This window comes from uncultured Bacteroides sp., assembly GCF_910578895.1.
Taxonomy (GTDB): Bacteria; Bacteroidota; Bacteroidia; order Bacteroidales; family Bacteroidaceae; genus Bacteroides.
The window spans coordinates 1-47,041 of sequence record NZ_CAJTSC010000013.1 but is presented as its reverse complement, the minus strand read 5'-3'; the positions used below and the strand labels follow the sequence as shown (position 1 = coordinate 47,041).

At 48.9% G+C, this 47,041-nt stretch carries 54 protein-coding genes and 1 tRNA gene; 52 read left to right on the top strand and 3 right to left on the bottom strand.

Going from position 1 to position 47,041, the window contains the following annotated elements:
• Nucleotides 1-10 precede the first annotated feature (10 nt).
• Nucleotides 11-340, bottom strand: coding sequence for a helix-turn-helix transcriptional regulator (locus QZ327_RS05150; RefSeq protein WP_294617700.1), 330 nt, complete (start codon nt 338-340; stop codon nt 11-13).
• A gap of 142 nt (nt 341-482) precedes the next feature.
• Here QZ327_RS05150 and QZ327_RS05145 point away from each other — a divergent pair, with 142 nt between their 5' ends.
• From QZ327_RS05145 to QZ327_RS04890, 52 genes are all read left to right on the top strand, one after another.
• The gene (locus QZ327_RS05145; protein WP_294617698.1) at nt 483-737 is read left to right on the top strand and encodes a hypothetical protein; all 255 of its coding nucleotides are present in this window, start codon (nt 483-485) and stop codon (nt 735-737) included.
• Nucleotides 738-815: 78 nt separating this feature from the next.
• Nucleotides 816-1,412: a response regulator transcription factor gene (locus QZ327_RS05140; RefSeq protein ID WP_294617696.1), complete on the top strand. Its 597-nt coding sequence runs from the start codon at nt 816-818 to the stop codon at nt 1,410-1,412.
• Between the two features lie 77 nt (nt 1,413-1,489).
• On the top strand, nt 1,490-1,804 hold the full coding sequence (locus tag QZ327_RS05135; protein ID WP_294617694.1) for a hypothetical protein: 315 nt from the start codon (nt 1,490-1,492) through the stop codon (nt 1,802-1,804).
• Between the two features lie 12 nt (nt 1,805-1,816).
• Nucleotides 1,817-2,158 (top strand): hypothetical protein, encoded by a 342-nt coding sequence (locus QZ327_RS05130; protein ID WP_294617692.1) that lies wholly within the window; start codon nt 1,817-1,819, stop codon nt 2,156-2,158.
• A gap of 2 nt (nt 2,159-2,160) precedes the next feature.
• Nucleotides 2,161-2,514, top strand: coding sequence for a hypothetical protein (locus QZ327_RS05125; protein WP_294617691.1), 354 nt, complete (start codon nt 2,161-2,163; stop codon nt 2,512-2,514).
• Between the two features lie 11 nt (nt 2,515-2,525).
• Nucleotides 2,526-2,783, top strand: coding sequence for a hypothetical protein (locus tag QZ327_RS05120; RefSeq protein WP_294617689.1), 258 nt, complete (start codon nt 2,526-2,528; stop codon nt 2,781-2,783).
• Nucleotides 2,784-2,786: 3 nt separating this feature from the next.
• Complete coding sequence (locus QZ327_RS05115) at nt 2,787-3,146, top strand: hypothetical protein (protein ID WP_294617687.1); 360 nt, start codon at nt 2,787-2,789, stop codon at nt 3,144-3,146.
• Nucleotides 3,147-3,548: 402 nt separating this feature from the next.
• On the top strand, nt 3,549-3,818 hold the full coding sequence (locus QZ327_RS05110) for a hypothetical protein (RefSeq protein WP_294617686.1): 270 nt from the start codon (nt 3,549-3,551) through the stop codon (nt 3,816-3,818).
• A gap of 105 nt (nt 3,819-3,923) precedes the next feature.
• Nucleotides 3,924-4,241: a hypothetical protein gene (locus QZ327_RS05105; RefSeq protein WP_294617684.1), complete on the top strand. Its 318-nt coding sequence runs from the start codon at nt 3,924-3,926 to the stop codon at nt 4,239-4,241.
• A complete protein-coding gene (locus QZ327_RS05100; protein WP_294617682.1) occupies nt 4,192-4,590 on the top strand; it encodes an XRE family transcriptional regulator in 399 nt (132 codons plus the stop codon). The genes QZ327_RS05105 and QZ327_RS05100 overlap by 50 nt, the downstream gene beginning before the upstream one ends.
• Complete coding sequence (gene dnaG / locus QZ327_RS05095) at nt 4,583-8,638, top strand: DNA primase (protein ID WP_294617680.1); 4,056 nt, start codon at nt 4,583-4,585, stop codon at nt 8,636-8,638. Before QZ327_RS05100 ends, dnaG begins: the two co-directional genes overlap by 8 nt.
• A 577-nt stretch (nt 8,639-9,215) precedes the next feature.
• Nucleotides 9,216-9,704 carry a hypothetical protein gene (locus tag QZ327_RS05090; protein ID WP_294617678.1) on the top strand — a complete coding sequence of 163 codons (489 nt, stop codon included), beginning with the start codon at nt 9,216-9,218 and terminating at the stop codon, nt 9,702-9,704.
• A gap of 95 nt (nt 9,705-9,799) precedes the next feature.
• Complete coding sequence (locus QZ327_RS05085) at nt 9,800-10,144, top strand: hypothetical protein (RefSeq protein ID WP_294617677.1); 345 nt, start codon at nt 9,800-9,802, stop codon at nt 10,142-10,144.
• Nucleotides 10,114-11,124, top strand: coding sequence for a S49 family peptidase (locus QZ327_RS05080; protein WP_294617676.1), 1,011 nt, complete (start codon nt 10,114-10,116; stop codon nt 11,122-11,124). Before QZ327_RS05085 ends, QZ327_RS05080 begins: the two co-directional genes overlap by 31 nt.
• A gap of 17 nt (nt 11,125-11,141) precedes the next feature.
• The gene (locus tag QZ327_RS05075) at nt 11,142-13,181 is read left to right on the top strand and encodes a hypothetical protein (RefSeq protein WP_294617674.1); all 2,040 of its coding nucleotides are present in this window, start codon (nt 11,142-11,144) and stop codon (nt 13,179-13,181) included.
• Between the two features lie 100 nt (nt 13,182-13,281).
• Nucleotides 13,282-14,283 carry a hypothetical protein gene (locus tag QZ327_RS05070; RefSeq protein WP_294617672.1) on the top strand — a complete coding sequence of 334 codons (1,002 nt, stop codon included), beginning with the start codon at nt 13,282-13,284 and terminating at the stop codon, nt 14,281-14,283.
• Between the two features lie 76 nt (nt 14,284-14,359).
• Nucleotides 14,360-14,962: a hypothetical protein gene (locus tag QZ327_RS05065; protein WP_294617670.1), complete on the top strand. Its 603-nt coding sequence runs from the start codon at nt 14,360-14,362 to the stop codon at nt 14,960-14,962.
• A 32-nt stretch (nt 14,963-14,994) separates the two neighbouring features.
• Nucleotides 14,995-15,417: a hypothetical protein gene (locus QZ327_RS05060; protein ID WP_294617668.1), complete on the top strand. Its 423-nt coding sequence runs from the start codon at nt 14,995-14,997 to the stop codon at nt 15,415-15,417.
• Between the two features lies 1 nt (nt 15,418).
• Entirely contained in the window at nt 15,419-16,735 is a 1,317-nt protein-coding gene (locus QZ327_RS05055; protein ID WP_294617666.1) for a site-specific DNA-methyltransferase, read from the top strand.
• Nucleotides 16,732-17,955: a DNA cytosine methyltransferase gene (locus tag QZ327_RS05050; protein ID WP_294617664.1), complete on the top strand. Its 1,224-nt coding sequence runs from the start codon at nt 16,732-16,734 to the stop codon at nt 17,953-17,955. The genes QZ327_RS05055 and QZ327_RS05050 overlap by 4 nt, the downstream gene beginning before the upstream one ends.
• The gene (locus QZ327_RS05045; protein WP_294617662.1) at nt 17,930-18,298 is read left to right on the top strand and encodes a hypothetical protein; all 369 of its coding nucleotides are present in this window, start codon (nt 17,930-17,932) and stop codon (nt 18,296-18,298) included. The genes QZ327_RS05050 and QZ327_RS05045 overlap by 26 nt, the downstream gene beginning before the upstream one ends.
• Entirely contained in the window at nt 18,295-18,936 is a 642-nt protein-coding gene (locus QZ327_RS05040) for a hypothetical protein (RefSeq protein WP_294617661.1), read from the top strand. The genes QZ327_RS05045 and QZ327_RS05040 overlap by 4 nt, the downstream gene beginning before the upstream one ends.
• Nucleotides 18,937-18,948: 12 nt before the next feature.
• The gene (locus QZ327_RS05035; protein ID WP_294617660.1) at nt 18,949-20,697 is read left to right on the top strand and encodes a hypothetical protein; all 1,749 of its coding nucleotides are present in this window, start codon (nt 18,949-18,951) and stop codon (nt 20,695-20,697) included.
• A gap of 256 nt (nt 20,698-20,953) precedes the next feature.
• Nucleotides 20,954-21,265 (top strand): hypothetical protein, encoded by a 312-nt coding sequence (locus QZ327_RS05030; protein ID WP_294617658.1) that lies wholly within the window; start codon nt 20,954-20,956, stop codon nt 21,263-21,265.
• Complete coding sequence (locus tag QZ327_RS05025; RefSeq protein ID WP_294617656.1) at nt 21,262-22,737, top strand: hypothetical protein; 1,476 nt, start codon at nt 21,262-21,264, stop codon at nt 22,735-22,737. Before QZ327_RS05030 ends, QZ327_RS05025 begins: the two co-directional genes overlap by 4 nt.
• Nucleotides 22,734-23,591, top strand: a complete 858-nt coding sequence (locus tag QZ327_RS05020) for a hypothetical protein (RefSeq protein WP_294617654.1) — start codon at nt 22,734-22,736, stop codon at nt 23,589-23,591. The genes QZ327_RS05025 and QZ327_RS05020 overlap by 4 nt, the downstream gene beginning before the upstream one ends.
• Nucleotides 23,588-24,562, top strand: coding sequence for a hypothetical protein (locus QZ327_RS05015; RefSeq protein ID WP_294617652.1), 975 nt, complete (start codon nt 23,588-23,590; stop codon nt 24,560-24,562). The genes QZ327_RS05020 and QZ327_RS05015 overlap by 4 nt, the downstream gene beginning before the upstream one ends.
• A complete protein-coding gene (locus QZ327_RS05010; protein ID WP_294617650.1) occupies nt 24,559-25,119 on the top strand; it encodes a hypothetical protein in 561 nt (186 codons plus the stop codon). The genes QZ327_RS05015 and QZ327_RS05010 overlap by 4 nt, the downstream gene beginning before the upstream one ends.
• Before the next feature lie 47 nt (nt 25,120-25,166).
• Nucleotides 25,167-25,403: a hypothetical protein gene (locus QZ327_RS05005; RefSeq protein WP_196051903.1), complete on the top strand. Its 237-nt coding sequence runs from the start codon at nt 25,167-25,169 to the stop codon at nt 25,401-25,403.
• Complete coding sequence (locus QZ327_RS05000) at nt 25,390-25,884, top strand: N-acetylmuramoyl-L-alanine amidase (RefSeq protein ID WP_294617647.1); 495 nt, start codon at nt 25,390-25,392, stop codon at nt 25,882-25,884. Before QZ327_RS05005 ends, QZ327_RS05000 begins: the two co-directional genes overlap by 14 nt.
• Nucleotides 25,881-26,357 carry a hypothetical protein gene (locus tag QZ327_RS04995; protein WP_294617645.1) on the top strand — a complete coding sequence of 159 codons (477 nt, stop codon included), beginning with the start codon at nt 25,881-25,883 and terminating at the stop codon, nt 26,355-26,357. The genes QZ327_RS05000 and QZ327_RS04995 overlap by 4 nt, the downstream gene beginning before the upstream one ends.
• A gap of 114 nt (nt 26,358-26,471) precedes the next feature.
• Nucleotides 26,472-27,413 (top strand): amidoligase family protein, encoded by a 942-nt coding sequence (locus QZ327_RS04990; protein ID WP_294617643.1) that lies wholly within the window; start codon nt 26,472-26,474, stop codon nt 27,411-27,413.
• A gap of 2 nt (nt 27,414-27,415) precedes the next feature.
• Entirely contained in the window at nt 27,416-27,649 is a 234-nt protein-coding gene (locus QZ327_RS04985; protein WP_294617642.1) for a hypothetical protein, read from the top strand.
• A gap of 134 nt (nt 27,650-27,783) precedes the next feature.
• The gene (locus QZ327_RS04980) at nt 27,784-27,954 is read left to right on the top strand and encodes a hypothetical protein (RefSeq protein ID WP_294617640.1); all 171 of its coding nucleotides are present in this window, start codon (nt 27,784-27,786) and stop codon (nt 27,952-27,954) included.
• A 74-nt stretch (nt 27,955-28,028) separates the two neighbouring features.
• Complete coding sequence (locus tag QZ327_RS04975; RefSeq protein WP_294617638.1) at nt 28,029-28,457, top strand: DUF5053 domain-containing protein; 429 nt, start codon at nt 28,029-28,031, stop codon at nt 28,455-28,457.
• 24 nt (nt 28,458-28,481) lie between these two features.
• Complete coding sequence (locus QZ327_RS04970; RefSeq protein WP_294617636.1) at nt 28,482-28,664, top strand: hypothetical protein; 183 nt, start codon at nt 28,482-28,484, stop codon at nt 28,662-28,664.
• Nucleotides 28,665-28,982: 318 nt separating this feature from the next.
• Nucleotides 28,983-29,417, top strand: a complete 435-nt coding sequence (locus QZ327_RS04965) for a DUF5053 domain-containing protein (protein ID WP_294617634.1) — start codon at nt 28,983-28,985, stop codon at nt 29,415-29,417.
• Nucleotides 29,418-29,903: 486 nt separating this feature from the next.
• Nucleotides 29,904-30,179, top strand: a complete 276-nt coding sequence (locus QZ327_RS04960) for a hypothetical protein (protein ID WP_294617632.1) — start codon at nt 29,904-29,906, stop codon at nt 30,177-30,179.
• Nucleotides 30,176-30,385 (top strand): hypothetical protein, encoded by a 210-nt coding sequence (locus QZ327_RS04955; RefSeq protein WP_294617630.1) that lies wholly within the window; start codon nt 30,176-30,178, stop codon nt 30,383-30,385. Before QZ327_RS04960 ends, QZ327_RS04955 begins: the two co-directional genes overlap by 4 nt.
• Nucleotides 30,378-30,566, top strand: coding sequence for a hypothetical protein (locus QZ327_RS04950; RefSeq protein ID WP_294617628.1), 189 nt, complete (start codon nt 30,378-30,380; stop codon nt 30,564-30,566). The genes QZ327_RS04955 and QZ327_RS04950 overlap by 8 nt, the downstream gene beginning before the upstream one ends.
• On the top strand, nt 30,556-30,828 hold the full coding sequence (locus QZ327_RS04945) for a 5-formyltetrahydrofolate cyclo-ligase (RefSeq protein ID WP_294617626.1): 273 nt from the start codon (nt 30,556-30,558) through the stop codon (nt 30,826-30,828). The genes QZ327_RS04950 and QZ327_RS04945 overlap by 11 nt, the downstream gene beginning before the upstream one ends.
• Nucleotides 30,829-30,938: 110 nt before the next feature.
• Nucleotides 30,939-31,337: a hypothetical protein gene (locus QZ327_RS04940; RefSeq protein ID WP_294617624.1), complete on the top strand. Its 399-nt coding sequence runs from the start codon at nt 30,939-30,941 to the stop codon at nt 31,335-31,337.
• Between the two features lie 45 nt (nt 31,338-31,382).
• Complete coding sequence (locus QZ327_RS04935; RefSeq protein ID WP_294617622.1) at nt 31,383-31,601, top strand: hypothetical protein; 219 nt, start codon at nt 31,383-31,385, stop codon at nt 31,599-31,601.
• Between the two features lie 81 nt (nt 31,602-31,682).
• Entirely contained in the window at nt 31,683-35,540 is a 3,858-nt protein-coding gene (locus QZ327_RS04930) for a hypothetical protein (RefSeq protein WP_294617621.1), read from the top strand.
• Nucleotides 35,541-35,551: 11 nt separating this feature from the next.
• Nucleotides 35,552-37,588 (top strand): hypothetical protein, encoded by a 2,037-nt coding sequence (locus QZ327_RS04925; RefSeq protein WP_294617619.1) that lies wholly within the window; start codon nt 35,552-35,554, stop codon nt 37,586-37,588.
• Nucleotides 37,589-37,647: 59 nt separating this feature from the next.
• Complete coding sequence (locus QZ327_RS04920; protein ID WP_294617618.1) at nt 37,648-41,181, top strand: hypothetical protein; 3,534 nt, start codon at nt 37,648-37,650, stop codon at nt 41,179-41,181.
• A 20-nt stretch (nt 41,182-41,201) separates the two neighbouring features.
• Nucleotides 41,202-41,507, top strand: coding sequence for a hypothetical protein (locus QZ327_RS04915; RefSeq protein WP_294617617.1), 306 nt, complete (start codon nt 41,202-41,204; stop codon nt 41,505-41,507).
• Nucleotides 41,507-41,776, top strand: coding sequence for a hypothetical protein (locus QZ327_RS04910; RefSeq protein WP_294617615.1), 270 nt, complete (start codon nt 41,507-41,509; stop codon nt 41,774-41,776). Before QZ327_RS04915 ends, QZ327_RS04910 begins: the two co-directional genes overlap by 1 nt.
• 4 nt (nt 41,777-41,780) lie before the next feature.
• A complete protein-coding gene (locus QZ327_RS04905) occupies nt 41,781-43,418 on the top strand; it encodes a hypothetical protein (protein ID WP_294617614.1) in 1,638 nt (545 codons plus the stop codon).
• A gap of 1 nt (nt 43,419) precedes the next feature.
• Complete coding sequence (locus tag QZ327_RS04900) at nt 43,420-44,484, top strand: hypothetical protein (RefSeq protein WP_294617613.1); 1,065 nt, start codon at nt 43,420-43,422, stop codon at nt 44,482-44,484.
• An 84-nt stretch (nt 44,485-44,568) separates the two neighbouring features.
• Complete coding sequence (locus QZ327_RS04895) at nt 44,569-44,997, top strand: hypothetical protein (protein WP_294617611.1); 429 nt, start codon at nt 44,569-44,571, stop codon at nt 44,995-44,997.
• Nucleotides 44,998-45,049: 52 nt separating this feature from the next.
• Nucleotides 45,050-45,490 carry a hypothetical protein gene (locus QZ327_RS04890; protein WP_294617609.1) on the top strand — a complete coding sequence of 147 codons (441 nt, stop codon included), beginning with the start codon at nt 45,050-45,052 and terminating at the stop codon, nt 45,488-45,490.
• Nucleotides 45,491-45,543: 53 nt separating this feature from the next.
• On the opposite strand, the gene QZ327_RS04885 is transcribed toward QZ327_RS04890, so the two are convergent.
• Nucleotides 45,544-46,755: a site-specific integrase gene (locus QZ327_RS04885; RefSeq protein WP_294617607.1), complete on the bottom strand. Its 1,212-nt coding sequence runs from the start codon at nt 46,753-46,755 to the stop codon at nt 45,544-45,546.
• A gap of 139 nt (nt 46,756-46,894) precedes the next feature.
• A tRNA-Pro gene (locus QZ327_RS04880) sits at nt 46,895-46,969 on the bottom strand.
• Between the last annotated feature and the right edge of the window lie 72 nt (nt 46,970-47,041).

Below are 47,041 nucleotides of genomic sequence, written 5' to 3'. Positions count from 1 at the left end.
ATTGTTTTCATTACTTGTTTAGTATTTCTAAATTATTATCACCAAAAACCAACTTCAATACCTGGTCTTTTTTTTCTTTTTTCAATTGTATTGTCAAAGTAGCTGCTATTTCATCCTCTATACTATTGAGAGGTACGTATTTTTTAGGATATGTAAATAGGTCAATGATACTTACCTCAAGACAATTTGCGATAATCTCAAGCTCGCTTACTTTCAGTTCACGTTTACCATTCTCAATATTGCTTATAACTGCATTATCAAGATTTAAAGCATCCGCAATTTTCTTCTGCGGAATACCTTTTTCAAGACGTATCTTCTTAATATTATCTATTGCATTCATAATTATAAAGTTATCATAAACCTCCCAATCTCAACTTGAGATATTTCAATAAAAAATGATAATATCTCAATCAAAACTTGTGATTTTCTCAAAATTACTTTATGTTTGCAGTATAAATATAAGACTAAAAAACATACTAATAATGAAAAAGGAACAAAATCTTAGTAAAATGGTACTTAAAGACCAGTATGATGCGTTGAGCGAACAAGACAAAAAAGAATTCAGAGAGGCATTTCTGAAAAAGAGTGGTGTATCATATCCTTCTTTTTATGTAAAGCTACGTAATAATACTTTTAAGCCATTGGAGGAAAAGTGCTTTAACGAGCTAATGACTCAATACAACTCTGTTATTCCCTTCGAAGAATTGACAGGCAGATGTTATAGCCAGAACCAATAAATTATGGTACTTACAGACTATATTATATCTCAACAAGAGTATAGAAGAGTTATTTATTCCAAATAATTGAATGTAATAATGAAGAAGCTATTTATCTATGATAATAAAATGATGCATACTATGTTTCAAAACATCGAATTTTATAATACCCCGGAAGGAGATGTCATGATCAAGGCCGTCAATGAACCGGCACGACGTCTGAAAGAGAATGATTACGAGTTTATTTCCGAAATGCTCACTATTATTAGTGACCGATATCCTAAGGCTCATGCAGCATTGATGAAGCTTTATTCTACTCGTACAATGAATAAAAAGCATTTTGAATACAGTGTTGTACACAGGTTCATTCGGTGCAATTTCGGCGAATATGACCAGTACAATCGTGATATTGATATTAATGGCAATTTTATTTTCGAAGAGGTCAAATGCCCTCTTCGGGGAGAGTGTCCATTAGAGGGAGTTGTTTGCAAACCTGAATTAGACAATAATTTAAGTGAAAGAGAAATGGAAGTATTCAGGCTCATTGTACGAAATATGCGTTCTGATGAAATTGCTGCAGAACTATCCATTTCCAAATTTACTGTTGACCGCCATCGTGAGAATATCAAAGCAAGGCTTCATTTACGAGACATCCCTGCAATGATAACCTATTGGCATGTCAACCATCTTAAATAAGCGGTGCATGGTGTCCACCAGGTTCGATTCCTGGCATCCGCACGATGATTTACTAACTTAATAAACAACAGAAGAAAATGGGAAATTCAGTAAACCAAAGAGGTTACGCCTCCATTTCCACACCTGACGGAAAATTCAGGATGTGGATTCCACGCCCCACAAGCGCGGGCACTGCAACATGTTCCTGCGGATTCCCACTTAAAAGCTACCTTCCCTTTGTAGATGCCATCGATCGGTTGGATTATCTGCAAGTGGACGAAGCGAAAGAGATAGACCAGGATTTCAGTTACCTTACCGTCTCATGTCTGGGCCGACCGGGCGAGTGCCTGATGCGGATGGTGGAGGACCTGCCGGAACTTATGGAGAAATACCTGGTAGATAAAAACAATTAAATCCGAATGGTTATGCCGTACTTTATTGACAACATCAAGACATACGCCAATGTCAACAAGAAGGGCAGGGCGTTGCAAATATTTGTTCAGCAGTTCGACCGCCATCTGATTGCCGATGAATGCTCACTGGATGCGTTGAAATGCGATATCGGGCATGAGATACAAAAACAGAACGAGAAATATCCACGCAGCCGTCCGGTTCATCTTTACGTGTGCGATATCGGTTGTCATGGGCAATGGACACTCCATATAGCGGGCGACACCGACAATGCCGTGTGCATTATCTCCTACCAAAAAGTGATGGGGTATTATGCTCTGGCAGATAAGATAGATGAATTCAATCAGATTCCGTAACTATGAATATAACAGATTTCAAACAGAAGTTCCCGGACGTGCACATCCAGCGGTTCGAAACAAAAGCTGTATTGAGCCGGGTTGAGATAGAGGACATGGTGAAACAATTCATGACATGGTTTGGGGGCGGGCTTGTCGCATACGAATCGAGAGGCCGGAACATCAAGGTGTTCACTTCCGAAAAAATGAAACGTGAGTTGGAGAAGCTGAAACCGGGTTGTGAAGTGACCTGCCCGCTGGATGGGCGCAAAGGTACCGTCATGGGTGAGGTGATATTGATATGCGGCACTCCTTGCATAAGGATTGAGTTCGATGGCAAAAGTGATATGTATGATTGTGAAACGTTTATTGATTAGGAGGAATGGATATGGCATGTTTTTGTAGAGCAAAAGTAGAGAAATTGGTATGCGAACAGACGGGAGATCCCATGGCGAAACTTCGCGGCATGATAATAATCGACAAGGAAGGCGCACAATTCAGACCGACAATAGCTGCCGTTTACCGAAAGAAAAAGAAAGACGGCAGTTTCTGTAAGACAGAAAGCGAGTTGGAAATTTCATACGAATATTGTCCGTTTTGCGGGCGTAAACTTAAAGAAGACGATAATATAGAAAAAGGAGAATAAACAATGAAAAAAGGACAAAAAGTGCGCATCCTGCGCACCAACGAGATAGCGACTATCGCAGACATAGAGTTAATCCGTAAAGGCGGCAAGGTATACCGCTACTGCCACCTCAAGACCGAAAAAAAGACGGACTTGTGGATGGATTCTTCCGAGCTGGGAGGTGTGGTAGAAAAAATAGCCGTGTCAGTGGAAGATGACCGCAACCGGGCTGTATACCTGCACATCGCTCACGACCACTCCACCAACCGGATGAATTTAAAACTTTCCGCAAAGAATCCGGACAACTTAAAAGAAGTATCCGGTACGTATTCACAACTAATGACCCTGTTTGTAAATTCATTACGCAACACGAAAGAGATTTAAGAACTTTACAGGCATGGTATGTCATTGCGAATTAATTAAAAAAATCATCCCCAAACATTACCAGCATTCAAAAATAATCACTATGTTTGCAGTGCTCATCTTACATATTCCACAAAATGCGGGCAGCGAGCTTGCATTTTCGGTGCAGGCATTTTTTATGCCCGGACATATTGTATACCATATATGGTATCCGTGTACCCCCGTGTGGAGCGTTAATGCGCCCACAGCATTTTGTGGATGTGATGAGCAGCGGGAAAGGCACGGATACTTTCATTTTAAAAACTTATTGTTATACTCAACAATGCAAAAGTTTCCACCGCTGCCACAAACAGTTTCGGAACGTCCGCCCACGAAACGGGCATCAGCTTCTCTACAGTCACCCCTTACGACTATTTCCATTCCATGGGCATCGACCTGCACGGTTTCTCCATCCGCATCCTTGGCAAACGCCGCAAGAACGGTGTTGCCATCACCGGTGTGTTCAACATCTGTGGCATCTACTATACTATCGGTGCCGAAGACTACGAGCACCTGCTTGCCGGCCTGTTGGAGCGATACCGGGAGAAACGGGCTTACCACAAGAGATGCCGCGAACGGAAACGCGAGCGCAACATGCTTTCGTTCATCGACCGCTATCCGGACGCCACCGTGTTTCCAGCATACTTCTCGTAACATAAAAAAACATGCAGGTAACCATTTCATTGCTCAACCGCCCCCGAAGCCGGTTGTGCGGAACGGTTGCACGCTAAAACCCGGTTTGAAAACAAACGAGAACGAATGGAAAACCTTATAAAATATCGTATGGAGAACCTTGACTGGATAGACGACTATCTGGCAAAATTGGGCGCCGATGCCTTTCTTGATTTTGAAAGAAGAGTGTACAACGCCCTTGAGAGACTGAACACCGGCCGGTATTATGATATTGCCGGCTCCATCATCCCGGAACAGCAGGAACTCTTCGTCAAGTTCTGCTGCTGCTACATCAGCAACCATCCGGAGTACGAATTCAATGACGATTATACACAAATATGGAGGAAAGAAAGCTATGAACAATGGAAGATGGCAATCCCACGAAGACAGTTTCGTAAGGGATAATGTCAACAAAATGACATTGGAACAGATGGCCGAACATCTGGGAAAGTCTGTTTTAGCTGTAAAACTATACATGCACCGCAACCATATCGTTACGGGGCGGACAGTAAAACGGAACATCGTGCAGGAGATGCTAAGGATAAAGTTCCGGCATCCGGAAAACTTCATGCCTACCCGCGCTTTTTACAGCGAAACAGGCATCAACCAGATGCGCTGGTGGGATTTGTTCCACGGGCGCAAGAACATAACACATACCGAGTACGTTGCGTTGTCCAGATATTTCGGCCTGACACTGGAAGAAGCGTTTGAGGCACGCCAATTATGCATATTTGAGGAGGAAAACAATGATTGACGAACAATTAAAGCAAAGAATCAAGGATGCCAACGAAATCACAGACGTCATCGGCCAGTTCGTATCGCTGCACAAAAGAGGCATCAATTATATAGGCACATGCCCGTTTCATCCGGACAGGCACCCATCTATGACCGTCAGCCCTTCACGGCAGACTTACAAATGTTTTGTATGCGGCAAAGGCGGCGATGTCATCCAGTTTGTCCAGGATCACGAGGGCATGTCTTTCAACGAAGCCGTCACCTGGCTGGCAAACCGTGCGGGGATACCACTGCCGGAACGGATCATGTCCGCCGACGAGATTTCCAAGGCAAAGGAGCGCGAGGCGCAACGCATTGCCATGAGAGCGGCAACCGCTTTCTTCCGGAAACATCTGCCGGACGCCCAATCGTACCTTTACTCACGCGGATACAACCTGGACGATAAAGTCATTGCCGATTTCCAAATCGGTTATGCCCCGCAGGACAACAAGGCCAAAGGCGAGCTCCTGGCCGCCGGCTTTTCCAAACAAAGGCTCATCGAGACCGGCATATTGGCGGAAACGGATAAGGGATACGTCTATGACGTCTTCCGTGACAGGATTATGTTCCCGTATCTCGATTTGAAAGGGAATGTCGTAGGCTATTCCGGACGTTACGTGACGCCCCAGGAAAAAGTCGGTAAATACGTCAATACAGGCGATACGCCGCTTTTCCGGAAAGGGCTGCACCTTTTCGGGTTATACCAGGCAAGGGCCGCCATTGCCCGGTACGACAATGTGTACTTGGTAGAAGGGCAGTTCGACGTCACTTCGATGCATAAGGCGGGGGTGTGCAACGTCATTGCGGGCGGCGGCACCGCGCTGACACCGGAACAGGTGCAGCTCATAGGGCGCTTCACGAAAAAAGTCACGCTCATGTACGATTCCGATGCCGCAGGCATCAAAGCCGCGCTCAAGCATTGCGAGACGTTTCTCTCCGCCGGCTTCCAGGTAAGTGCCGTCGCCCTGCAGGCGGGCACGGACCCCGACGACCTGGCGCAGCGGCTTAAAGCCGATACCGGGCAATGGGTCATGAACCATACCGTCAATTTCGTGGGATATTTCGCGCCATTGCTGCGGGGAGGCAGTCCGGGAGCAGACCCCAACAAAGAGGAAGAGGCGATGCAACAGATTTGCAGGCTGCTGGCAGCCATACCTTCCGAAACCCTCCGCCTGAAAAGCATAGAGGCTGCCGCCAGGCAGTTCGATACGAATACGGAAGTCATGTGCCGGTCAGTCAATAACCTGCTCCGGAGCAAGAAAACAGCCGGCGTCAAGCCAAAGAGCCAGATGCATCCGGGCATTTACGGACTTGAAATGCTGAAGGAGACACGTTCCGGCAACGAGCCTGTCATCCTGACCCGGGACTACCAGGAATTCATCACGCTCTACGGAGACACCCCCATTGCCTACGTGCATGGAGTCTCCATGCAGAGCGATATCATCCAGCTCCGCCAGTCCGGAACGCTGTTCACCACAGAATGCGACGGATTGCACATCCTTAAGGATGGCAGTGAGTCTCCCTACCTGACCTCCCTTGTGTCCATGTACCGGGCGGGAATAACGGCGATAACAGTGTCGGTCGAAAAATATCCTTCCGCCGGTGACGAAGAAAACAGGGATGAGGAGGACGGATATCCCGAAGAAAATGAAAATTGCATCGAAAGCTGGAATTTTGCCAAATACTATATCTACCTGCACAAAGAGTTCTTCAAGACCTTCAATGGCGAGCGTTCGCCTTACGTTGAGCGTTGCGCGGAAGTAATCAGCTACGCCGATGACTCCGTACGCATCATCAACTTCACCGTTTTCCATGGCTGGCTTGGCCTGACCAAACAGGCACTTACCGAAATCCTGAAGCCGCACCTTGCCAAACGGAAGTCCCGCATGGCAATCAACGCGCAACGCACCGATGACGACTACGAAGACGAGAACTACGACCCCGATGAACTGCCACGCTATGTCCAGGACAATCCCGAATACATGCAGATGTTCAAGCAATGCAATTACTATCCGAAGCTGAACAAGCAGGGAGAACCCGTGTGCTACCTCTTCAAGAACGAGAAATCCGGTCACACCATGGTAGGCGATTTCTACATGATTCCCCTGTTGCACATCTATTCCGACAACGAAGAGGAAAACAAGCGTGTACTCAAGATAAACCGCCGCTATTACAAAACCCCGCTGTATATAGAAGTCCAGTCCAAAACCCTCGCCAAGAAGAGTTCTATTGAAGAGAAACTACTCAACCTCGAAGCGGTAAATTTCACCAATGGCGAAGAAAAGCATTGGACAAAAATACGCGAATACATGAGCCGCCACTATGTCAAGTGCACCGAAATCGTCACTTATGGCAACCAGCAGACCGACGGCTTTTCCCGGCAGGAAGACCAGCAGTTCTTTGCCTTTGCCAATGGTATCTTCCACGTTGTCGACGGTACGCCGCGTTTCGATGCGGTCAACGAACTTGGAGTGGTCACCCACAACGCGAAGAACTATTATCTGCCGGCATTCTCCACCATTTATGCCGGTTCCGGCCGGCAGCCGGACAAGTACGAACTGATTTCACAACTCGTTTACAAAGAGATTCCCGCAGACAAGCGCTGCACTTTCGACGAATGGGCTTCGCTGATGGACCGCGTGTACAAAATCAACGACAACGGCAAGTGGGCGGTTCTCTTTGCCGTCATGTGCGCTTTCCGGAGCAACATACACTGCATAGACCGCTTGTTCACAGCGCCGTTCTTCATGGGACCGATGTCTTCCGGAAAGACGCAGATCGCGATATCCATACGCTCACTGTTCATCTCGCCCAAAGTGCCCATTTTCAACCTGAACATCGGCACCGATGCTGCCATGTCCACATTGATGAGCACCTTCCGGGATGTCCCGGTCGTCCTCGACGAATATAACAATAAAGACATATCAGACATAAAGTTCCAGGCGTTGAAAGGCATTGTTTACGATGGCGACGGACGGCAGAAGCGTAAAGGCACATCCGGCAAGGAGATAGAAAACGACAAGGTGTACGCGCCGGTCATTATCTGCGGTCAGGAAACGCCCCAACGCGACGACAATGCCCTGATGTCGCGCATCATTGTCTGCGAAGTGCCCAAGCCTAAAAACCGTACCCCGGAAGAGGTGGAACTTTTCAACAAGCTCAAGGATATAGAAGACCCTTCCAAAATAGGCCTTTCGAATGTGCTTTTCGAAGTCCTGCAGCTGCGGCCGCTGGTGATGCAGCATTTCCGGATGCTCAAACAAAAGGCTTACGATGAACTGAAGGAAGCCTTGGTGAATGCCGGCGAGATAGACCGGCTCATGAAGACAGCCTCGCTGTTCCTTGCCACCTGCAGGCTTATCCAGGATTACACTGGCCTTCACCTGCCGTTCACATACGACGATTTCTTCCGGATTGCAAAAGACAAAATCAAGTCACAGGTGGAACTGATATCCAAAACCGACAAGCTCGCCACCTTCTTCAAGGCAATGGACGTAATGATCGATACGAAGGCAATCAAAGAGGGCAGGGACTTTGCCATCGACACCCCGGAACGTATCACCATCAAATTGTCCGGCGATGAAAAAAAGGGCGTGCCTATCCCGGCAGGCACCAGGGTCCTGTTCTTGCGTGTCAGCACAATCTATACACAGTATGCCAGGTCATCCTACAACCAGGAAGCGTCCACGCAATCCACCATCGAGCAGAACCTGCGTTCGCATCCCAGCTACATGGGTTCGGTACATGCCCGGCGGTTCAATTGGTATGAAGTGGTGGAAGTGCCACGGGGCGGATTTGAAGAAGACGTCTCCAATGATACGGGCGTTGATGCCAGGCTCAACAACGACATGGTCCGCAAGGTGGAGAAACGGTCCACCAACTCAAGCTGCATCGCAATCAACTATGAAATATTCCAGGAACTGTATGGCATCGATCTGCAACGCAGTCCCGATAACGAAGCTTCCACATCCAATCCTGATAATGACCCGATTGATGCAAGCTATGCTCCGCAAGACATTGATTTTTAATGGTGGCTCCGTCCCTGTTTCAAATCTAAGCGATTACTCCCGGTGGCCACCCCATCGGGAGTAATCGCTTTTTTACATTCCGATTTCCGGACAATTTTCGCCGCCAGTCCCAATCGGTATCCTCATGTTTCCTGCCATCCAATCCCCCGTACCCCCTGGAATAAAAAGAAAAGCAGAGGAGAGAGAGTTTTGAAAGGAAAATATTTCAAACATGGCGTCCAACAGTCCAACAGTCCAACAAGGAAAAACGTTTCAAAACGTAACATGCTGTTGTATAGTAGTATATGTTTTCTTTTTAAATCATATATATATACTACATGGGGGTTGTCCTGTAGGATGCTGTTGGACGTGTTGGATATGGGCTTTTCAACCGTCCAACAGCCATCGTCCAACAAAAACGGCAAAAAACCGGGGCATGTTGGACGTGTTGGACGCCATCCAACGGCATTTTTCAGGCCGCTGATTTGCGTAACATAATATAAATCAGTAACTTTGTCGTGTCTGTTGGACTGTTGGACAGTTGGAAGCCCAAATAAACGAAAACAGTTCTAAAATATTTTTTTTTAAGTGAATAGCCATGATTACGACAAGCATCACAATCACACCCTACCTTGCCGAATATTTGCGTGGAAAATACAATAACGGCGCAGATGAACCTTTCCGTATTCCTGACAATACGGACCTGTACCACGTCGTCTGGTCGCTGATGGCGAAAAGGCATCAGAACCAGTCGCCCGTCGATGAAGGCAACCTGACGCTGGTTCTGCCGGAACGGCGCATCGGCAAAGACCCGCAGGTATACAACTACCTGTCTCCGCGTTCTGCCAAGATCATTGAGAACGAAGTACGCCGCATGTTCAACCGCGAGCTCCACACCGCCATGGACGAGAACGACCTGAACGGGCACGAGCTGAACAACATCGACATCGTGCACAACTTCCTGTGCTTTTATTGCATCGACAGCATTACGGAAGACGCGCTGCTGAAGAACTTCTACCGCTGGCGCGAGAACATCCGGAAGCGGAAAAAACGCCGCGACTACAAAAAGAAGTTAAAAAACGGTTGAGAAAATCGCCGACCGAACCGTGCGTTTTGTCCCCAAACAGGGGTGAGAATGTCCTGTGCATGGCGAATTTGTTGAATTTCATAACATTACACATCATGAGAGAACTTTCCATTCAAATCAAAGTATATCCTGTCCATAAAATGCGGCAGGACGTCTACCGCTTCACGGCCGATGAGTTTACTTTTTCTCCGGTGCAGGAGTCGTCGGAAGCGGGCCGCTGCCTGAACTGCGGCAAGGAACTCACCATCGGGCTCCCGCCGCAGCACGTGACCGCCGACTTCCTGCCCGGCAGGTTCGCCATTGTGGAGTTCACCGACACCAGGCACCGCAATGTGCGCATCGGAGACAACAAACTGCCCGCCATCGTCTCCATTTCTCCCCATCTGAACTCCGCCACGCTGAAGATAGAGTGCCGGATGCTCCACTCGCCGTTCGTGTAGCGTCCTTCACCTCTTTCCGCACGCTGCCTATCTTCGCTGAAAAGATATGCAATGAACAGAACTCACCTGCGCCAGCTTTTGCCTCTGCCATGATGGAAGCCTTTCCTTTAGTCGCTGCCGACGACCGGCAGCCAACCTCTTTCTTTTTCGATGATGATCCGCCCACCTATAAAGAGACATCACGGGCTGCCCTCTCTCTTCTTTTGAAGAATATGGCAGCCCGTCCGGAACTTCAAGGTATAACAATCACTGATAACTTTTCCTCTGAGGACCTGCCGGAAGGAACTATCGCTTATCATCGCATTTGGGGATTTATTACCGCGGATTGCCGTTGGTACTTTTCCTGCAAACAGTTTGAATATGATTTGCTGGAAGCGGAAGCGAATCCTGCCATAACATGCCATTTGCTGCATGTCAACTCTCCGGGCGGTGAAGCCTGGTATCTTGACCGGCTTGGTGAAACGATGCGTTCGTTGAACAAGCCTGTCGTTACTTTAGTGGAACGGTACGATTGCTCTGCTTGCTATTACATTACTTGCCACTCCTCTTTTATCGCTTCACTTACATCCAACGACACGATTGGCTGTATCGGTACCATGCTCGAAGCCTTCAACTACGATGGCTGGTTCGAGAGAATGGGCATCAGGCGTATCGTGGCCCGTGCCTCAAAATCCGACCTGAAAAACAAGAAAAGCGAGGAGTTGCTAAAGGGAAAGACCGAACAGTATGTAAAAGAATACCTGGACCCGCTCAATGAGCAGTTCCTTTCCGCCGTTTTGGCGGGACGTCCGCAATTAAGCGGCCTGCCCGAAGACGATCCTGTATTTCGTGGCGAAACATTCAGCACGCCGCAAGCCATTGAGAAAGGGCTTGTTGACGCATCCATGACTTTTATTGAGGTCATTGCCAAAGCGGTAGAGCTCGGTAATGGATATGCCGGATTGGAGAAAATAAAGAAAAGCGCTCTCAACTATTTATAACTAAATCTTAATTCATCATGAATTTTAAAGAAAGACTTCAGACCGTCCTGCAAAAGTTGACATTGTGGGATAAGGCAAAAGCCAACCAGCTCACCCACGAGGAGTGGGGGCAGATTGTGAACTCCTACGAAAAGGAGTATCAAGCCACTTTGCAAGATGACCTGGCCGCATACCATGCGGAACAGCAGGGCAATGCGGTTTCTCCGGAACAGATGAACCAGGTGCAGGCTATACTTGCCGGCATCATCAACCCGGCGCAAGCGGCTGCTGCCGTGGAACCGGAAAATGAAAACAACGGAACCGGAACTGCGGCAACCCGGGCAGCCACCCCGCAGCCCGTCACCGGCGAAGGCCTGGTGCAGCTTGCCACCGCCGTGCAAAGCCTGGTGAACAGCATGAACAACCGCGCCGCCGCCGACGTGCCGGCACATACGGTCACCGCCCCTGCCGTCTCCTTCACCGGTCCCGCCGACCGCGCCCGCTTCCTTTTCGGCATCGACAGCCCCATGTTCGCCCTGAGTGAGCGCTGGAACAAGATCGCCCTCAACCCGTCGGCAGCCGCCTCGTTCGGAGCCTGGGACGAAGAGACCGAAGGCGCGTCGTTCCGCCGGCAGGCGGTTGCCTTCTCGCGCTCCCTGCAGAAGCGCTACGCCTACCTGCACGCCAACGGCATGCTCGACGGCAAGCGCCTTGCCGCCGGCGAGTTCGCCACCGACTACGAGGGAGTGGACACCGCCGGCGTGGGCAACCAGCATGTGGTGCTCCGCCAGGATGCCCTGATTGCCCGCGTGCTTGCCAAGCGCGACCTCACGCAGTATTTCCCGGTGCGCTACGGCATCCAGGACCACGACCTGGTGTTCAACGCCTTCTTTTCCGAACTGTCGCAGGCATACCAGCAAGGCGACATCTGGAAAGGCGACATGAAACTCGAGAATGAGATGGGACATGTGGACGATGCCATGATCAAGCTCAAGTTCGGTCCCATGAAGGAGCTGGAGCGCATGTACATCGCCTACCTGAACAAGGAAGGCTCCGACCCCGTGAAGTGGAACATGATAGAGTTCTGCATCCTCCACTCGCTCGAGACCGCCCAGGTGGAACAGAACAAGCGCCGCATGCGCGGCATCTACGTGAAGCCCGAGACTGGCGTGGCGGGCAGCTATCTCAATGCAGGCACAGGCATCATCTACACGCTCGTCCGCTACGTGCACGAGTACAAGCTGCTGCCCCACGACAACGAGGAATACCGTTCTTATACGGCTTCCGACATGCTCGATGCCGTTCAGGAGTTCGTGGGCGACGTCACGGCTTCCTGTACGGAAGACATGGACCTGGACAGCCATGTTCTTTACCTCAACAAGATGCACCAGCCGTGGTGGATCAAGAACATCCGTGCCAGATATGGCAAGGACATCGACTTCACCGGACCGGACAGCTATTTGCACACCGTTCCCGACACCAACATGCGCATCGTGTGGCTGCCTTATCTTGGACAGCTCCCGCTCATGTTCATGGACATCCCCGGCAACCTCCAGTTCCTGGAGTACGTGCCCGGCGAGATGCTCTCCATCAAGTACAAGGAAGATATGGAGCTTGTCAAAGCTTGGTCCACTTGGAAGGAAGGCTGCTCCGCATCCTTTACCGGCCGCCGTTTCGACAGTTTGGATAAACTGAAAGCCAATAACTATGAATGGCAGCAGATTTTCATGAACAAACCGGCTGTAGATATGGCAGCGGACGCAACTACCATGGACGCATCAAAAGGTTTCTGGCAAATGACTACAGCCAATACTGCGGCTAAAGCCATAACTGATATTACCAATGCCAAGGCAGGAGTGGCATATATTATCGAATGTGGTGATACGGATAATGCTACTACTATTGCCAAGATGGGAAAATTTGCAGATATCACAGCTGCTTATACTCCGACCAAAGTCGGTGATTACATTATGGTAATCCTGAACAGTAAGGGGAATTTCCTGGAACTGGAGCGGCAGGTAGGCGGCGTACGTAAGGTCAATGCTGAATTGCAGCCTAATGTTCCCGGTGTCAGATAATTCCGGTATAAGGTAATCCGTTTGTTTTCAGGTGACATGGGGCGGGTAAAGATGGCCCGCCCTTTTTATTTATTCAAAACTAACTAATTTAATTGTTGATATGAAAGCAATAAAAATTTCAGATCCTTTTCTTAAAGGAAACAAGGCGGCTCGTAGAATGCAACTCCGCTTTTTTCTCTCACTGATGACACTCATCGCACTGGTATTTGTTGTCGGTATGATTCTTGAACCTGATTCTACATTGGGAATTACAGGCTTCTCCGGTACAACGATGGCTGCATTGATGGCTATAGGTGATGTTGATGATGTATCCGACCGTAAGACCCATGGCTCTAACATAGCCTATAAGGTCTATCTGGTGGACATCGACCAGGTGAACCCCGATGTCCCGTTCCCGCTTCCCAACGCAAATAGGGAAATTAGTACAATTCCGATGAAGGAAGGGCAATATATGAAGTACTTCATCGCCCATGACATCCCCACATTTACATCAACAGGAGAGAAAGGCGATATCACGACCAGTGGAGAAAATAATTTTGTAATCATCATGGGTGGTATGCGCGACCAGCTACTTGACTTTACAGAACAACATGCCGGTGGGAAGTTCATCGTGATATTTAAAGAGGTGGGTGATCCCCAGTGGTATATCCTTGGCAATTACGATAGACCAATGGTATTGTCTTCATTCGAAGCCAAAAACGACAAGGACGGGCGCTACGTCACCTTCACCTTTAAACGTACCAGCATTGACCAGTACTACAAATATGTCGGTGATATTATCAGAGTGCCGGCAGCTTCGCACGCAGCGGATGCTACTAAACTGACGATTAAGCCGGCCAATAATCGTTATGCAATTCCTGATGGAAGTGAAGCAACTTATGCCATTTCCACAGTTGACGGGTTGACGGCAAATGATAAAGGACGTTATATCACTCTTGAGGGTACAGGTACGGATAAAGCTGCTACTATTGCCGAAAGCAGCGCGTTCATCCTGATAGACGGAGCCACATGGACCGCCAAGGCAGGTTCTTCCATCACCTTCCGCGTGCTGGATCCCTCCACCCTTATCGAGGTTGAGGGAAGCCGTGTCCAGACAGCTTAATAAGAACCACTCTTGCAAGCTGGCATACTACGTTAATTTTTAGCTTGTTAGCTTGTAAGATATAAATCTTTTCATTATGTACGGTTTTAAAGAAAAAAAGAAGCATTTCAATGCGCTCCTTAATCCGGATGCCGCGAAATATGACCTTGAATTGCTCATGCAGAAGCAACCTAATCTTCCGATAATCTCTACCTATTCCCGGAATTCCAAACGATATGCTAATGATATTCTTTACAGCTTGTTGGATTATTCCACGCGTGAAGAAATTCGTGAGTTCCGCCGTTCAAGGATGAATGCCTGGGCAACGGTTGCAGAGCCTCCCGCCGTTGATGCCACCGCTCAAGCGGACGCTATAGTTGACGACAATCAGACTCCTCCGGCCCAACCGGCTGAAGTTCCGGCCGACTCTTTCAAGGCAGAGGAGCAGGAACAACCGGTAACGGTTATCGACAGTGCCGGCGACACTCCCCAAAGCGGAGAAGGCGAACTGCAGCGGCAATTGGAAGAAGCCATTGAAAGGGCGGAGGAAGCAGAAGCCGGCTTTGAGGAAGCCGAGGAAGCGAAGGCAGAAGCTGAAGCACGCGCCGAGGCAGCTGAAGAAGCTTTGGAGGAAGAGAAAAAAAAAGAGAAGTCTCAAGCTCCCGCAAAATCCAAAAGCACGAGGAGTACCCGCAAATAGAGTGGGACAACCTCTTCGACCCGCAAGTCCAGATGGCAACACTCATTTACAATGACCGCGTTGTCACCTGGAAGCAAATGAAGCAGCTCGACGAATGTTTGGATAAGAAACCGACGAAGCATGATATCATGGACATGGTAGAACTTCGTATCCGGAATCTGCAGGCATTCGACGAGCTGCAATCGTTCAACGACACTGGGAAGTTTCTCTATATTCATCCATTCATAGCTCACCAGTCAGAGAGAGCACAATTGGAAAAGCTATTGAAAACGGATACGCAAGAGTTCTTGCGTTTACATAAGAATGTAACGGATAACATTCGCAGATACGAATCTTATTTGAAAAGGCCCAACCGTATAGGCCGACGTACTCAAGATAGGGAAAATCTCCGTCGTCATCGCGAGCGAGAAGCCCTGTTTAAAACAATATTACAAGATTTTCAAATTCAAAAGTAAAATGGAAAAGCTAATAGAAGTATTTAATTTGGGTGGTTTACCTACTGCCCCGCTGGATTCGTTCTTAGAGCTTCAGGAAGATTTTAAGAAATCTGATCCTGATAAGTTATCGAAACTGCAGATGCTCATTATTACACGCGGTTTCAAGTATGCATTCAAAGCCTGGCAGGATCCGGATGGCAAGCTCTGGATTATTGATGCCCATCAGAGGCGAAAAGCACTGCTCGCATTGCGTAAATCCGGATTTACAATCCCGGAAATTCCTTATGAACCCATTTTTGCAGCAAGCAAGAAAGAAGCTGTAGAAGAAATTGCAGCTTATAATTCTGAATTTGCCACTAAAAATCCGGATACGCTTTTATTCAAGAAATATAATATTGACTCCGATACACTTCAGCGATTTAATCTTGGCTATGAAGTGAAGACTATGGACTTTGGGGTATCACCTTTGTTTGCCCAAGAACATGAATCAGACAGTATTATGGAAGATGATGTCGATTTTGCTATTCCGTCATCAGAAGACACCACAGGGATTTTCGCCCAGCTGGGAGATGTTTGGTTACTTGGAAATCACCGTTTAATGTGTGGAGATTGCCGTTCTAAATCTGATGTCACTACCCTGATGAATGGGCAGCGTGCAGATCTATGTGTTACGGATCCACCGTATAATGTAAATTACGAAGGGGGTACAGAAGCGGAACTTACTATTCAAAATGATTCTATGGAGAACGATTTGTTTGCCACATTCCTTAAGCAAGTGTTTTCAGTTATGTATGAAGTACTTAAACCAGGGGGATCTTATTATATTTTCCATGCAGATAGTGAAGGGGAAAATTTTCGTGCATCGCTTCGTAAAGCCGGCTTTAAAATCGCACAATGTTGTATATGGGTGAAGAATTCCATGGTCATGGGACGGCAAGATTACCAATGGCAACATGAACCATGTCTTTATGGTTGGAAACCAGGTGCCGGACATCAATGGAACTCTGATCGTAAACAAACCACTGTTTGGAATTTCGACAAACCTCAGCGCAATGCTATCCATCCGACAATGAAGCCAATTGCTCTTATGGCTTATCCGATATCAAACTCCAGTACTTCAGGTCAGGTCGTGGTAGATTTCTTCTCCGGATCTGGGTCAACGCTTATGGCTTGTCAGCAAATTGACCGTGTATGTTATGCAATGGAGATCGATCCACGTTATGTTACGGCTACTATTCATAGATATCGTACTATGTTCCCAGAACAGCTAATCAAGTTGGAACGCTGCGGCAAGGTATTGAATGTGGAACAAACAGCTAAAATTATAGCCCAATGAGACACGCTTCACTTTTCAGTGGGATAGGTGCGCCGGAATTGGCTGCACATTGGTTAGGTTGGGAAAATGCTTTTCATTGTGAGATTAACCCATTTTGCAAACAAGTTCTTAAATATTGGTTTAGTAATTCAGCAAGTTATGACGATATCACAAAAACAGATTTTAGAAAATGGCAAGGAAAAATTGATGTCCTTACAGGAGGATTTCCATGCCAACCGTTCAGTGTGGCAGGAAAGAGAAAAGGAGCGGAAGATAACCGTTACCTCTGGCCTGAGTTTAAACGTGTCATACGGGAAGTCCGACCACCTTGGGTTGTTGGTGAGAATGTTGCTGGCATCCTCTCAATGGTACAGCCCGGCAAAAAGACTAACATGGAAGGCTTGCCCTCTTCGGAGTGTACGGTTGAGCAGGAGTTCGTCATCGAAACAATCTGCAAAGACCTTGAAGCCGAAGGATATGATGTCCAACCGATGGTTATTCCGGCTTGTGCCGTCGGTGCGCCCCATAGACGAGATCGAGTCTGGTTTATTGCCTACAATAACAACTTCAGATTACAAAAAAAGAGGACCGAACAGCAAGCAAGTCGGGATAGCAGAATATATCCAAATGAATTTGTTACAAACACCGAAAACTGTTCAACGTTGCGAACCTCCGGAGAAATTGAAAGAGAGAACACGCAAAAAAGGATACAAGAATGGGACAACGTACAACAGCCTATACAGCCAACTGGTCTATGGAGTTCTTCTTCCTACTCCTCAAGCGGCAGACAGTTCCATTGGTGCAGTAATCGGACAGAACGATCAGTTTATCCAGACAAAGAACGGGACATTTCGGAAAGTGAATCAGAACGGAACGAACGGAAGTGTCGGACTCGGAAGGATATTCCATTTGATGAATACACCGACAGCCTCAGATTGGAAGGGAGGTTCAACCCGGAAACAGACCGCTTTTCAAAGAGCGAGTTTAAGAGGGGAGATGCATGCGGACTACGGTACTGGGAGAACTTCCCAACTCAACCCCCTATTTGTGGAGGAAATGATGGGATTTCCGACTTATTGGATCTTACTTCCGTTTATAAAGGAAGCAGCTATACCCATAGGAGAAATCCTTATGTAAAATGGCGTACTGAGGCTATAAAAGCCTATGGAAACGCTATGGTTCCGCAGGTGATATTTCAGATATACAAGTTTATCAATGAAATTGAAAAAGAATATGAATAACGGTATAACACCTACTTCTGATGTTGATAAGATCACCTTGTTAGGAGATGAATATGTATCTCAAGTGCGCACATTTGGCGCACTGGGATATTCTCCCGAACGCATTTGTAATTTGCTTGGGTTACGTGGAAAAGAAAAAATAGCTCTCGGTATTCGCATTGCAATGCCTGGAGACGTCTATTATGATGCTTACCGTAATGGTAGTGCCCTTGGTGAATATAATATTGATGCAGAACTTGCCAAGAAAGCCGAAACTGGAGATGTGCCAGCTATTGAAACACTGGAAACCCGGAAGCAAGAACGGATTGTAAAGGACTTAAGAAATAAACTTTTTGGAATATGACACAGTTTGACGCTCTTGATAAGATACATCCTGACCTGATATCAGCTTTTCTCACTACCGGGAAATGTAATGGTATTCCGGCGGAAGTACAAGTCTTTTTGAAACAGCTGCAATGGGCTGCCGAAATCTATGAGTACGAACGTAACATCACCCGTGCCGCCAAGCAGCTGCGCCAGCGCATCAATGCCCAACAACACATCAATGTGGATGAACGGACTTGCAAGGCTCGTATTTATGCAGCTATCAATTATTTTAATATAGACAATAATGTATCTATCAAAGTGTGGGAGTCTAACTACGCCGATAAGTATGAAGACCTTGCCAAATTATGTGCAGCTGCCGGAGATTACAAGAACCAGGGCAAATGTTATGCTGCCGCTTTAGAATGCCGCCGTCGGGCTTCCGAAATTGCTGAAGCTGATCGTAACCTTGGCATCGTCTTCCTGATTTCGCCCGAACTCGCCCCCGAAGACCTGGGCTACAGCAAAGCCTCGCTCAAGGAGATTGCCGCCAAGCACAACAAGGGCTTCTACCTGAACCTGATAGACAGCCTGCCCATCGAGAAGGCGGAAAAGAAACGGTTGCTGCGCGATGCCGACATCGCGGAAGCCGAATACGAGGAACTGAACGAAGAATAACACCCGCACAATATGGAAACGGAACACAGCAACAGCTTTGAACGCTACTACATGAACCAAATGCAGATACTGGTGAACGTGATTGATTCGAACAACGTCTTTGCCGAAGTGGCGCGTGCAGGCGGAAAAACAGAGGGTATTACCGGACCACGAATTATTCGTGTGGCCAATGACATGCCGGGAGAACTATCTTTCTTAGTGCATAAAACCTACGTTGCTTTGATGACCAATGTATGGCCAAATCTGCAAGCCTATTTCTCCAAAGAAGTAACAGTAGGCGGGAAAGTCCGCCCGATGCTTGAGTATGGCATTGACTACGTGGTGGGGGAAGCGAAGCTGCCATCACATTTCCGCAGGCCGCGTTATCCAATCTCATACCCCAAGCACTCCGTTGTCTTTCGTGACGGGCATCATATCCAGCTGGTCAGTTCTGATCAGCCTGAATCTGTAGCCGGCCGTTCTGCAGTCCATGCCATTATTGAGGAGATGAAACACAATAAAGGAGAAAAATTGAAGACCCGTTTGTTTCCTTCCCTTCGTGGAGCTAATGCCGAAATCCGCCGTTCTCCATATTACCAAGGTATTACAGGTGTATCTGATACGGCACGTGTTGATTTGGGAGAAGATGATTGGTTTGAGGAATACGAACGTCACATGGATCGTAAACTTCTGGAAGAAATATCTACAGTGGCACTTCATGTAAATGAAGCTATTTATCAAAAATACAAGCTGTTAAATTCACAGAGAGAAACCACGAACCCCGTCACCTTGGAGCGTATCCGCCTTGGGATAATCAGGCAGGAGCGCATCATCGCCCTATGGAAGCCCCGCCTGGCAGACATGCGGCGTAACGCCACCCTCTACATCCGTGCCAGTTCCTTCTGCAACAAAGACATTCTTGGTCCGAAGTTTTTCAAGACACAGCTTGAAACTTTGGATATGGATGAGTTCCTGACCTCGATATGCGCCATCCGCCACAAGGAGGTCATCAACAAGTTCTTCGCCAACTACAACAAGGAGCGCCACCAGTATGCCGACAGCTACATCTACGAGTCTATATTGCGGTTGGACTTGCGGGAGCACTTTATCCTTACTGCACGCTATTTATTACACTATGATAAACGGGATGAATTGTTAGTTGGGTATGACCCCGGTCATTTCTCCAGCCTGGTTGTAGGTCAGGAAAAAGAATATGGCCGTAGACTCCGTATCATCAAGGAGTTTTATTGCTGTTATCCGGAAGAACAACCGGAACTCGCACGCCAGTTCTACGAGTTTTTCGGTACGGATGCCGTGAACAAACGCATCATCCTCTACCCGGACCGCGCCGGCAACAAACGCCGCGAAGAGCTGGAACAGGTGACCACCGACAGCCGCGCCCTGAAGCGGGAACTGGAGAGCTACGGCTTCGAGGTGGAACTGATGAACGAGGGACAGCCTACAATCTACTACTGGCAACAATTCAAATTGCTTCTTCTCATGTTCGGCGGGCGAAGCAACACCCTGCCCGAAGTGCTGATTGACGAAAACGAGTGCAAGAACCTGTGCAGCGCCATCATGCTGTCGCCATTGAAGAAGACGGAAGGGCGCATAGAGCTGGACAAGACCTCGGAAAGGAAAGTGCCGCTGAAGCAGCAGGCGGGACTCACCACGCAGCTGCCCAGCGCGCTTATTTACCTGCTTTTTGGCAGGTACGGCAATAAAGTTCAAAGCGAATTATCCTCAATGCCGGATAATTTACCGGATAATATATCCATATAACAGCCTGTTTCTACCGGAAAACTTTCCGCCGGAAGTATAATAATGACACCGTTTGACATCGAAATAACACTTAATTGGCTAATAAACAGATATTTGATATTTTGAAAACAAAAACGGAGTCCCGACGTGCCGGCCGAACCTTGACGCACCGCTGAAGGAACGGCATGCAAGGCACCCGCCCCGCCGCCCGGGAAATATGACGGGGAGCCTGCCGCGCGTCCTTTTCCGGCAGGCGGAAACAGCCTATTTTCGGGGCATGGAAACGACACTGAGCGGCATACATGCCATGCAATGGGCAAGGGAACTGTCGAAGCTGCCGGACGGCTGCTTCACCATCGCCTTCTTCCCCTGCTCGAGGAAGCGGGGAGAGGCGGTGCCCCGGCTCACCGTAAAGGAAGGGTGCAGATGGCGTACGCAGTTGCCGGAAGAGCGCTTCGGCATAGACGGTGACAACCTGTTCCTGTTCTCCGACGGCAACGGCGACCCCAAGATGTGCTACCGCATCCTTATCCGCTACATGGGTTTTCCGCAAGACGGATTCAAACTACATAAAATAGACTGGCTATGAGCAAGAACGACCTGAAAATGATAGGCAACTACGGTTGCTATCTGGACGAAGACAACGTGATATCCTTCCAAATAGGAGACACCCCGCGTGCCTCGCTGCTTGGCACGGACCCGGCATTTGCCACGCCGGCGGACGACTATGCCACGGAGCCACGGTGGCAAAGCATACGGGGCTTCCAGGTGTGCAGCCGCGGGCAGAACAACCGCAAGTGCGAGGAGATTGCCGCGGACATAAAGAAGAACCGCCTGCTGCCGCGGCTGATAAGCAAGCAAATAAAAATGCTGTATGGACATGGCCCCACCGTATACATGCCTAAGATAACCGGCGGCAAACTGGTGAAAGAGTGGGTGGACTGCCCCGAAATCACCGGCTGGCTCAACAGCTGGAAACAGCGCGGCATAGAGTGCGACTACAAGGAGTTTGCCAAGGCAGTCATCAAGAACTATTACTACTTCTACGACTTCTTCGTGAAGATACGCTTCACGGCGGGCAAGGGCAGGGGCGCCGTCCCCATAGCCGGGCTCGAAGCCATGGAGAACCGCCACTGCCGCCTTGCCACCACCAAGCGGGATGTGGCAACCGACGTGGTCTGCTACAAGGATTTCGGGCACATAGCGGTGGGGCGTTGGGGCTGCGGCACATCCACCTTCAGGATATATCCCAAATTCGACCCGGCGGCGGTTGCCGCATACAAGTATGCGGCAATCTCCCACCACAGGGAGAAATCCGTCGACGACTTCTACGGGGTGAACGAGACGCACCAGGGCACACGCGCCTACATCAAAGGTTCCAACGAAACGGCAGACTACATCAACTCGTTCCTGCGCAACTCGCTTGCCGCCAAAATCCATATCGTGATTCCCAATGCCTGGATAGAGTCCAAGCGCACGCAGATAGGCAAGCTGTGCGACGAAAACAAGAAGCTGCAGAAGAACGGCGGGAAACTGATGCAATACAACGGCATCGACATCGGCACGGAGTTCAGGGAGTCGACGCTGATCAGGTTTCTTCAGGCGGAGCTGCGGAAGATATCGGGCTACCTGTCCGGAGCCGGCAACCAGGGCAAGGCATACGCCACCATCAGCTTCAAGAACAGCCAGGGCGAGGAAGAGCGCTGGAAGATAGAGACCGTGGACCTGAAGTATAAGGAATATATCGACGCACTGATATCCTACGACAAGCGCGCCGACGAGGTGCTGCTCTCCAGCGTGGGGCTGGACTCGTCCATATCGAGCGTGAGCAAGGACGGGGTCATCTCCAAATCGGGGGCGGATGCATACTACAATTACCTGATTTACATCATGTCCCTCTCTTCCGAAGACGAGATATGTTCCGAACCGTTCAACCTGGCGATATCGGTGAATTTCCCCGAGCTGTATGCCCGGGGCTACCGCATCGGCTACTACCGCGAAGTGCCGGCACGCCAGGAAGAGGTTTCACCCAAAGACAGACTTAACACCCAACAATCATGATCATATTAGAAGAACTGTTTTCCACCGTAGCGGAGTTCCGCAAGTATTCCCCGTATCTCGAAAGCAACGTCAGCTTCCAGGACCTGAACTCATCCGCCCTTTCTGCCAGAAAGCAGATTTCAATCATCCTGTCCAAAGAGGTGTACGATGAAGTGGCGGGCAAAGCCGGAGAGCCCAAAGAAGCGTTATGCTCGGCGATGGCGAACCTGACACTTGCCAAGCAGATGATATTCGACGTCATCAGCCGCCGGAAAAACGAAATCGACATATACAAGCACGAGCAGGAAGCCATGCGGCGGGCATATACGGACAACTATTTCAATGCGATGGATACGCTTATACAGTTGTTGTCCTCAGGAAAAAATGTGTCTGAAAGGTGGAAAGAGACCCGTTACTGCAAGATGCTGTCGGCTTTAAGAATAAAAACCGCCGATGAGTTCGACTCCTTATATCCCATTGACATGTCGTATCTGTTTTTCTTCCGTACAATCCCTCTGCAAAAAGAAGCTTTGGACGGCGGCATGGGCGCTTATTTTGAACGTTCCGCCCAAAACGGGGAGATTGCCGCCATGCTGCAACGGTGCCTGGCAAAACAGACGGTTGCGATAGCCTTGCGAAGATTTGACATCATTGAGTTTCCGCCGACCATCCGGTCCTTGTTCGACGACACGACAGCCGGCCGCTCGGGGAAAGACGAACAGGACAGGATGCTGGACCTGGCGGCATCGCTGGCGGGCGAAGTGAAGAGTTCCCTGACGGACATCGATCTTATACTTTCTTCCGGTTCCGGCAGCTCCGTCGACACCGAGACATCGTTTAACCGTCCTGACGACAAAATATACCTGATGGCATGATGGAAGACACAATCAGATTCATGGTGCGGGGCGAGGAATACGGCATTTCCAACTCATGGGAAAAGCTGGATCCTTATCTCTATGCCGCGCTCATCCGGGATATAGAGGAGATGGCAGCCGGGCGGCTGTCAGTCGGCATGGTGCGCGTGCGCCATGTGTGCCGCACAATGGGGTGGGACATGGAGAAAATCAGGCACGACACGGCATACCAGAACCTTGCGTGGCTTGCCGGACAAATCACGTTTCCCTTCCTTATCGAATATCCCGACAACGACGACGCGCTCCGCGAGCTGGACGACGAGACCCGGAAACTGTGCAAGCGCATCCCTCCGCACCGGCTGCCGGGCATCACGATATCCAAATATCTTATGAAGCTGGACTACCGCTACACCGTGGATTCGTGCTTCTGCAAGCAGCTGGTGCCTTTTGTCGAGATAGACGACACGTTCTACAGCGGCTACAGGATCGACACGAGATACGGGCACCTGACCTGCTCGCTCACCGCGCTGCAGTTCATCGAGGCCAAAGCGCTGTCAGGCTGTGCCAAAGACAAGCTGCCGCTGCTTGCCGCCATACTGTATTGTCCGGAGAAATATTCTTCGGAAAGGGCGCACGCACTGGCGGAACGGTTTGCCGGCGTTCCGGAAAGCACCTTGGCGGCGGTTGCCTTCAATTTCCAGGCGTTTGTGAACTACCTGTTCACAAAGACGCCGTTCAGGCTGCTCACGGCAGCCGGAGAAACGAGGAAATCCGCCATTGCCACCGGCGCCCTGGAGTCGCTCTACAACCTGAGCGCAGACGGGCTCGGCGACATCGACAAGGTGGAGCAGATGAACGTCATCCAGTATCTCACCATCCTCCGGAAAAAGCTCATAGACACCGTGCGCAGCCTGCATGCCGCCAAGATGGAGAGTGTGGATATTGAAAAGGAAACGGGATTGCCCATTCACATAATCAACCGGATAGTATGATACTACAGTTATTTAAATATTTTGCCCGGTATCCCCAAAGGCAGGGGGTGCTCTCCATGTTTGCCAATGGAGAAAGCCCGTATACCGAATATGCGGAGCTGCTGGAATACGTGAACGGCATGCCGGAACCGTTGCTGCCCGGCATCGGGAGCCTCGTTTTCGGACAGTCGTACGATGACGTGAAGAAGCGGGTGGACGGCATTGCCGGCAGCTACCTGTTCGTCGACTTCGGAGAGTTCGCTTCCACCCGCGACGCGCGCAACTCCGTTGCCGACGTGCAGAAACTGGCGGTCACCGTTGCCATGAAAGTGCCGGACAATGCCGACATCATGGAGGCGTGCATCGCCTCGGACAAGACGCTGCGCCTGCTTGCCGCCTGCCGGAAAAGGCTTGTGGAGGACTCGGAGCAAGGAGCGCTGCCGTGGGGCGGGAGGATTGACGGCAAGCAAGACATCGTCCCCTTCGTCTCTGCGGAGTTCAAGTCGATAGGGTGGACGCTCATGCTCTCTGCGGAGACCCCCGACCTGTTTGGCATAAAAGCGTCCTTTGTCCGATGACGCCGTCCCCGCTATCTTAGCATAAAAAAAAAGACAGAAGGCTTATTATGAGGATAACCAAAGCTAAACTCACCATCCAGCTCGCAGTGGCCGTGTTCCTTTCGGTTGCCGGCATGGTGCTCATATTCTGCGGCTTCTGGGTGGAGCCGACAGGAGAAATAGACAATTCGGTACTGGTGGCCTACGGTGAAGTCAGCACTTTTGCCGGCGCGCTGTTCGGGGTGGACTACCGGTATCAGTTACGGATTTTTAAAAGGGAGGAGAAGAAAGATGAAAACCATTGACGCCATTATTGTCCACTGCTCCGCCACACGTGCCGGGCATGACCTGCGGGCCAAGGACATCGACCGCATGCACCGGGCACGCGGCTTCAGCCGGATAGGCTACAACTTCGTGATAGACCTGGACGGGACGGTGGAGAACGGACGCCCGTTGTCCGCAGACGGGGCACACTGCAGCACGAAAGGTTTCTCCGGCGTGTCGTACAACAAGCACTCGATAGGCATCTGCTACATCGGCGGGCTGGATGCCGCCGGCAAACCGGCGGATACCCGCACGGAAGCCCAGAAGAATGCCCTGCGCGACCTGGTGGCGAAGCTCTGCAAGGAGTACCCGATCGTGGAACTGCTGGGCCACCGCGACACATCGCCCGACCTGGACGGCAGCGGCGAGGTGGAGCCGGCGGAATACATCAAGGCTTGCCCTTGCTTCGATGTGCGGAGCGAATTCAGCAATTTCTTACGCAATGTAGTGATACGGTCATGAAAGCGGTAACGAACTTTTTCCTTGTGTTGCTTATGTTGCCTCTCCTGGCCGCCGGCTGCCGGAGCTCGCGGTCGGGGTCCTCGCACGCTGATGCATCCATACAATATCTGAAAGAAACCAACAGTAATTCCATCGACATCAGGAACAGGCTCACCCGCAAACTGGCGGAGCAGGATGCCCGGCTCCGCGTACGGGTCATCGAATACTATCCGCCGGAACCGGCGGATACAACCGGGCACGGACCTGTAAAATCCGTTGCCGACCTGGATTTCTCCGTTGCCGCCAAAGCCGCTTCAACGGTCGAGGAGAGCCGGATTGCCTGTAGTTCCGACACCGTTTCCGAGCACCTGGCGGAGAAGAAGACGGAAGATGCCACCTACCAAATAAAACATCTGCCCTGGTACCGGCCGTTCATTCCCTATCTCGTTTTTGCCCTTGTAGCGGCAGGCATCTGCTATTTCCGTAGAAAATAATCACTTTTTATCTCAAGCTAAACAAAGCTAAGTAGCTGATAATAAAGACGGTATTGCTACGACATGTGCGTTAATAGTGTTACCTTAGCTGTACAATAATAAAGGTAAAGCATTATGAACGAACAAGTTACAAACATTCTCAATCAGAGCATAACGAAAACAGCAAAGATACAACAGTTGCTTCTTTTAGGTTTAACCCGCCGCCAGGTAGCCGACTTGGTAACCAACGGGAACTACGGTTTCGTACAGAACGTTTACAAGAAGATGCTTGAGGCAGGCGTTTTCAATCAACAACAACCTGTAGCTGCAACAGCCATCCCGGAAATAGACTACACCTTCAACCGCCGCTTCGGCATCGAGATTGAAGCCTATAACTGCGACAAACACCGCCTTGCCCGCGAACTTCGCGAGGCCGGAATCGATGTAGCAGTTGAGGGTTACAACCACGATACCCGCAGCCACTGGAAACTTGTATCAGACGGAAGCCTTAGCGGAAACGACACTTTCGAACTGGTTAGCCCGATTTTGGAAGGAGAAGCCGGATTGCAGGAGCTTCAGAAAGTCTGCTGGGTACTTGACTTTTGCGATGTAAAGGTGAATAACAGCTGCGGCCTGCACATCCACATGGACGCTGCAGACTTCACCATTGAAACTTGGCGCAACCTGGCAATAACCTACCGCCACCTCGAACCTGTAATCGACGCTTTCATGCCGAATACCCGCCGCAATAACACCTACTGTAAACGTCTTTCAGGTATTTCAGAAAGCCGCATTCGGGAAGCGCAAACCATCCAGGACCTTCGCCGGGCATTTGGAAACGACCGCTACCACAAGCTGAACCTTGAAGCCTACGCCCGCCACCGCACGGTTGAATTTCGCCAGCATGGCGGTACAACCAACTTCACAAAAATGGAGAATTGGATACGCTTTGCCGCAAACATGATTACCTTTGCAAAACAAGGCATGGTTAATCCCGGATGCTCCCTTGCGAACATTCCTTTTTTAACCGCCGACCAAAAAATATTTTTCAAACTCAGAACCAAAAAATTAGCATAATAATGACAACAACCTACACTTTGCAGGACGGCGGTAAAATTACCGCCACCTGCGCCGCCGATTTTGTAACCAAACTCCGTGAGAGCAGCCGTTTTGACAGCCAGTGCACCGACCAGGAATACATGTACCATTTTGCCGACCGTTTCCATGACCAAACCGGAAATGTAATCCGCGCCGATTCCCCTGAACATTTTCTGGAAGATTTAAAGTTATACAAATATTTAAATATTGAATGAAAGGTCATTTCGCATCTATGCAAATGGGCGATTTATACTATTTTGCAGGTTGATAATAAAATTATTATCTAAACATTTTGCAGGTGATAATAATTTCTTTATCTTTGTACTGTCAATCAATAAGAGCTCTTTGAATGACTGATGAAGAAGCGCTAAAAGCGCGGGTAGAAGAGTTGATCGAGAATCTCAACTACTACCTCCGAAATTATCACCGGCTTATCGGGCTGGGATATAGAAAATCGGTACTGGATGCTGAAATAGAATGTCTCAAATTGGAGATTCAACGTCTTTCCGCATTCCGGTAGAAAGAGGGAGCTGCCCGGTCAGGCGGCTTCCTTATCTTCATTCATTTATATGTATCACCTAAAACTTAGAAGCTATGGGAGTAAAAGAAGAATTTTTCAGACTGAAAGAGGCTTGCATCAAAAGTAAGGGAGCCGATAAAGAAAAGGCAGAGCGCGAAATGCAAGCCTTTTTTGACTCAATACGTCCGGAAGATGAAACAGAATTTCAAGCTGCTGTTACGGAGGACTTTGCCAGAATACATAAGGATATTGAGGATATAAAGCTTTTGAAGCAAAGAATAGAAGTGCGCAAAATCTTGTCTGAAACATTGCCGTTCATCTCTGTATCAGAATTCGCAAAGACTTATTTTGGAAAGTCGGCTTCATGGCTGCATCAGCGCATTAACGGGAACGAAGTGCATGGCAAAACGGCCACGTTCACTCCCGGTGAACTGCATCAACTGGCTGATGCCCTGAACGATGTGGCTAATAAATTGAAAAAGGCAGCAACGGCTTTTGTATAAGGCAGACTTGTAAATACCAACAATATGAAAATTAAAACAGAAGAGGAGTTTCATGCTTTCCAAGAAGAGATGGAAAAACTCATTGCAAAAGGTACTGTCTTGGGAGATATGGAACTATTGGATAAAGAGGATAAGGCAAGGTATGTTGCGCTTTCTCAGGCTATTAATAAGTGGGAGTTTACTTATGGTTATGTAAATGTTAAATAATCAATTCATAAGCACATTTATTTGCCATAACTTTTGCTAATAAACAAATATTTATTATATTTGCACAGTGTTTTTAAAGCGATGTTTGACAATCAGGATGAGCTAAAGGCTCACATAGAACATGTAAAGCGATGCTTGCTGTTTTATGCTCTGAGTGAGGAAGAATTGATAAAACAAGGCTTTCCACAAAGAGAGTTAGAGAGGCTGATTGATATTCAACTGGATAAGTTGATCGAACTCCTCAAACAACTGAAAGACTAACATTAACCCCCTCATGAATTGAGGGGGTGCTTTAAAAACTTATTATAAGAAATGATTATGGGTGCAAAAAGAGAAATTGATGATTTGTTGAATGAATTTCTTCAGCTGGATACGGATGAGCAACGAGAGCAATTTCGGGGTAAAATAGCTCAAACCTTAGCGGATAAAACAGCAGAAGAAAAACGTGAATTCGGAGAGGTTCTTGCTGATAATGCCAAAGAAACAATCCGGCAGTCGGAGGCATTAATAAGGGAGTACCATTTCAAGCGAGTACTGAATGATATTATTCCTGCTGTAACCTGGTCATATATTGCGGAAGAATATTTTCAGAAATCACGTTCTTGGTTGAGCCAGCGAATGAATGGATATCATGTTAATTCCAAAGCTGCAGCATTCACACCAGAAGAAATAAATACATTAGCTGATGGTCTGTTAGACCTAAGTGAACGTATAAAGAAAAGTGCCATCCTGCTAAAGGGGCATCGTTTTTAAAAACACCAAAAGTTGAGGGTTAAGTTCGGATAAAGAACGCTGAGTATTAATTGAACACTATTATTCTTCCCTCTGATTAAAAAGGCTTCCATCTCGTGGAAGCCTTTTCTTTGTTAGTACAAAGATATTTGTTATATTTGTTCATTTATGGTTTGGCTACTTTTAAGGAATAAGTGGTGTATGTAGAGAAGCGGAGCAAAAACTCCGCTTTTCTTTTTGCCATTTCAAAATAAACTCCCATCTTTGCAGTGCTAAACTCATACGGAGAGTAATCCGTACCGCGAGCTTCGGTCAATGCTCACGAAATACGATGGGCTTTTTTTTATGCCCATACATAGACCATTTTACTGACGTCAGTAAAATGATACATACGAAATAGGCGGCTGCCTTTCCCATTACACTTTTGCTTTCGGGCGGAATCTGTATGAGTTTAGCGACACGGGAATTGGCAGCCGTTTTTCTGCCTAAACGCTAAACTCATACAGTATGAAAACTCAATTATCTGGCACTCTTAACGTGCCTGCTTCCGGCATTCCTGCCGTAGGCGAATCTGTTAATGCTCTTACCGAGCAAGTCAATAACCTCCAGCGCAAGTACTACCGTGCTTTGGCTCCAGACTGCGAAGTCCAGACCGAAGCTGACAAATGGTATTTCCGTGCCATCGGCTGGACGTGCGCCAGCCTGGTGTTTCCGCCGCTGGTCATCGCCGTTGCATTGTGCGTTTACAAGGCAAAGAAGTGCCGGAAAGGAGGCTCGAAATGAGCAAACGATCTTCTGTAGCCGATTGTAACATTTTTGTATCCGCAGAATGCAAGTACTCCGGTGCGGATAAAAGCCCATACTTATATAATGTCTCTCATGACGGGGAGTACGAAATGGAGAGCCTTACGGCTGATGAGGTGCGTGAACTTATAGAATGCCTGCAGCATGCACTTGCTGAAAATGAGAAAGGAGGTTCACATGAGTAACCCTATATTTAAAGTCTTAAAATACAGTTATTATTCTGGTGGCAAAAAAAACTTGGAACAATACGAAATTAGTATGTATGGCAATGATGGTCTGATGTGTACCAGAGAAGAACTTATAGAATTACAGGAACAAATAACGTTAGCACTTAATGACCAAAAGGAGGTACAAAATGAAAAATAAAGAACAAGAACAGAAAATAACAGATATTAGTATCCACATCGCAGCCCTGTCTGCATCATTCAAACCGGCACCCGACCCCCGCCATGCAACTCATTGGTTCACCACAGATGAAGTGTACGATGCCATCCTGCGCATCGATCCCGGAGCAAAGATAAACAAGGCGCAGGTTCACCAGGCAATGATTGATGCCGGTTATCAATATCGGATTCGCCCGGGATCTTCCGGCATAGATTTCCGTTGGATGCTCCAGGCAAAAGGCTGAATTAAACTTTCTTTTAACATGCCATCAATGCAGCTGTCCGCAATGGGCAGCTGCATTGTCCTTCGCGGACAATCACGGCACCCATACCTTTGCAGAAACAACGATGCCATATGGTTACAGAAGAATTAATACGCAAACAGTTCATCCATCAGACACTTAGGCGCGATGCCGCCTATATCTACGAAACACAGGCAAGGGTAGTACGCCAAAATTTCGACAACGAGCGCGCCCGGGAACTTGCCGCCTTTCTTGCATCCCGGCCGTTCCGCGTCTCCGGGAACGGGCTAAGACCGACCTATGTTTTCGCCATATATCCTTTCCTCCGCTTTTTGGATATCAAGTACAGCCGCGGACTGGCGGGAGTGCGCAAACGCATCGCATTGTACAACCGGGTAGTGTGGGGAAGGCTGTACCACGAAACCATCAACGACTTGCGATACGGGCTGACAAAGGACATGAAAGACTCCATTACAGCCAAATTGCAGGAAATAAACCCTGCAAAGCTTTGACAATAAAGAACATTTGCCTATTTTTGTATAAACCAACGAGACAATATGGATATGGACACCTTTTTAATGATGCTGCACGTGGTTCTCTGCCTCACTGTCCTTCCGCTATTCATGAAGGGGATGGACAGGCTGTTTGTGGTCATTGCCGTGGTTATCTCCCTTTGGGCCACTCCGGCGGCCATGGTTATCGGTCCGGCAGCCGCATTCGTAGGATACGGTTGCATCTGGCTCCTTGGCAAGATATTCGGCCTACCCATACGGTGACAACGCTTGCGTGTCCTTTACGGCATAACAGACAGCTGCTACTTTCGTGTGCAATAACACCCAAGTAGCAGCTATTGTTTTATGGCAAAGAAACTCAATGAAGACCAAATCAAATGGATACTGTCGCTCGACGCAAGCGAAGCCGAACAGGGGGTAAACGAACTCACCAAAAAGAATGCCGAACTTACCGCCCGCAACAAGGAACTGCGCAAGTCCATGCAACAGCTTGAAATGCAAGGCAAGAAGAACACCGCCATCTACCAGTCGCTTTCCGATGAATGTTCCAAAAACACGAAACAAATCAGCGACAACCGGAATATGATAAAGCGCCTGGACGAACAGATGGGGCTCAGCAACCTTTCGATGACCCAGCTGAAACGCCGCGCACAAGATTTGCGGAAGCAGCTTGACGAAACTTCGCAGGCACTGCATCCGCACGAATGGGAACAGCTGAACAAGCAACTGACCGACACCCAAATCCGGATGAACGAATTGAAGGAGTCGGGGAAATCCGTCGAAAGCCAGTTCCAGCAAGCCGCCAAATCGACCGGGAAATGGACCGCCTTTTTCGGGAACTTATACATGCGCATCGCCGACTGGGGAGTACAAGCGTTGGGAAATATGAAAGAAGTGGCGGCGGAAAGCGTGGAAATGGCAGAAGCCGCCGATGGCGTGGACCGGGCTTTCAGGGCGATGGACGACGGGAGCATCCTCGACAACCTGCGGCGCGCCACCAAAGGAACCGTCACCGACCTCGATCTGATGAAAGCGGCGATTCAGGCAAAAGACTTCCGCATACCGCTCGAAGACCTGGGCAAATACCTGCAATTTGCCCAGCTCAAGGCACAACAGACGGGGCAGTCCGTTGACTATATGACCAATTCGATTGTAACGGGACTTGGGCGCAAGTCGGTCATGATTCTGGACAACCTCGGGATTTCCGCCGCCGAAATCAACGAGCAGATGTCCCGGACCGGCGACTTCATGTCTGCCGTGGCATCCATTGTCGACCGGCAATTGGCTGCCGCCGGCGACAATTACGTCTCTTCCGCCGACCGTGCCCAGGCAGCTTCCGTCCGGTTCAAGAATGCGCAGCTGGAACTCGGCAAGACGCTTCTGCCGCTCAAGGAGAAATGGGACGACCTGTATACGGGTGTCTCTGTAGGAACCATGGAACTGATAGGGTGGGCAGTGAAACACCGCGATGTGCTGGCCGCTTTGGTTGCCACTTACACCGCTTACAGAACAGCAAAGGAGCTGGCCACGACAGCCACTTACAAAGAGATGACCGCCACCAAGGCTTCCATCCTGCTGGACAAGATGAAACTTGCCGGCATAAACAATGTAAAAGGGGTTACACTGCTCTATGCCGCTGCCAAAGCCAAGCTGGCAGGAAATGTCAAACGGGCAGCCGCTGCCATGCGACTGTTCAATATGGTTTGCAAGGCAAGTACCATCGGGTGGATTGCAGGAGCCGTTGCCGCTGCAGGGACAGCCTTGGTCTTATTGCGGAAACGGACAGATGAAGAGACGCTTTCCATGAAATCGTTGAACAGCATCCGGCAGAAAGCGGCGGATGAAATGGACAAACAAGCGGAAAAAATCAACACCTTATCCGCCCTGGTGCACAATTCCAACTTATCCTACCGGGAACGGAAAAACGCTTTGGAAGAACTCATAGGACTTGTGCCAGGATACAACGCTTCCCTCACAACGGAGGGTGAGCTGATCAATGACAATACGGATGCCATCAACGAATACCTCGCCGCATTGGAGAAACAGATAAAAATGAAAGCGGCAAGAGAAGAGCTGGAGGAGCTGTACAGGAAGCAGCGTGCAACGAAAAAGCGGTTAGGCACCGAAATGGAGAAGGAAGAACAAGCGAAACACAACTTGACAGCCGCCCGGTTTGTCGCCTCGATGAATGCTTCGAAGGTATCGACCCCGGGAACACGCGCATTGGTCTCGGGACTGGACCAAGGGGTTAAAACCATGCAGACCGAAGCAAACAAAGCCGCCGAAACCGTCAGGCAGACCAAACAGGAACTGGCGGATATAGACAAGGCTATCCGGGACGTCAATATGGAAATCGCCGCTTCGGTTACCGTTCAGCAAGACGCCGGAAACGCAGCGACAGACCTCATAGAAGCCAAAAAGAAAGAGATTGAGGAAGCGGAAAAAATCATAGCAACCACTCCTGCCGAAGTGGAAGCCCGTAACAAAAAGGTTGCCAAACTGAAAGAGGAACTGGAAGCCTTGCAAAACTTGGGCGTCGAGAAAAAAAAGACAGGAAAAAATCCGGAGAAGAATGAGCGGCTTGAAGCCGACAAAAAAGCAATTGCCGACACAGCCGCCCTACGCGACCAGGCACTGGCTGACGAAGAACGCCGGAGCACCGCCGCACTGAACGCCCATAAACTGATGCTGCAGAACAAGCAGCTTACGGAGCAGCAGTATGCCGTATGGGAAGCCGCCTACCTCAGCAACCTGGCGGACCGCCGCCTTTCCATCGAAGAGGAGCATGCCGGCAATGTGGAAGCACTCGGCATTGAGAATGCCGCACTGAAAGAGCAGGCTGTGAAAGATGCCGGAAAGCGCGTGGAACAAGCGGAGCAGCAAGCGTTTGATGCCCGCCTGAAGGCGGAACAGGTGTTCCGCGACAATGTGGACGCATTGCGTGAAATGGCGCAAAGCACGCCCGCCACCCCCGAAGCAAAGCTGAAGGCGGAATATGACACCCGGCTGCAGCTGCTGGAAGCCTACTATCAGGCATCCTTGGATTATGCCCGGAAAAACGGGCAGGACGAAGCCGGGATAACAGAACTTTATAACCGTGCCAAACTGAATTTGGACAAGCAGTATCAAGATGAAAGGAAGAAGCTTGCCGAAAAAAGTTCCGAAGAGCTGGAGGCCTTGCAGGGTAATGACATTTCCCGGCAGTTCACCGATATTTTCAATAACATAGACAAACTGAAGGAAGCCATCGACAATGCCGATTTCGGCGGGATGCTGCAAAGCATACAAGGCATTGTAAATTCTGTCTTGTCCGGATTGAGTAATGCTTTCAATACCTTCAAGCAGATTGAGATAGACAACGTGGAAGCCAAATATGACGCGGAAATAGAAGCTGCGCAGGGCAATGCCGAAGAAGTGGAGCGCCTGGAGCAGGAAAAGGCGCAAAAGAAACTGGACATCGAGAAAAAATATGCCGACGTGCAGTTTGCGGTAAAAGCCTCGCAGATAATAGCCAACACAGCGTTGGCCATTATGATGGCTTTCGCCCAGCTCGGACCGATAGCCGGACCTATTGCCGCCGGATTGATGGCTGCCACCGGTGCCATCCAGTTGGCGGCGGCCAATGCGGAACGGAACAAAGTAAAGAACATGACCTTGTCCGGCAGCGGGTCGGGCAACGGAGGCACCGGCGCACGCGTTGCCACAGGACGGCAATCCGGCGGGAAAATAGATGTTCGCCGGGCACAGGACGGGAAATTGTTTCCGGATGCGGACTACGCTCCGGATGCCCGCGGCTTCATAGACCGTCCCACCGTAATAGTAGGAGAGGGACCGTCGGGGCAGTCCAAAGAATGGGTGGCTTCCAATGCCGCAGTGAGCAACCCGACCGTAGCCCCCATTCTGGATATCCTCGACAAATCCCAACAGGCAGGGACAATCCGCACGCTCGACCTCAACCAAGCCATCCGCACACGTATGGCAGGCTACGCTGCCGGAGGTTCCATTCATAATCCGATACCTGTATCTCCCCATTCTGCAGGCAATGCAGGCACGGCACTTCCTCCGGACCTCATGAGGCGCTTTGCCAACGCCATTGTCCGTCTGGACGAAGAGGGGCTTCCGCCGGCTCCCGTGCTCCTTTCGGAACTTGAGAGAAAACAGGAACTCCGTAACCGGTCGCGCGCCATCGGTTCTAAAAAATAAAATACCCGAATATGAAAATCATAAATACCGAAAGCAGGCAAGCCTATCAACTTGCCCCGGACACCCGGATAGAGATAGAACGCCCCAATCTGTTCTTCAATGAATGGGGGGAGCAATCGTTTCCGATTGACCTCCCGGATACCGACCTGAACCGCCGGCTTACCGGCTATCCGGACCTGTTGGCAAACCGCAACAAGCCGTCGGCAAACATCGGCTGCATCATACAAGACGGCGAATACTTCATGCCATGCCGCCAGGCGGTTCTCGGAGCCAGGCGCAAGGAGAAGATACAGACCTCTTTCTATATGAACGAGGGGAGCTTCCTTGCCCGCATCGGCAAAGTGGCGGTGCCTCTCATTTTCGGTGACGAGACCATTTCCGGAATACATACCGTAGAAGAGGGGTTGAGATGGTGCTGGTCCTTGCGTGACGGAAAGGATGAGAACTATGCTGTCTTCCCGATCATAGCAGACTTGGACGGAGAGAAGCGGGGAGTCAATATTGTGGCGAAAATGGACAGCAGCGGCAGGCCGGCTTCATCGCGTGAAGAGACCTTGCCGAATTTTACTCCGGGCTTCTTTCATTCATTCGCCCGGCAGGAAACCGTGAACGGGCAGATTATCAATCTGGCTCCCGGATACTACATCACCCCGTTCATGCGCGCCAATTACTTGCTGAAAAGGTTGTTTCAATATTTCGGCTACACGCTGCTTGATAATTTCTTCACCGAAACGGAACCTTTCAAATCGATGGTATTCATCAATAACACGACCGACTCACTGGTAAACGGCACAATCCGGTTGGCACATCTGGTTCCCAATTGTTACTGCAGCACGCTGCTTGAGGTGTTCCGCAAGAAATTCTGCTGTGAGTTTATCCCGGACGAAACGGCCGGAACCGTGCGTATCGAGTTCTTCAAGGACCTGATTGGAAGAAAAAGCGAGACAGACCTTTCCCCTTTTCTGACGGGCTATCCGGACATAGCCTTTCAAACACCCCGCCAACTGAAGCTGTCGTCCAAGAACTCACTGACGGAGGGCAGCACTTTTGACAGCACCACCGACCTGGCAAGGAAGTATCCTACGGCCTATTACGACAAAGACAGCGGTAAATATAAAAGGACAGGATATACCAATTACACAGTTTTCGAGATTGTTTCCGACGGGAATTTGCCCTATTATGCGGAAGAGGAAGGGGTAGACGATTATGAGGTTTCCGTGCCCGATTGCCAATATTGCCATTCGTCGTGTGTGTACTATACCGATTCAAGGCAAGGAACGTCCGAACGGGTGATGACCGCTCCTTATATAGGCAACGGAAACACGCTGAACAGTACGTTGGTGACCTCGGGAGAGGTTGCCGGCAACGATGAGAATCCCGAAGGCGAACTGCTCTCGTCAAGCCAGGACCAGGCTCCCATATTGTCGTTTGTCTCCGATGACAGCACCGGCATAAATACCGATACGGTCCACGGATATTCGTTATTGTACAACGGCCCGTTCGGCATCTACGAGAAATTCTATCGTGATTTTGACAACCTGTTGAGAAATGCGCTCCATAAAGTGACAGTGCCGTTATTGCTGCCCGATGCGATGAAGCAATCTCTCCAAGTCCATAAAAAAGTATCGGTCAATGGCAATGACTACCTCATAGACATCATGAAATATGCCGTAGGCGGAAAAAACGAACCCATAGAAACCGTCTTGTTGACAACGAAGCTGCTGGAACCGGTTTCCGTATCTGTCAGTGAAAGTGAAAGGCTGACGGCCGGCAGCCCTTATTTATGGGTGCACCACATAAAAAGTGACACGCTGACCGAAAAAGAGTGGACGGACGCCGGATATGCCCCGTCGGCGAAAGTATCCGTTCCCGCCATCTATCCTCCGTTTCCTACCCGTGAACAATATGAAAAGGGTGGAAAGTATTATCAAAGGACCGTTTACTTCAGTTCAGAGTATAGGGGCGTGTTCCGCTATTATAAGGCAGAAGTTCACCTGACAGTGAAAGAAGCAGGAACCACGGGCGGAACGGCTGGAGGAAGGAACTGACAGATGTCCTTTCGCCATGCCCCCGGACAACCTAATTTCGTACAAAAAAAAGGAAACCGATGAATATCATTCAACAGCCGGATTCTCTTTCTTTCAGCCTGAACCTGAAAGAATTTGTCATATCTTCCAGCAGCCGGGTTTCCTTTGTGCTGCGTCAAGCCGGAGAGGATGTGCTCTCCCAACTATATGACCCGTCGGCCAACGGCAATATCACAATCAACCTCAAGGAGGTCATCCATGGGCGGCTTGCCACCCTGTTTAAAGACCTGTCGGAATCTTACGAACAGACACGGCTTGCGGCAGAGTTCATTGCCATTGTCAACGATACGGAAATCAAATTCAAAGTAGTGCGCGGAGGAGTTGACCGGCTTGCTGATTCTGCCACCAATTTTCTGACTCAGAATTTTTTAACCTGGCAGCCGCAAATAAAGCCTGTCACATACTATTCGCCGGAGTTCCTTACCTATTATGCCGTTACCGATGCCACGGTCAGGTTGAAGGCTTATTTCACATCCGGGGATGAAGAAACTACAAGCCGGGAAATAGACATTGTGTCTATCCCCGAAGGCAGAGCCTGCACAATCCCCCTGCAATATGCCGTAGTTGCCGGATTGCTTAACGGCAGCCTGCCTTCCTATTATGACGTATGGGTGGAAAACAGTTACGGATATCGCCTGACTTATGTACAGCGGTATTACGCATCGGATATGGCTTCCGAACAAGAGGAATGGATACTCTTTGAGAACTCTATGGGTGGCATTGATACTTTCCGGGCGCATGGCAATATGACCTTTACCGGCGAACATACCCATAACTTGGCGGAAGTTGATGAAGTGACGACCGAATATCGCGTTGATACGGAACGGAAATTTAAAAAGAACACAGGGTTTCTTGACGTTAATCAACGGAAATGGCTGCTTGATTTCTTTCCCTCCGGGCAAAAATATATTTACGTGGGAAACTGCTTCCGGCAAATAGTTGTAACGGAAAGCAATGTCGAGTATGCCGCAAGGGAACTTCCCGGCAGTTACACCTTCACGTATAAATATGCCGATGCCAAACCGTTATTGAACCTTCCGAGAACCGATATCCCGGCGGATGTGCTGCACATATCCGTCCCTGATATCGGTTCTTTTACAGTGCCCCCTCGGTTATCTGAGTTTCCCCGCCTGCCACTGTCCGAGGGGGCGTTATTTCCGGTACAGAACCCGTATTCGGAAGAGTGGACCACCACAACGATAGCCGCCATAGCCACCTATCTCCTTTCTACTATGGTAGGCACGGGCAACGGCATCCTGTCCGAGACACAGATACGTGAACTGATTGCCGCCATTGGCGGAGAAATGTTCTTGCGGAAAGACAGACAGGATGCCACACAGTTCCTTGTCAGATTCATGGGTGGAATCACTGCCGGTAAATACCAGGAAGGACATACAGGCGCGTCCGTCGACCAGGAAGGAAACGCCGAGTTCAACAAACTGCTCGTCCGCTTGGCCGCCGTTTTCAGAAGCGGGTTGAAGGCTGACCATATCCAATCAACGGACTATTCTTCCGGCGCGTTGGGCGAAGGCTTCCTGATCAGGACCGACCCGGCGACCGGCAAGTCGTACATCGAGGTGGACGAACTGTTCGTCCGCGTCAAAGCGCTGTTCTCCGAGCTGGAGATAAAGAAGCTGTCCTACGCAGGCGGCAACTACCTGTTTACCGCCGCCGGTATGAAATGTGCCGAGGTCGAGGAGCACGACACGTTCTGGCGGTGCTACCTGACGGTCGATGATGGGGAGACGGCCATCGGAAACCCCTTCCGCGAAGGAGACCAGGTGCAATATCAGGAGTTCAACATCAAGCCTGGTGTGTATGAGAATGTGTCCAACCGCTACTACTGGCGCCTGTGTGTCGGTGCGGGCGATGACTACATCGACATCAGCAAGACGGACTGTGACGCGGACAGCAACGCACCACGAGCGGGCGACAGCCTTGTGCAGCTGGGCAACCGGACGGACAAGGCACGGCAGAACGCGATAATCCTTTCCGTATATGGGGATGACGCGCCGAGCATCCGCCAGTATGCCGGGATTGACTCCTATTCGCTGGCGGGCAAGGATGTTACTGCCATCAGCCCGCAAGGGAACAGGTTCACGGGCGACTTCATCCTGAAGACAGGCATAAACATAATGACCCGGTTCGAGATATTGGAGAACATGATACGTTCCGAAATCTCTTCCGTGCGCGACGAGGTGCAGGCGAAAGACAATTACCTCCGTAATTCGGCATTCGCGTCCAACACGGACGGCTGGGACACCGTGAACGACATACGCCTGTTCACGGTAAGCGGGATGTTCCTCCTCCTGGACGACGCGTTCCATTCCCGCAAGGATGCCATGGCGGCCGTCATCCGGTATGGTGACAGGAACGTGCTGCGCGTCATCGGTTCGGGCATCAGGCAGGCGAATGCGGACCTGGCGGACAAACCGGATTATGCGGAAGGGGAATCGCCGCGGAAGTTCTTTATCTCCTTCCGCTACAAGGTGTCTACCGCCGGCACGCTTACCGTCGGCTTCACGGGGCAGGACCTGCACTTCACCGAACGCCTTGAACCGGGCGGTGATTATGCCATGAAGGAGTATTCCGGCACATGGGACGGCACGGGCGATTTCGAGCTGCGGTTCACGGGAGATATCTACATCCATTCGCTGGCAGTGACGGACAATGCCTATGAGGACCTGGTGGCAAGGCTTGAGACCGGCTTAAGCCAAACCGACGAGAAGATCGAGGCGGTCGCCAAGAGGACGACAAACCTTGAAGAGAGGAGTGCGGGCTGGATTACAACGGCGGACGGGAACAAACTCTGGGCCGGCAAAGAGGAGTTCGGCAGCCTTTCCGAAAGGAGCAGTCTGAGGTTTTCCCAGATAGAGCAACGGGCGGAAAGCATTGAATTGTCGGTTACGGAAATTGGAGACAGCATAAAGGATATAGGTATCAAGATTGACGGAATAAACGATGAGATTTCATTGTTCGTCAAAAAGGATGACATCATAAATGCCATAAACGTCAGTGACGAAGGAATAACCATAAATGCCAACAAAATCAATTTAGAAGCATACACTCCCAAAAAGGGGGTTATTGCCGCGATAAATTTAGGCGATGAAGGGATTAAGATCAGCGCTGAAAAAATAGACATATCCGGAGCTGTGACATTTGATTCCTTAAACAGCACCTTGCAGAACGTTATTAATGAAAAAGTTTCATCGTCCTCTCTTGGCGGGCTTGCATACGAAGATGCGATTGAAGCATCCCTGTTAGGAAGCACCATCATTGTCGGCGGGTACTTGAATTCCAATTTCATAAAGGTAAACGCCTTGGAAACAGGATTGGTTGATGGAGAGGCTGTGATAACAATAGACAGTTGGGGCTTCCGTATCAATACAAGATTTGATCCTGCTGTTGAAATCGGAACCGAATCGGTGTCCAATACCTATGGGGGATATATAATAATAAGAGATTTTGTAAGGCTCACTTCACCTTATTGCAAATTATCAGCATCAGGTCTGGTCTTCTACAAGCATGACGGGTCCGTAGACAGATATTATTAAACATTTTAACTATATAAAATATGAAAATCAATTTTAATCAACCTTTCAAAAATTACAAGGGAGAAGTTATCATAGAAGATAACGGTGTCCCACAACTGATTAAGAATATAGTTTCCGCATTATTATTCAGCGGGAAATGGCTTGAAAAGAAACCGGATGCCAGACCGGAAGAAAAAATCATGGCGTATGACTTAAGCATACGTATTTATAAGGCTGCGCGCGAAATAGAACTGAACATTGAAGAAGCGGCCATGATTAAGGATGCGGCAGCCTCTCTTAATCCCGGCGGTTATGTGCAAGTAATTAACTTAATTGAAGGCAAATAATGGAAATTACAAATGTAAATAAAAAGGGGACCACAAAAGTTTCTGACGACATACGTATCAAATACAATATGTCGGCAAGCAAGTCCGGAGGAGTCAGTGCCATTACAGCCAACATAATGAAAGATGACGCCATTGTTGGTTTCTATAATGTGTCGGCCAATGGTGTTTTAGGGCTTTCTTTTAGAGAAAATAATGGATTGACGGCAGAGGATATGAAACTGATATTTGAAAATATTATCAATGATTCTGCCGAAATACTAAACCAATAGCACCATGGCTTTTACAGAACAAGACTACCAGGAGATAGTTGCCCGCCTGAAACGCGAATCGCAGGGTGTGGGCGATGTGCCCAATGCGGAGAGTTTAGACGGCATCACATCGCTGCCCGCCTACCAGCCGGCCGAAGGGCAGGATATGCCGCGGATTGTCCGTGCGCCGCTTGCCCTTCTTGCCGCCCCGGCTCTGAAGGCTGCAAGGGTTGCCAACGAAGCCGCCGGCACCGCCGATGAAAAGGCGCAACTGGCACAGGCTGCCGCAGACAATGCCTACAATACGAATATGGGCATTGCATTCACACGGACCAATTCCGAGAACATGGCGGCACCCGAAGGCGGTTCGTTTGAAAACCCCGTGCCGGACGGGCCGGTATGGACCAGTGCCATACCTGCCGGTATGGGGCGCCTGTGGGTAAGCATGCGGAAGTTCACCAGTAACGGCATCAACCAGGATGCCGCGTGGTCCGCCCCTACAAACCTCACCTACAACCAGTACCTTGAATTTGCCACTTCCACCGTAATGGACAATCCGGGAACCCCCGATACAAATCCGGAGAACTGGGTGGACAAAGGCGGCAACGGCTATGTATGGATAGGCATACAGATGGTCTATAACGGCAGCAAGAAAGGCTGGAATGTGACAAGGGTCACGCCGGACCTGCGGGAACTCATAAGCTTGATGGAGACATCCGTCAGTTCCGCAGACAGCGCTGCCGCAGCCGCGGACCGGGCTGCAGCCGATGCCAATGCTGCCACGGCTGCAGCCAACGAGAAGGTTGCGCTGGCCGCCGCTGCCGCCGCCAGTGCCAACGATACGGCAGACCACCCTACCTGTATCGGCACAGACCATTACGTGTACAAGTGGAATAAGGTTACAGGGGCATACGACAAGACGGATATCTACTGCAAGGGGGACGCCTTCACCATCAGGAAGGTGTACGCTTCTGTCGCCGATATGAAGGCCGACAGGAGCAATCCGGACATCAAGGAAGGCGATTTTGTTTTGGTGAATACGGGTGACGTGGAAGACCCGGACAATGCCAGGTTGTACGTCAAGTATAACGGTGACTATGATTTCCTCGTGGACATGTCCGGTGCCATCGGCTTCACGGGCAAGACGCCGCAGTTCTCCATCGGTAATGTGTCAAGAGGTGACGTCCCGGTCGCTTCCATATCGGAAGATGGTACCGACGCCGATGGCAATCCGAAGTTCAAACTGAATTTCGTTTTGCCCAAAGGGGATACCGGCATCCAGGGCATCCCGGGTCCAAAAGGGGCGGATGGCACGGACGGTGTGTCATGCACGCATTCATGGAACGGGACTGTCCTTACCGTTACTTCCGCTTCCGGGAGCTCATCCGCCAACTTAAAAGGAGAAAAAGGGGAAAAAGGTGACAAAGGCGAGCAGGGCGACAAAGGGGATGCAGGTCCTAAGGGAGATAAGGGTGAACGGGGCGACCAGGGCGCTGCCGGTCCCAAAGGCGACAAAGGGGATACGGGGGCGCAAGGTCCTCCGGGTTCCACGAGTTACAATGCCGACACGGTGGACGGGCTTCATTTCCGTGTGCTGAGCCAGGCACAATACGACGCCCTCGCCGCCAAGGACAGTTCGACTTTATACATAATAACGGAATGATATGGGAGAAATCAGGTCAGGGGCCAACAAAGTTGGCAAGATATACCTCGGCGGCAAGCTCATAGCCGGCGGCGGAACTTCGGCGGCAATGAAAGAGTATGTCGTTTGTTCGATAGATTATTATTTCTCAGGAAACAGTCATCTTGGGATAATAGATGATACCAATACTCTGGTGGCCATCTATAATTGTAAAGACCTTTTCAGTTCGGACGGCGTCCTGTTGTTTTACGACAGGTTGAGCAATATCCTCTATGCCATCGATGCCGGGAACCAAATAATAAACGTCAGTTTTAATAAGGTTATATATGAATCGGATGGAGAGCCTAAAAATATAATCTGCTGGCATGACAAGCTCATCATCGGTGAATTTAATGACAATACCGGCCGTGGCTATATTAAGAAGATAGACAGTGTCCCGGACAGCAATGAATACCTGATAGGTGATGACCAAGGATCACTTGATGAGACTAAAGGGTTCATCTTTAATGGCAAGGCCGTTATCAATAACTACAGCATGGGCTTTTTTGCTTATGACAAAAACACCGATACTAAAACTGAAATTATTGGCAATTGGCACGTAACAATAACAGACCCTGTCTTTATCGGTGAGGACTGCTATTTGTATGCTGACGAGGAAGAAACTGTCATCAAGATAGATAAGAATTTCAACAAGACGGAATATTATTCAAGAGAATTTTCCTATCTATCCGATGCGACGCACCTTGCATATATTAAAGGAAGGTTTATCGTCTACGCTGACGAAAGATATGTGGCATCATCCGATCTGGCCAATTGGGAGAAAGGCGTCATTGCAGGCAGCAACATCCCTTCTTCCGCCACTATCTCCGCCACTATCAGGTACAGGAACGTAAACGACAAGGTTTTTGCATATTATGTACAGGATGGGATTGTTTATACGGCGTTCAGTTCGGACGGCGTGACGTTTGCCTTCGAAGACAAAACCTATGAACTCCCCGGAAACCTTGGCACAACGAAAATGGACTATGAGTCATGGGGAGAGGATTGCGTGGCGGTTGTAAACGATAATTTTTTAATGACAATATGAAAACGATGGATTTAAACTGTAAACAAATGTTAAAAAAAAGGGGGGGGGGTAAAACCACCCTAACCCCCAAGAAAGGAGGTTGCCATGGGTAACCTCAAGATAGGCGGGCAGAATGTCGGTAAGATATTTCTCGGGGATAAGCAGATATCGGGAGGAGCAAATAATAAATTCATAAACACTTATGGAAATCCGGCTGTAATTGTCAATAAATCAAATGTTGTAAAGCGTATTATATTTGACGGTGATATTGCAGGAGGAAGCAGTCATGAAACAACAATTACATTAAATCCTACTGAAACAGCTTTAGTATACAGTCCGGGAAATGACGATTTTTTCACTGCTGTTGATGCCATGCAGGTTGATATATTCCAAGCTTATAGGGATGATTATCCGGATGACCCTCGTCAGGAAGTTGATGCGGAATTTTCACGCAATGTTGCTGCCGGAGAGTATTTTGCTTCGCTGCAATCTGGCGGTAATTATAACTTTATGATTATAATAATAAATAATTGAGACGATGAATGTAAATCTCAAAACAGGATTTGTCATTTTAGACTAAAACGTTATGAAAACAATTTATTACAACAACCGTATTGCCAAACTGATATTGTTTGGCAGGTACACAACAATCATGCTTTTCGGATTGATATTGACGAAGCTGCAGGAACTGTCCGAAGCGACCATCCGCCATGAACGGACACACCGACGGCAGTTCTTGGAGTGCATGGAGATAGCCGCCATCCCGTCTGTCCTGCTGGCAATACACGTTAGCCCGTGGTGGCTGCTCCTAATTCCGCTGCTCTATTACATCCTCTATTTAGCGGAGTGGCTTATCAGCTTCGTGTATCATCTGTTTACCGATAGCAAGATAGGCGGCGGCAAGGTAAACGCCAACGCTTACCGGGCAAGCGCTTTTGAAATGGAAGCAAAGTTTAATCAGGATAACCCAAACTACCTGGAAGAGCGGAAGTGGGGGGCATGGATTAAATATTACGGGAAAGTATAATGTAGGACAGTAGGAGAGTAGGAGGCTTGTTTAAGCCTCCTACTCTCTAAAAATCACATATCAGGAAAGTCATCTTTTATCAGTCCGGAATTAACTCCAAATCGCTTGGCGAGATATTTTTCAGTTGTTGTCACTGATTTGTGGCGAAAATGCTTTTGCAGTTCCCAAGTATTTATCCCGGCATTTACCAATTTCACAGCTCCGGTATGCTTAAAACTATACAATTTATATTTCTTGCTCAAACCTAACTCATCACGAATACGGTCAAACCTGTATCTCAATGTGTTTTTCCCAAGCCGTTTTTTGCCTGGCACTCCATCGCTGGAAAAAAGATAATAAGTTTCCGGATATCTGCCAATCTGTAACAGGTCTGTCAATTCATCATATAGCTGTTTCGGTATATTCACCGTTTCTGTCAACCCATTCTTGCTGATATCCTGCCGAACGGTTATTGTAGCTGTTTCTAAATCAACGTCTCCGACAAGCAGATGAATTCCTTCCTTTGGACGGATGGCGCAATAATATTCAAGTTCACACATCAATAGAAGTTGAGGGTCGTACTCACGCATATAGCTGATTAATCTTTTACGTATAGCATCAGGGATGGGGCGAGCGGCTTCATCTCTTTTTTCTCCAAGATTCGGAATATTTACAACCGGATTGGAAGCTATAAGTTTTTTATTCTTTAGTAGATAGTCAAAAAAGGTATGCAACAGTTGTTTGTATTTCATAACAGTCCTACGGCTGGTATGATTATTACCGGCAATATAGTAGAAAAACAGATGAATATGTTCTTCTGTGATACAGCGTACATTCTTTTCGCCTAAGCTGTTTTTCTCCAGCCATTCACAGAAAATACGCAATTTTGATTTATAGGTTTGATAGGAAGAATGGGCTAATTCTGTCTCTTTCATCACTAAAAATTCAGAAAGATAAGTACGTACACATACAACAGCTTCACGTTCCTTTCCCCAGCGGGAAGCAGTCATTTGATATATCAGTTCATCCTGGTAAGTAATAGATTTACCACTGAAAGGATCATCACCCTGTTCTAATTTCAATTTAATGGTAGCTATTATTCCATCTGCATGCGCACGACGTTCCTTCTCAGACTTCAGCTCAGAAAACCCGTCATAATGCCGAAATCTCTTCATTTCCCCGGTTTGCGGATCTCGTAGAGAATACTCCACATACCATTTTTTCTTTAAATCCCCGCCACAGTCCTTTAACTGGGGCATGATTAACAACTTTCTTTTTCTTGCCATATCTAATTGATTTGAGTGTTAAGGTGATGATTTACTAACTCAATATACAACTAATAGACAGTTACAGACAGTTATTTCTTGTAGGACGCTTCCATATACAAAAATAAGCCGTTGAAAACCAACGACTTATTTCTATCAGTCGGGGTAGCGGGATTCGAACCCACGACCCCCTGCTCCCAAAGCAGGTGCGCTAACCGGACTGCGCTACACCCCGTAGTCTTTATGACCGCTGCAAAGGTAGATATATTTTTTTATTTGTGCAACACCAAATCGCAATTCATATTGT

Excerpts from the sequence above, each read along its gene's own strand:
- QZ327_RS04990 (WP_294617643.1), top strand. The coding sequence starts at position 26,472 with ATGAACGAACAAGTTACAAACATTCTCAATCAGAGCATAACGAAAACA.
- QZ327_RS05120 (WP_294617689.1), top strand. The coding sequence starts at position 2,526 with ATGGCATGTTTTTGTAGAGCAAAAGTAGAGAAATTGGTATGCGAACAG.
- QZ327_RS05035 (WP_294617660.1), top strand. The coding sequence starts at position 18,949 with ATGGAAACGGAACACAGCAACAGCTTTGAACGCTACTACATGAACCAA.
- QZ327_RS04955 (WP_294617630.1), top strand. The coding sequence starts at position 30,176 with ATGAGCAAACGATCTTCTGTAGCCGATTGTAACATTTTTGTATCCGCA.
- QZ327_RS04970 (WP_294617636.1), top strand. The coding sequence starts at position 28,482 with ATGAAAATTAAAACAGAAGAGGAGTTTCATGCTTTCCAAGAAGAGATG.
- QZ327_RS05045 (WP_294617662.1), top strand. The coding sequence starts at position 17,930 with ATGAAATTGAAAAAGAATATGAATAACGGTATAACACCTACTTCTGAT.
- QZ327_RS04905 (WP_294617614.1), top strand. The coding sequence starts at position 41,781 with ATGGCTTTTACAGAACAAGACTACCAGGAGATAGTTGCCCGCCTGAAA.
- QZ327_RS05115 (WP_294617687.1), top strand. The coding sequence starts at position 2,787 with ATGAAAAAAGGACAAAAAGTGCGCATCCTGCGCACCAACGAGATAGCG.
- QZ327_RS05145 (WP_294617698.1), top strand. The coding sequence starts at position 483 with ATGAAAAAGGAACAAAATCTTAGTAAAATGGTACTTAAAGACCAGTAT.
- QZ327_RS05030 (WP_294617658.1), top strand. The coding sequence starts at position 20,954 with ATGGAAACGACACTGAGCGGCATACATGCCATGCAATGGGCAAGGGAA.
- QZ327_RS04895 (WP_294617611.1), top strand. The coding sequence starts at position 44,569 with ATGGGTAACCTCAAGATAGGCGGGCAGAATGTCGGTAAGATATTTCTC.
- QZ327_RS05090 (WP_294617678.1), top strand. The coding sequence starts at position 9,216 with ATGATTACGACAAGCATCACAATCACACCCTACCTTGCCGAATATTTG.
- QZ327_RS04935 (WP_294617622.1), top strand. The coding sequence starts at position 31,383 with ATGGATATGGACACCTTTTTAATGATGCTGCACGTGGTTCTCTGCCTC.
- QZ327_RS05070 (WP_294617672.1), top strand. The coding sequence starts at position 13,282 with ATGAAAGCAATAAAAATTTCAGATCCTTTTCTTAAAGGAAACAAGGCG.
- QZ327_RS05075 (WP_294617674.1), top strand. The coding sequence starts at position 11,142 with ATGAATTTTAAAGAAAGACTTCAGACCGTCCTGCAAAAGTTGACATTG.
- QZ327_RS05105 (WP_294617684.1), top strand. The coding sequence starts at position 3,924 with ATGGAAAACCTTATAAAATATCGTATGGAGAACCTTGACTGGATAGAC.
- QZ327_RS05125 (WP_294617691.1), top strand. The coding sequence starts at position 2,161 with ATGAATATAACAGATTTCAAACAGAAGTTCCCGGACGTGCACATCCAG.
- QZ327_RS04930 (WP_294617621.1), top strand. The coding sequence starts at position 31,683 with ATGGCAAAGAAACTCAATGAAGACCAAATCAAATGGATACTGTCGCTC.
- QZ327_RS05130 (WP_294617692.1), top strand. The coding sequence starts at position 1,817 with ATGCCGTACTTTATTGACAACATCAAGACATACGCCAATGTCAACAAG.
- QZ327_RS05015 (WP_294617652.1), top strand. The coding sequence starts at position 23,588 with ATGATGGAAGACACAATCAGATTCATGGTGCGGGGCGAGGAATACGGC.
- QZ327_RS04910 (WP_294617615.1), top strand. The coding sequence starts at position 41,507 with ATGGAAATTACAAATGTAAATAAAAAGGGGACCACAAAAGTTTCTGAC.
- QZ327_RS04885 (WP_294617607.1), bottom strand. The coding sequence starts at position 46,755 with ATGGCAAGAAAAAGAAAGTTGTTAATCATGCCCCAGTTAAAGGACTGT.
- QZ327_RS04945 (WP_294617626.1), top strand. The coding sequence starts at position 30,556 with ATGAAAAATAAAGAACAAGAACAGAAAATAACAGATATTAGTATCCAC.
- QZ327_RS04950 (WP_294617628.1), top strand. The coding sequence starts at position 30,378 with ATGAGTAACCCTATATTTAAAGTCTTAAAATACAGTTATTATTCTGGT.
- QZ327_RS05020 (WP_294617654.1), top strand. The coding sequence starts at position 22,734 with ATGATCATATTAGAAGAACTGTTTTCCACCGTAGCGGAGTTCCGCAAG.
- QZ327_RS05000 (WP_294617647.1), top strand. The coding sequence starts at position 25,390 with ATGAAAACCATTGACGCCATTATTGTCCACTGCTCCGCCACACGTGCC.
- QZ327_RS05110 (WP_294617686.1), top strand. The coding sequence starts at position 3,549 with ATGGGCATCGACCTGCACGGTTTCTCCATCCGCATCCTTGGCAAACGC.
- dnaG (WP_294617680.1), top strand. The coding sequence starts at position 4,583 with ATGATTGACGAACAATTAAAGCAAAGAATCAAGGATGCCAACGAAATC.
- QZ327_RS05025 (WP_294617656.1), top strand. The coding sequence starts at position 21,262 with ATGAGCAAGAACGACCTGAAAATGATAGGCAACTACGGTTGCTATCTG.
- QZ327_RS04915 (WP_294617617.1), top strand. The coding sequence starts at position 41,202 with ATGAAAATCAATTTTAATCAACCTTTCAAAAATTACAAGGGAGAAGTT.
- QZ327_RS04890 (WP_294617609.1), top strand. The coding sequence starts at position 45,050 with ATGAAAACAATTTATTACAACAACCGTATTGCCAAACTGATATTGTTT.
- QZ327_RS05055 (WP_294617666.1), top strand. The coding sequence starts at position 15,419 with ATGGAAAAGCTAATAGAAGTATTTAATTTGGGTGGTTTACCTACTGCC.
- QZ327_RS04925 (WP_294617619.1), top strand. The coding sequence starts at position 35,552 with ATGAAAATCATAAATACCGAAAGCAGGCAAGCCTATCAACTTGCCCCG.
- QZ327_RS05050 (WP_294617664.1), top strand. The coding sequence starts at position 16,732 with ATGAGACACGCTTCACTTTTCAGTGGGATAGGTGCGCCGGAATTGGCT.
- QZ327_RS04985 (WP_294617642.1), top strand. The coding sequence starts at position 27,416 with ATGACAACAACCTACACTTTGCAGGACGGCGGTAAAATTACCGCCACC.
- QZ327_RS05150 (WP_294617700.1), bottom strand. The coding sequence starts at position 340 with ATGAATGCAATAGATAATATTAAGAAGATACGTCTTGAAAAAGGTATT.
- QZ327_RS04995 (WP_294617645.1), top strand. The coding sequence starts at position 25,881 with ATGAAAGCGGTAACGAACTTTTTCCTTGTGTTGCTTATGTTGCCTCTC.
- QZ327_RS05100 (WP_294617682.1), top strand. The coding sequence starts at position 4,192 with ATGAACAATGGAAGATGGCAATCCCACGAAGACAGTTTCGTAAGGGAT.
- QZ327_RS05005 (WP_196051903.1), top strand. The coding sequence starts at position 25,167 with ATGAGGATAACCAAAGCTAAACTCACCATCCAGCTCGCAGTGGCCGTG.
- QZ327_RS04920 (WP_294617618.1), top strand. The coding sequence starts at position 37,648 with ATGAATATCATTCAACAGCCGGATTCTCTTTCTTTCAGCCTGAACCTG.
- QZ327_RS05060 (WP_294617668.1), top strand. The coding sequence starts at position 14,995 with ATGGCAACACTCATTTACAATGACCGCGTTGTCACCTGGAAGCAAATG.
- QZ327_RS05085 (WP_294617677.1), top strand. The coding sequence starts at position 9,800 with ATGAGAGAACTTTCCATTCAAATCAAAGTATATCCTGTCCATAAAATG.
- QZ327_RS05140 (WP_294617696.1), top strand. The coding sequence starts at position 816 with ATGAAGAAGCTATTTATCTATGATAATAAAATGATGCATACTATGTTT.
- QZ327_RS04975 (WP_294617638.1), top strand. The coding sequence starts at position 28,029 with ATGGGAGTAAAAGAAGAATTTTTCAGACTGAAAGAGGCTTGCATCAAA.
- QZ327_RS04965 (WP_294617634.1), top strand. The coding sequence starts at position 28,983 with ATGGGTGCAAAAAGAGAAATTGATGATTTGTTGAATGAATTTCTTCAG.
- QZ327_RS04960 (WP_294617632.1), top strand. The coding sequence starts at position 29,904 with ATGAAAACTCAATTATCTGGCACTCTTAACGTGCCTGCTTCCGGCATT.
- QZ327_RS05135 (WP_294617694.1), top strand. The coding sequence starts at position 1,490 with ATGGGAAATTCAGTAAACCAAAGAGGTTACGCCTCCATTTCCACACCT.
- QZ327_RS05010 (WP_294617650.1), top strand. The coding sequence starts at position 24,559 with ATGATACTACAGTTATTTAAATATTTTGCCCGGTATCCCCAAAGGCAG.
- QZ327_RS04940 (WP_294617624.1), top strand. The coding sequence starts at position 30,939 with ATGGTTACAGAAGAATTAATACGCAAACAGTTCATCCATCAGACACTT.
- QZ327_RS04980 (WP_294617640.1), top strand. The coding sequence starts at position 27,784 with ATGACTGATGAAGAAGCGCTAAAAGCGCGGGTAGAAGAGTTGATCGAG.
- QZ327_RS05040 (WP_294617661.1), top strand. The coding sequence starts at position 18,295 with ATGACACAGTTTGACGCTCTTGATAAGATACATCCTGACCTGATATCA.
- QZ327_RS04900 (WP_294617613.1), top strand. The coding sequence starts at position 43,420 with ATGGGAGAAATCAGGTCAGGGGCCAACAAAGTTGGCAAGATATACCTC.
- QZ327_RS05065 (WP_294617670.1), top strand. The coding sequence starts at position 14,360 with ATGTACGGTTTTAAAGAAAAAAAGAAGCATTTCAATGCGCTCCTTAAT.